The sequence below is a fragment of the Streptomyces sp. A 4/2 genome, assembly GCF_940670765.1.
Lineage (GTDB): Bacteria > Actinomycetota > Actinomycetes > Streptomycetales > Streptomycetaceae > Streptomyces.
In genome coordinates this window covers 1-53,726 of sequence record NZ_CALNVW010000009.1, presented here as the reverse complement: position 1 = coordinate 53,726, position 53,726 = coordinate 1, and the positions used below count along the sequence as shown (strand labels likewise).

The 53,726-nt window shown below is 69.5% G+C and carries 63 protein-coding genes, 1 tRNA gene, 1 pseudogene and 1 riboswitch (1 of these 66 running past the window's edge); of the genes and pseudogenes, 41 read left to right on the top strand and 24 right to left on the bottom strand.

Annotated elements, in window-relative coordinates:
* Positions 1-119, bottom strand: partial view of an Asp23/Gls24 family envelope stress response protein gene (locus NBY69_RS06135; RefSeq protein ID WP_250298722.1) — the beginning only. The gene continues 346 nt to the left of window position 1, outside the view; only the first 119 of its 465 coding nucleotides appear in the window; its start codon is at positions 117-119; its stop codon lies off the left edge, out of view.
* 221 nt (positions 120-340) lie between these two features.
* Between NBY69_RS06135 and NBY69_RS06130 the strand changes: the two genes are divergently transcribed.
* From NBY69_RS06130 to NBY69_RS06095, 8 genes are read left to right on the top strand one after another with little or no spacing between them, the layout of a single operon-like run.
* Complete coding sequence (locus NBY69_RS06130) at positions 341-655, top strand: gas vesicle protein (protein WP_250298721.1); 315 nt, start codon at positions 341-343, stop codon at positions 653-655.
* A complete protein-coding gene (gene gvpJ / locus NBY69_RS06125; protein WP_250298720.1) occupies positions 652-1,149 on the top strand; it encodes a gas vesicle protein GvpJ in 498 nt (165 codons plus the stop codon). The genes NBY69_RS06130 and gvpJ overlap by 4 nt, the downstream gene beginning before the upstream one ends.
* A 3-nt stretch (positions 1,150-1,152) precedes the next feature.
* Positions 1,153-1,893, top strand: a complete 741-nt coding sequence (locus NBY69_RS06120; RefSeq protein WP_250298719.1) for a GvpL/GvpF family gas vesicle protein — start codon at positions 1,153-1,155, stop codon at positions 1,891-1,893.
* 1 nt (position 1,894) lies between these two features.
* Positions 1,895-2,167, top strand: a complete 273-nt coding sequence (locus tag NBY69_RS06115; protein WP_250298718.1) for a gas vesicle protein GvpG — start codon at positions 1,895-1,897, stop codon at positions 2,165-2,167.
* 58 nt (positions 2,168-2,225) lie between these two features.
* Positions 2,226-2,567, top strand: a complete 342-nt coding sequence (locus tag NBY69_RS06110; RefSeq protein ID WP_250298847.1) for a gas vesicle protein — start codon at positions 2,226-2,228, stop codon at positions 2,565-2,567.
* Entirely contained in the window at positions 2,564-3,418 is an 855-nt protein-coding gene (locus tag NBY69_RS06105) for a GvpL/GvpF family gas vesicle protein (RefSeq protein ID WP_250298717.1), read from the top strand. The genes NBY69_RS06110 and NBY69_RS06105 overlap by 4 nt, the downstream gene beginning before the upstream one ends.
* 28 nt (positions 3,419-3,446) lie before the next feature.
* The gene (locus tag NBY69_RS06100) at positions 3,447-3,632 is read left to right on the top strand and encodes a gas vesicle protein (RefSeq protein ID WP_250298845.1); all 186 of its coding nucleotides are present in this window, start codon (positions 3,447-3,449) and stop codon (positions 3,630-3,632) included.
* A complete protein-coding gene (locus tag NBY69_RS06095; RefSeq protein WP_250298716.1) occupies positions 3,629-3,913 on the top strand; it encodes a gas vesicle protein K in 285 nt (94 codons plus the stop codon). Before NBY69_RS06100 ends, NBY69_RS06095 begins: the two co-directional genes overlap by 4 nt.
* 50 nt (positions 3,914-3,963) lie before the next feature.
* Here NBY69_RS06095 and NBY69_RS06090 read toward each other — a convergent pair whose 3' ends face one another.
* Both NBY69_RS06090 and NBY69_RS06085 read right to left on the bottom strand, forming a co-directional pair.
* Complete coding sequence (locus NBY69_RS06090) at positions 3,964-4,131, bottom strand: DUF397 domain-containing protein (protein WP_250298843.1); 168 nt, start codon at positions 4,129-4,131, stop codon at positions 3,964-3,966.
* 61 nt (positions 4,132-4,192) lie between these two features.
* Positions 4,193-4,414 (bottom strand): annotated as a pseudogene (locus tag NBY69_RS06085) (Scr1 family TA system antitoxin-like transcriptional regulator); the annotation flags it as partial.
* Here NBY69_RS06085 and NBY69_RS06080 point away from each other — a divergent pair.
* The 5 genes from NBY69_RS06080 to NBY69_RS06065 all read left to right on the top strand — a co-directional run bounded on the left by NBY69_RS06080 (position 4,332) and on the right by NBY69_RS06065 (position 6,674).
* Positions 4,332-4,523: a hypothetical protein gene (locus NBY69_RS06080; protein ID WP_250298715.1), complete on the top strand. Its 192-nt coding sequence runs from the start codon at positions 4,332-4,334 to the stop codon at positions 4,521-4,523. The pseudogene NBY69_RS06085 and the gene NBY69_RS06080 overlap by 83 nt on opposite strands.
* Positions 4,523-4,849 carry an ATP-binding protein gene (locus tag NBY69_RS06075; RefSeq protein WP_308409472.1) on the top strand — a complete coding sequence of 109 codons (327 nt, stop codon included), beginning with the start codon at positions 4,523-4,525 and terminating at the stop codon, positions 4,847-4,849. The genes NBY69_RS06080 and NBY69_RS06075 overlap by 1 nt, the downstream gene beginning before the upstream one ends.
* Positions 4,846-5,001 carry a hypothetical protein gene (locus NBY69_RS37515; protein WP_308409471.1) on the top strand — a complete coding sequence of 52 codons (156 nt, stop codon included), beginning with the start codon at positions 4,846-4,848 and terminating at the stop codon, positions 4,999-5,001. Before NBY69_RS06075 ends, NBY69_RS37515 begins: the two co-directional genes overlap by 4 nt.
* Positions 4,988-5,188 (top strand): hypothetical protein, encoded by a 201-nt coding sequence (locus NBY69_RS06070; RefSeq protein WP_250298714.1) that lies wholly within the window; start codon positions 4,988-4,990, stop codon positions 5,186-5,188. Before NBY69_RS37515 ends, NBY69_RS06070 begins: the two co-directional genes overlap by 14 nt.
* Before the next feature lie 118 nt (positions 5,189-5,306).
* The gene (locus NBY69_RS06065; RefSeq protein ID WP_250298713.1) at positions 5,307-6,674 is read left to right on the top strand and encodes an FAD-binding oxidoreductase; all 1,368 of its coding nucleotides are present in this window, start codon (positions 5,307-5,309) and stop codon (positions 6,672-6,674) included.
* A 34-nt stretch (positions 6,675-6,708) separates the two neighbouring features.
* On the opposite strand, the gene NBY69_RS06060 is transcribed toward NBY69_RS06065, so the two are convergent.
* Positions 6,709-7,185, bottom strand: coding sequence for an SsgA family sporulation/cell division regulator (locus tag NBY69_RS06060; RefSeq protein ID WP_250298712.1), 477 nt, complete (start codon positions 7,183-7,185; stop codon positions 6,709-6,711).
* Between the two features lie 242 nt (positions 7,186-7,427).
* Here NBY69_RS06060 and NBY69_RS06055 point away from each other — a divergent pair, with 242 nt between their 5' ends.
* Together NBY69_RS06055 and NBY69_RS06050 are read left to right on the top strand one after the other, a co-directional pair.
* Entirely contained in the window at positions 7,428-8,894 is a 1,467-nt protein-coding gene (locus NBY69_RS06055) for an RDD family protein (protein ID WP_250298711.1), read from the top strand.
* Positions 8,895-9,029: 135 nt separating this feature from the next.
* Positions 9,030-9,800 (top strand): RDD family protein, encoded by a 771-nt coding sequence (locus NBY69_RS06050; protein ID WP_250298710.1) that lies wholly within the window; start codon positions 9,030-9,032, stop codon positions 9,798-9,800.
* On the opposite strand, the gene NBY69_RS06045 is transcribed toward NBY69_RS06050, so the two are convergent.
* A complete protein-coding gene (locus NBY69_RS06045) occupies positions 9,786-10,166 on the bottom strand; it encodes a hypothetical protein (RefSeq protein ID WP_250298709.1) in 381 nt (126 codons plus the stop codon). The genes NBY69_RS06050 and NBY69_RS06045 overlap by 15 nt on opposite strands.
* 435 nt (positions 10,167-10,601) lie before the next feature.
* On the opposite strand from NBY69_RS06045, the gene NBY69_RS06040 reads away from it, so the two are divergent.
* A complete protein-coding gene (locus NBY69_RS06040) occupies positions 10,602-12,971 on the top strand; it encodes an immune inhibitor A domain-containing protein (protein WP_374211219.1) in 2,370 nt (789 codons plus the stop codon).
* A gap of 123 nt (positions 12,972-13,094) precedes the next feature.
* Positions 13,095-13,394, top strand: coding sequence for a hypothetical protein (locus tag NBY69_RS06035; protein ID WP_250298707.1), 300 nt, complete (start codon positions 13,095-13,097; stop codon positions 13,392-13,394).
* 97 nt (positions 13,395-13,491) lie between these two features.
* Here NBY69_RS06035 and NBY69_RS06030 read toward each other — a convergent pair whose 3' ends face one another.
* The gene (locus NBY69_RS06030; protein ID WP_250298706.1) at positions 13,492-14,091 is read right to left on the bottom strand and encodes an isochorismatase family protein; all 600 of its coding nucleotides are present in this window, start codon (positions 14,089-14,091) and stop codon (positions 13,492-13,494) included.
* 247 nt (positions 14,092-14,338) lie between these two features.
* On the bottom strand, positions 14,339-15,667 hold the full coding sequence (locus NBY69_RS06025) for a nicotinate phosphoribosyltransferase (RefSeq protein ID WP_250298705.1): 1,329 nt from the start codon (positions 15,665-15,667) through the stop codon (positions 14,339-14,341).
* Between the two features lie 165 nt (positions 15,668-15,832).
* Between NBY69_RS06025 and clpS the strand changes: the two genes are divergently transcribed.
* The 7 genes from clpS to NBY69_RS05995 all read left to right on the top strand — a co-directional run bounded on the left by clpS (position 15,833) and on the right by NBY69_RS05995 (position 20,616).
* Positions 15,833-16,147, top strand: a complete 315-nt coding sequence (gene clpS, locus NBY69_RS06020) for an ATP-dependent Clp protease adapter ClpS (RefSeq protein WP_250298704.1) — start codon at positions 15,833-15,835, stop codon at positions 16,145-16,147.
* Entirely contained in the window at positions 16,147-16,740 is a 594-nt protein-coding gene (locus NBY69_RS06015; protein WP_250298703.1) for a DUF2017 domain-containing protein, read from the top strand. Before clpS ends, NBY69_RS06015 begins: the two co-directional genes overlap by 1 nt.
* A gap of 350 nt (positions 16,741-17,090) precedes the next feature.
* Positions 17,091-18,518, top strand: coding sequence for an amino acid permease (locus NBY69_RS06010; RefSeq protein WP_250298702.1), 1,428 nt, complete (start codon positions 17,091-17,093; stop codon positions 18,516-18,518).
* Positions 18,519-18,652: 134 nt separating this feature from the next.
* The gene (locus NBY69_RS06005; RefSeq protein ID WP_250298701.1) at positions 18,653-19,069 is read left to right on the top strand and encodes a Mov34/MPN/PAD-1 family protein; all 417 of its coding nucleotides are present in this window, start codon (positions 18,653-18,655) and stop codon (positions 19,067-19,069) included.
* 103 nt (positions 19,070-19,172) lie between these two features.
* On the top strand, positions 19,173-19,289 hold the full coding sequence (locus NBY69_RS37595) for a putative leader peptide (protein ID WP_323136632.1): 117 nt from the start codon (positions 19,173-19,175) through the stop codon (positions 19,287-19,289).
* 92 nt (positions 19,290-19,381) lie between these two features.
* Positions 19,382-19,660: a MoaD/ThiS family protein gene (locus NBY69_RS06000; RefSeq protein WP_250298700.1), complete on the top strand. Its 279-nt coding sequence runs from the start codon at positions 19,382-19,384 to the stop codon at positions 19,658-19,660.
* Between the two features lie 5 nt (positions 19,661-19,665).
* A complete protein-coding gene (locus tag NBY69_RS05995) occupies positions 19,666-20,616 on the top strand; it encodes a PLP-dependent cysteine synthase family protein (RefSeq protein ID WP_250298699.1) in 951 nt (316 codons plus the stop codon).
* Between the two features lie 137 nt (positions 20,617-20,753).
* On the opposite strand, the gene NBY69_RS05990 is transcribed toward NBY69_RS05995, so the two are convergent.
* Complete coding sequence (locus NBY69_RS05990; protein ID WP_250298698.1) at positions 20,754-21,254, bottom strand: type II toxin-antitoxin system PemK/MazF family toxin; 501 nt, start codon at positions 21,252-21,254, stop codon at positions 20,754-20,756.
* A gap of 187 nt (positions 21,255-21,441) precedes the next feature.
* Here NBY69_RS05990 and NBY69_RS05985 point away from each other — a divergent pair, with 187 nt between their 5' ends.
* Complete coding sequence (locus NBY69_RS05985; protein ID WP_250298697.1) at positions 21,442-22,194, top strand: MBL fold metallo-hydrolase; 753 nt, start codon at positions 21,442-21,444, stop codon at positions 22,192-22,194.
* Between the two features lie 29 nt (positions 22,195-22,223).
* Here NBY69_RS05985 and NBY69_RS05980 read toward each other — a convergent pair whose 3' ends face one another.
* Positions 22,224-23,486 (bottom strand): PTS transporter subunit EIIC, encoded by a 1,263-nt coding sequence (locus NBY69_RS05980; protein WP_250298696.1) that lies wholly within the window; start codon positions 23,484-23,486, stop codon positions 22,224-22,226.
* A 301-nt stretch (positions 23,487-23,787) separates the two neighbouring features.
* On the opposite strand from NBY69_RS05980, the gene NBY69_RS05975 reads away from it, so the two are divergent.
* The 3 genes from NBY69_RS05975 (at position 23,788) to rdgB (ending at position 25,756) form a co-directional block, all read left to right on the top strand.
* Positions 23,788-24,036, top strand: coding sequence for a PTS glucose/sucrose transporter subunit IIB (locus tag NBY69_RS05975; RefSeq protein WP_266645029.1), 249 nt, complete (start codon positions 23,788-23,790; stop codon positions 24,034-24,036).
* A gap of 162 nt (positions 24,037-24,198) precedes the next feature.
* A complete protein-coding gene (gene rph, locus NBY69_RS05970; protein WP_250298694.1) occupies positions 24,199-24,924 on the top strand; it encodes a ribonuclease PH in 726 nt (241 codons plus the stop codon).
* Between the two features lie 229 nt (positions 24,925-25,153).
* Positions 25,154-25,756 (top strand): RdgB/HAM1 family non-canonical purine NTP pyrophosphatase, encoded by a 603-nt coding sequence (rdgB, locus tag NBY69_RS05965; RefSeq protein ID WP_250298693.1) that lies wholly within the window; start codon positions 25,154-25,156, stop codon positions 25,754-25,756.
* Between the two features lie 66 nt (positions 25,757-25,822).
* Here the strand turns inward: rdgB and NBY69_RS05960 are convergent.
* From NBY69_RS05960 to bcp, 5 genes are all read right to left on the bottom strand, one after another.
* A tRNA-Leu gene (locus NBY69_RS05960) sits at positions 25,823-25,898 on the bottom strand.
* Positions 25,899-25,907: 9 nt separating this feature from the next.
* Positions 25,908-26,774 carry an HNH endonuclease gene (locus NBY69_RS05955; RefSeq protein WP_250298692.1) on the bottom strand — a complete coding sequence of 289 codons (867 nt, stop codon included), beginning with the start codon at positions 26,772-26,774 and terminating at the stop codon, positions 25,908-25,910.
* A complete protein-coding gene (locus NBY69_RS05950) occupies positions 26,771-27,397 on the bottom strand; it encodes an HNH endonuclease (RefSeq protein ID WP_250298691.1) in 627 nt (208 codons plus the stop codon). Before NBY69_RS05950 ends, NBY69_RS05955 begins: the two co-directional genes overlap by 4 nt.
* A gap of 176 nt (positions 27,398-27,573) precedes the next feature.
* On the bottom strand, positions 27,574-29,070 hold the full coding sequence (proP, locus tag NBY69_RS05945; protein WP_250298690.1) for a glycine betaine/L-proline transporter ProP: 1,497 nt from the start codon (positions 29,068-29,070) through the stop codon (positions 27,574-27,576).
* Positions 29,071-29,238: 168 nt separating this feature from the next.
* Complete coding sequence (bcp, locus tag NBY69_RS05940) at positions 29,239-29,706, bottom strand: thioredoxin-dependent thiol peroxidase (RefSeq protein ID WP_250298689.1); 468 nt, start codon at positions 29,704-29,706, stop codon at positions 29,239-29,241.
* 139 nt (positions 29,707-29,845) lie between these two features.
* Here bcp and NBY69_RS05935 point away from each other — a divergent pair, with 139 nt between their 5' ends.
* From NBY69_RS05935 to NBY69_RS05925, 3 genes are all read left to right on the top strand, one after another.
* Positions 29,846-30,172: a DUF3618 domain-containing protein gene (locus NBY69_RS05935; protein WP_250298688.1), complete on the top strand. Its 327-nt coding sequence runs from the start codon at positions 29,846-29,848 to the stop codon at positions 30,170-30,172.
* A 125-nt stretch (positions 30,173-30,297) separates the two neighbouring features.
* Positions 30,298-30,633 carry a co-chaperone GroES gene (locus NBY69_RS05930; protein WP_250298687.1) on the top strand — a complete coding sequence of 112 codons (336 nt, stop codon included), beginning with the start codon at positions 30,298-30,300 and terminating at the stop codon, positions 30,631-30,633.
* 81 nt (positions 30,634-30,714) lie between these two features.
* Positions 30,715-30,777: riboswitch (guanidine-III (ykkC-III) riboswitch) on the top strand.
* Positions 30,778-30,810: 33 nt separating this feature from the next.
* The gene (locus NBY69_RS05925) at positions 30,811-31,131 is read left to right on the top strand and encodes a multidrug efflux SMR transporter (protein WP_250298686.1); all 321 of its coding nucleotides are present in this window, start codon (positions 30,811-30,813) and stop codon (positions 31,129-31,131) included.
* A gap of 32 nt (positions 31,132-31,163) precedes the next feature.
* On the opposite strand, the gene NBY69_RS05920 is transcribed toward NBY69_RS05925, so the two are convergent.
* The 3 genes from NBY69_RS05920 to NBY69_RS05910 all read right to left on the bottom strand — a co-directional run bounded on the left by NBY69_RS05920 (position 31,164) and on the right by NBY69_RS05910 (position 34,960).
* The gene (locus NBY69_RS05920) at positions 31,164-31,517 is read right to left on the bottom strand and encodes a hypothetical protein (protein WP_250298874.1); all 354 of its coding nucleotides are present in this window, start codon (positions 31,515-31,517) and stop codon (positions 31,164-31,166) included.
* A gap of 8 nt (positions 31,518-31,525) precedes the next feature.
* Complete coding sequence (locus NBY69_RS05915; protein WP_250298685.1) at positions 31,526-32,035, bottom strand: SigE family RNA polymerase sigma factor; 510 nt, start codon at positions 32,033-32,035, stop codon at positions 31,526-31,528.
* A 606-nt stretch (positions 32,036-32,641) separates the two neighbouring features.
* The gene (locus tag NBY69_RS05910; RefSeq protein WP_250298684.1) at positions 32,642-34,960 is read right to left on the bottom strand and encodes a transglycosylase domain-containing protein; all 2,319 of its coding nucleotides are present in this window, start codon (positions 34,958-34,960) and stop codon (positions 32,642-32,644) included.
* 207 nt (positions 34,961-35,167) lie between these two features.
* On the opposite strand from NBY69_RS05910, the gene NBY69_RS05905 reads away from it, so the two are divergent.
* Positions 35,168-35,968, top strand: coding sequence for an ABC-2 family transporter protein (locus tag NBY69_RS05905; protein WP_250298682.1), 801 nt, complete (start codon positions 35,168-35,170; stop codon positions 35,966-35,968).
* Complete coding sequence (locus NBY69_RS05900; protein ID WP_250298841.1) at positions 35,937-36,764, top strand: ABC transporter permease; 828 nt, start codon at positions 35,937-35,939, stop codon at positions 36,762-36,764. The genes NBY69_RS05905 and NBY69_RS05900 overlap by 32 nt, the downstream gene beginning before the upstream one ends.
* Before the next feature lie 162 nt (positions 36,765-36,926).
* Here the strand turns inward: NBY69_RS05900 and NBY69_RS05895 are convergent, their stop codons facing one another.
* From NBY69_RS05895 to NBY69_RS05880, 4 genes are all read right to left on the bottom strand, one after another.
* Positions 36,927-37,625 carry a tectonin domain-containing protein gene (locus NBY69_RS05895; RefSeq protein WP_250298681.1) on the bottom strand — a complete coding sequence of 233 codons (699 nt, stop codon included), beginning with the start codon at positions 37,623-37,625 and terminating at the stop codon, positions 36,927-36,929.
* A gap of 231 nt (positions 37,626-37,856) precedes the next feature.
* Positions 37,857-38,360 carry a GNAT family N-acetyltransferase gene (locus NBY69_RS05890; protein ID WP_250298680.1) on the bottom strand — a complete coding sequence of 168 codons (504 nt, stop codon included), beginning with the start codon at positions 38,358-38,360 and terminating at the stop codon, positions 37,857-37,859.
* 132 nt (positions 38,361-38,492) lie between these two features.
* On the bottom strand, positions 38,493-38,687 hold the full coding sequence (locus tag NBY69_RS05885) for a DUF1918 domain-containing protein (protein ID WP_250298679.1): 195 nt from the start codon (positions 38,685-38,687) through the stop codon (positions 38,493-38,495).
* A 173-nt stretch (positions 38,688-38,860) separates the two neighbouring features.
* Positions 38,861-39,196 (bottom strand): hypothetical protein, encoded by a 336-nt coding sequence (locus tag NBY69_RS05880; protein ID WP_250298678.1) that lies wholly within the window; start codon positions 39,194-39,196, stop codon positions 38,861-38,863.
* 113 nt (positions 39,197-39,309) lie between these two features.
* Here NBY69_RS05880 and NBY69_RS05875 point away from each other — a divergent pair, with 113 nt between their 5' ends.
* From NBY69_RS05875 to NBY69_RS05860, 4 genes are all read left to right on the top strand, one after another.
* Positions 39,310-40,107 (top strand): hypothetical protein, encoded by a 798-nt coding sequence (locus NBY69_RS05875; protein ID WP_284347862.1) that lies wholly within the window; start codon positions 39,310-39,312, stop codon positions 40,105-40,107.
* Between the two features lie 64 nt (positions 40,108-40,171).
* Positions 40,172-40,894, top strand: coding sequence for an SUMF1/EgtB/PvdO family nonheme iron enzyme (locus tag NBY69_RS05870; protein WP_250298677.1), 723 nt, complete (start codon positions 40,172-40,174; stop codon positions 40,892-40,894).
* A 64-nt stretch (positions 40,895-40,958) separates the two neighbouring features.
* Entirely contained in the window at positions 40,959-41,960 is a 1,002-nt protein-coding gene (locus NBY69_RS05865; protein WP_250298676.1) for an ATP-binding cassette domain-containing protein, read from the top strand.
* Between the two features lie 23 nt (positions 41,961-41,983).
* On the top strand, positions 41,984-42,643 hold the full coding sequence (locus tag NBY69_RS05860; protein ID WP_250298675.1) for a DUF1707 domain-containing protein: 660 nt from the start codon (positions 41,984-41,986) through the stop codon (positions 42,641-42,643).
* 119 nt (positions 42,644-42,762) lie between these two features.
* Here NBY69_RS05860 and NBY69_RS05855 read toward each other — a convergent pair whose 3' ends face one another.
* Positions 42,763-43,260, bottom strand: coding sequence for a hypothetical protein (locus tag NBY69_RS05855; protein ID WP_250298674.1), 498 nt, complete (start codon positions 43,258-43,260; stop codon positions 42,763-42,765).
* A 196-nt stretch (positions 43,261-43,456) separates the two neighbouring features.
* Between NBY69_RS05855 and NBY69_RS05850 the strand changes: the two genes are divergently transcribed.
* Complete coding sequence (locus tag NBY69_RS05850; RefSeq protein WP_250298673.1) at positions 43,457-45,784, top strand: LPXTG cell wall anchor domain-containing protein; 2,328 nt, start codon at positions 43,457-43,459, stop codon at positions 45,782-45,784.
* Between the two features lie 216 nt (positions 45,785-46,000).
* Here the strand turns inward: NBY69_RS05850 and NBY69_RS05845 are convergent, their stop codons facing one another.
* On the bottom strand, positions 46,001-47,218 hold the full coding sequence (locus NBY69_RS05845) for an SGNH/GDSL hydrolase family protein (RefSeq protein ID WP_250298672.1): 1,218 nt from the start codon (positions 47,216-47,218) through the stop codon (positions 46,001-46,003).
* A gap of 119 nt (positions 47,219-47,337) precedes the next feature.
* Between NBY69_RS05845 and NBY69_RS05840 the strand changes: the two genes are divergently transcribed.
* The gene (locus NBY69_RS05840) at positions 47,338-48,708 is read left to right on the top strand and encodes a DUF445 domain-containing protein (RefSeq protein WP_250298671.1); all 1,371 of its coding nucleotides are present in this window, start codon (positions 47,338-47,340) and stop codon (positions 48,706-48,708) included.
* A gap of 85 nt (positions 48,709-48,793) precedes the next feature.
* On the opposite strand, the gene NBY69_RS05835 is transcribed toward NBY69_RS05840, so the two are convergent.
* Positions 48,794-49,093: a hypothetical protein gene (locus NBY69_RS05835; RefSeq protein ID WP_250298670.1), complete on the bottom strand. Its 300-nt coding sequence runs from the start codon at positions 49,091-49,093 to the stop codon at positions 48,794-48,796.
* A 465-nt stretch (positions 49,094-49,558) separates the two neighbouring features.
* Between NBY69_RS05835 and NBY69_RS05830 the strand changes: the two genes are divergently transcribed.
* Together NBY69_RS05830 and NBY69_RS05825 are read left to right on the top strand one after the other, a co-directional pair.
* A complete protein-coding gene (locus NBY69_RS05830; protein WP_250298669.1) occupies positions 49,559-52,669 on the top strand; it encodes a beta-galactosidase in 3,111 nt (1,036 codons plus the stop codon).
* Between the two features lie 122 nt (positions 52,670-52,791).
* Positions 52,792-53,726 (top strand): family 20 glycosylhydrolase (locus NBY69_RS05825; protein ID WP_250298668.1); only part of this gene is annotated, 935 nt, incomplete at its 3' end.

The following is a 53,726-nucleotide window of genomic DNA, read 5'->3' as shown; positions in this document are numbered from 1 at the left end:
ACCGCGATGCCCGCGATGGTCGCGACGACCGTATCGGCGATGGTGGTCGTGCCTCGTGTCCCGCCACCACCGCTGCTCGTACCGGGACCGGCGCTGTCGGCGTTGTCGTTGCTGGCCATCGGAAGATCCTCCGTCGTGAAGAAGAGCCTGTCGGCGAGTGGCACCGGGATGCTTCGGTGGGCGCTGACCGCATGGCGGTGCGCATCTCTCCTTCCAATGTCCTCCGGCCTTCGGTAAGCCGCCATTCGGGTGGATTCTGCGGACGTGCCGCGGTAGCTGTCACCAGTCGTTCGGTCCACACCGCGTGCGTGGCGGCTGGACGGCCAAGAGAATGACGAACATGTCAGAACAGCGTGCCCGGACCTCCCGTTCCCCCCGCCCCGCTGCGGGAAAACAGCACGTAAAAGGAGCGGAGGAGGCGGCCGAAAGGGCATGTCAGAGCCTGAAGAGGCTGATCACCCACAGGACCGAGGGTGTTTCAGCTGTTTCACGGAACGACGAAGGCTGGCATGTCGACGTGGAAGTGCTGGAACTCCCGCGCATTCCCGACACCACCAGTCTTCTGGCTACGTACGAGGTGGACATCGACGAGGGCGGCTCACTGCTGCAATACCGCAGGGTCCGTCGCTACCGCCGCGGTCAGGCTGACACATGAGCGCCCCTGCATCAGCCCCAATCCGGAGAGACGGTCATCCCGTGAGCACATACAGCGAGGAGGTCGTCCGCGTTCCGCGCGCAGGCAGCCTCTATGACGTCCTGGAACTCATCCTGGACCGAGGCATGGTCATCGACATCTTTGTGCGTGTGTCGCTGGTCGGCATCGAAATTCTGAAGATTGATGCACGGATCGTCGTCGCCAGTGTCGACACCTATCTGCGGTTCGCCGAAGCCTGTAATCGGCTCGATCTGGAAAACGACACGAGCAGCCGGACGGTACCCGAGCTCTTCGGCGGCGGTATGGCCAAGGGCGTGGGTAAAGCCGGGGCGAAGAAGGCTGCGCATTCCGTGGGCGACAAGGTCAAGAAGGCCGTCGGTATGGGCGATGACGACGACGAAACCAAGGAAGAGGAACGGCCGCGCAAAACCAAGTCGTCACGCTCGCGAAGCACCGACAGCGGTCGTGCTCGGCGTCACAAAGAGGAGCACTGACCGATGGCCGAAGCAGGCATCTATGTGTACGGCATCGTGGGCAGCTCTCACGTGCTCCCTCCGACAGCCAGAGGAGTCGGCGAACCGCCGGCCGAGATCCGGCTGCTGCCGGCCGGGGAACTGGCGGTCGTGGTCAGCCAGACCCACCCCGGTCTCCGGGCACGGCGTCGCGACCTCCTGGCGCACCAGGGGCTGCTCCTCGCACTGGCCGAAGCCGGGCCTGTGCTGCCCATGCGCTTCGGAGTGGTCGCACCCGACGAAGCTACGGTGCTGCGCGATGTCGAGGTACGCGAGAACGAGCACTCCGGGGTTCTGGAGCGACTCGACTCCCGCATCGAGATGAACGTGAAGGTCATGCCGGTGCAGGACAACCTGGAGGCACTGGTCCGCGAGGACCCGGTGGTCCGCAGGATCCGCGAGGAAACGCGCCGTCACCCCGGCTACGAAGCCAATGTCCGGCTCGGTGAAGCCGTGGCGTCCGGTCTGCGGCGGCGGGCCGCAGTGGCCGCGGCCCGGCTGCCGGTCGAATTCGCCGAGATCGCCGACGACATGCGACCGGGACCGGAAGTGGAAGGCTGCGTGCTCAATACGTCGTTCCTTGTTCCCCGCCGCCTCGAAGAGCGATTCCGTACCGTCGCCGAGCAATTCGCCGCGGACCACCTTGACCGGCTGGAACTGCGGCTGACTGGGCCGTTGCCCTGTTACAGCTTCGTAGGCTCGGAATCTGCCCCGGCCAGGGTCTGACATGGGGCTGCTTTCCGGTGTGCTGCTCCTGCCGCTGGCTCCGGTGCGCGGTGTGATCTGGGTGTCCGACCGGCTCATCGACGCGGCGGAGGCCGAACTGTACGACCCCGGTGTGATTCGCGCGCGGCTTGCAGCGCTGAACCGTTCACTGGACGAAGGAGAAATCGACCTGCCGCAGTTCGAACGCGAGGAAGAGCGGCTGTTGGACCTTCTCGACAGGAAGCCGCTGAGACCTCTCGGCGACATCCACGGATCCCCGGGAACTCACGTATGAAGTGCACTGGCGTGGCCATGCGGACGAAGCCGATGACTGGAGGCACAGCGTGACGGAGATGCAAACGCGGGGCGCGCCGCCTCCCACGCACGCCTCCACCACCAACCTGGCCGAAATTCTGGAACGCGTACTGGACAAAGGGATCGTGATCGCGGGCGACATCAAGATCGACCTGTTGGACATCGAACTGCTGACGATTCGCCTACGACTCTTCATCTCGTCCGTCGAAACAGCGAAGAAGGCGGGAATCGACTGGTGGGAGACCGATCCAGCTCTTTCGTCGCGTGCCGCTCACAATGCGCTGTCCGACGAGAACAAGCGGCTGCGCGAGCGGATCGAGGCCCTGGAAGGCGATGACACCGCGGAAGCTCACAGCGGAAGGGAACTGCGCCACCGATGAGTGTGACCGCGCACCACCCGCCCGGTACCGCTGCCGATGTCAGCTCCGCCGCCACGTACGTCTTCGCTGTCTGTGGTCCGGCCCGCCCCGCGACACCCACCGCCACCTGCGGACACGTGGGGGGCGGCCCGCTGCGTCTCCTGCCGGTCGGCGAGCTGTGGGCCGTGGTCCAGGACGTACCTGCGGCTGCCTTCTCGGAGACCGCGCTGCGGGAGCGGCTCGCAGACGTTGCCGAACTCGAACGCTGCGCGCGAGCCCACCACGCCGTCGTCACGGCTGCTGCCGCGGTCAGCCCCACGGTGCCGCTCCCGCTGGCCACGCTCTATCTCACCGACGAGCGGGCCGCAGCTGCCCTCGGTGTGAACCACGAACGGTTTCGAGTGGCGCTGGACCGCATCGCCGGAAGGGTCGAATGGGGGGTCAAGGTCTACGTGACGCAGTCCGAGACGACGGCCCGGTCCGCCGCGCCCGTACCACCGGTGACGACCATGCCGGGATCCCCGCGAGGTTCTGGCCGTGACTACCTGAACCGCCTGCGCAGTCGTCAGCAGTCACGCGAGGTGAACCGGGAGAGCGCACTGGCCGCAGCCGAGCAGGTCGACAGCGCAGTACGGGAGTTGGCCGTCGCCTCGGTCCGGCGGCGTCCGCACGGCTCCGAGGCGACCGGCAGAGACCGCACCCAGGTCCTGAACGCTGCCTACCTGCTCGCGGAGGAGCGGGAAGCTGAGTTGGCGACCACGATCGGGCGGCTCCGTAACTCTCCGGGCTTCGACGGCATCGAGATCGAGGTGTCCGGGCCCTGGGCCCCCTACTCGTTCACGGATGGAGAAGATCTTGCAGGGCACCCGTAAGCCCGTCGCCTGGCAGGGCCCGGAGGCCATGGCACCCATTGGCGTCCCGTTGGTCGACCTGCTCGACCGGGTACTCGGTACGGGCGTCGTCATCAGCGGCGACCTGGTGATCGCCATTGCGGAGGTCCCGCTGATCCGCCTCTCCCTGCACGCCCTGCTGGCATCCGTCAGCGAGCGAGTGCCTGCGCCGTGGGCCGACGGAGGGCCCCTGTGAGCGACGCACGGGTGGACATCGACCCGCACAGCGCCGGCCGTGATCTTGCTTCGCTGGTTCTCACCGTCGTGGAACTGCTCCGGCAGCTGATGGAGCGCCAGGCGATCCGCCGGTTCGACAGCGGGGAGCTGACCGAGGACCAGGAAGAGCGCGTGGGCACCACGCTGATGCTCCTCGACGAACGGATGACGGAACTCTGCGAGCAGCACGGACTGCGCCGCGAGGACCTCAACCTGGACCTGGGCCCGCTCGGTACGTTGCTGTCCCACGAGTCGCGCTGACGGAACTCCGTCCCGGGCGTAGGTGTATGGGCGTGCAGCCTCGGTTCGGCCTACTGCGCCCGTTTGGTCACGGCGAGGAAGGCGGCCCAGGTTCCGTCGTCGAAGCGGAGGGCGGGTCCCATGGGGTTCTTGCTGTCGCGGACGGCGGTGCCGGTGGTGAGGGCGGCGACCTCTACACAGTCGCCGCCCTGGCCGCTGTAACTGCTCTTGCGCCATATCGCGGACTCGAAGAGCCGTAGGGGTCTGCAACATCTCCTGGCGCTTCATGCGAGCTATGACCAGCGCGTCAACCGCCTTGCTGTCCAGAGTCGACGGTGGCGCGGAGAGGATGGCCCGCGCGTAGTCGGGGGTCTGAAGAAGGCCCGCGATGAGGTTGTTCTGGAACGACCGCACATAGTCGGCGGTCTTCTCGTAGTCGATGAAGTCCGTGTACGACGGACGCGCCAGGCCTGCCCGCTGTACCCAGCCCGGCTCCCGACTGCGCTGGGCCAGCGACAGCATGTCGACGCTCCTTACACGCCACCGACGGGCCCGCCGCACCGTGCTCTGGCTCGCCGCGCACGGCATCGACGCCGGGCCGCGCATCATCCACGGCGTGGTGGTCCGCTGATGACCGAGGCGACCCGGAAAAGGGAGGAAGTGGTTCTGCGGTGGAGCCGTCACCCGGGACAGGTCGGGAAGGCGCGCGCGGAGCTGCGTACGGCCCTGGCGGGTTGGGAGTTGGCGACGGTGACGGATACCGCCTCGCTCCTGCTCTCCGAGCTGTTGACCAACGCAGGGCAGCACGCCCGTGTATCGCCCGGACGGGAGATCGAGACGCGCTTCGTCCGGCTGCCGCACGGGGTGCGGATCGAGGTGCACGACGCCTCGCCCGTACTGCCGGTCGTGCGGCAGCCCGAGCCCACTGACTCTGCCGGGCGGGGCTGGCCCTCGTGACCGCGCTGGCGGACCGGTGGGGGTACGGGAAACGGAACGGCCCCGGGAAGATCGTCTGGGCGGAGTACGCGACGGAGCGCGCGGCGGACCAGGCACCCGAGGCCACCGACGGGGCCGCCCAGGACGGAGCCGGGCGCCATGACGGCCGATGAGCAGCAGCTCTGTGCCGTACGCGTGCGGGCGCGTGACCTGGTACTCGTACGCGGGCTCTGGTGCGAGGTGACCTCGCTCCGGCTCGACCGCTACCCGACCGGCGGCGCGGCGGTGGTCCTCGCCTTCACCGCCAGGAGCCCGCTGCGCGTGCCCGCCCACCGCCTGGTCAGGGTGGTGCGCCGCTGAACCGTGGGGGAGGTCTACGAAGGGGCGGGGCGTCCGCGCAGTGCGACGCACCGCCCCCGGCGTCCGCGCTCGCGGCGCGCCCCTTCCCACCACCGCGCCCCGGTGTCACGCTGGGATCATGGACGATCTGCTCGAACGGCTGCGCGCCGGACTTCCGCCCGAAGCTCTGATCTCCGACCCCGACATCATGGCCTCGTACGCCAGAGACATGGCCGGATTCTGCGAGGCCGGGGCCCCCGCCGCCGTGGTGCTGCCGCGCACCACCGAGCAGGTCCAGCACATCATGCGGACCGCGACCGCCCTCCGTACGCCCGTCGTCCCGCAGGGCGCGCGTACCGGGCTCTCCGGCGCGGCCAACGCCAGTGACGGCTGCGTCGTGCTGTCCCTCGTGAAGATGGACCGGATCCTGGAGATCAGCCCCGTCGACCGGATCGCGGTCGTCGAACCGGGCGTCGTCAACGCCGTGCTGTCCCGGGCCGTCGCCGAAAAGGGGCTCTACTACCCGCCGGACCCCTCCAGCTGGGAGACCTGCACCATCGGCGGGAACATCGGCACCGCGTCGGGCGGCCTGTGCTGCGTGAAGTACGGAGTGACCGCCGAGTACGTACTCGGCCTGGAGGTCGTGCTCGCCGACGGGCGGCTGCTCAGTACCGGCCGCCGTACCGCCAAGGGCGTCGCGGGGTACGACCTGACCCGGCTCTTCGTCGGCTCCGAGGGCAGCCTCGGCATCGTCGTCAAGGCGGTCCTCGCGCTGAAGCCCACCCCGCCCCAGCAGCTCGCCCTGGCAGCCGAGTTCGCCTCGGCGGCCGAGGCCTGTGACGCGGTCTGCCGGATCATGGAGCTCGGCCACACCCCCTCACTCCTCGAACTCATGGACCGCACCACGATCCAGGCCGTCAACCGGATGTCCCGGATGGGCCTCCCCGAGACCACCGAGGCCCTGCTGCTCGCCGCCTTCGACACCCCGGACCCGGCGGCCGACCTGGCCGCCGTCGGCGCGCTGTGCACGGCGGCCGGTGCCACCGACGTGGTGCCCGCCGGGGACGCCGCCGAGTCCGAACTGCTGCTCCAGGCAAGACGGTTGTCGCTCGTCGCGCTGGAGACCGTCAAGTCCGCCACGATGATCGACGACGTGTGCGTGCCGCGCTCGCAGCTGGGCGCGATGCTCGAAGGCACCGCAGCCATCGCCGCCAAGCACGACCTCACCATCGGCGTCTGCGCGCACGCGGGCGACGGCAACACGCACCCCGTCGTCTGCTTCGACCAGGACGACGCCGAGGAGTCCCGCCGGGCGCGGGAGTCCTTCGACGAGATCATGGCCCTCGGCCTGGAGCTGGGCGGCACGATCACCGGCGAACACGGCGTCGGCGTACTCAAGAAGGAGTGGCTGGCGCGTGAACTGGGCCCGGTGGGACTGGAGATGCAGCGCGGAGTCAAGCAGGCCTTCGACCCGCTGGGCCTGCTCAACCCCGGCAAACTCTTCTGATCCTCCTCACTCCGACCCCGTCGACCGGCCGCTCTCACTGGCCGTCGTCGTCGGACTCGTCCGACGGCCACGGGTCGCGCAGCCACAGATCGTCCGCCGGCAGCGGACTGAGCAGCGCGGCCAGACCGTCGTCGAGGCCGAGATGCGCACTCTCCGAACCGGGCGGCACCGCCCGCAGGGTCCGCTCCAGCCAGGCGGAGACCTGGGCGGTCGGCGCCTCCAGCAGGGCGTTGCCGTCGGGCGAGGTCAGCGCGAGACAGATGACGCTCTTCGTGTCCACCTTGGTCGGCCAGATCCGTACGTCACCGTGACCGCACGGCCTGAACACCCCCTCTACGATCAGCTCGCGGGCGAAGGTCCAGTTGACGGGGGTGTCGGAACAGATGTGGAAGCTGATGTGCACGGCGTAGGGGTCCTGGGTGCGGTAGCTCAGCCGGGCGGGGACGGGGATGCTGCGCTCCGGCGACAGCACCAGCTTGAGCTCCAGTTCACGTTCGACCACGGTATGCATGGCGTGCGTTCCTCTCCTTGTACGTACGCCCGACGGCGGGCCGTACAGGGTGAGAGCGCCCTGCCCGGCTTTCATTACGCGGGTTTCGAGGATGATTTGCCGATGACCGGAAAGTGGTCGAAGCAGCAGGACCGGTCCGACGCCATGCGGCGGTCTGATAGATGTGGAGCCTTTAAACCGACCGCCGTCCGACGGCCGGTCGGGCTCAATTGCGGATCTCAAGGAGATACGGGACCACGGTGATGAGCGCCCCAACCTCGGCAACCGGCGACGGCAGCCCCACGCCCGGCTACTACCCGGACCCATCCATTCCTGGATACGTGCGGTACTGGAACGGCGCTTCCTGGGTGCCCGGCACGAGCCGTCCCGCACCCGAGGACAGCGGCCAGGCCATGCCGGTGCCGCCCGGCGGCACGGCGCCCGCGCCCGTCTCGCCCTCCGCGCCGCTCCCTGCCGTACGCAGGGCCCCCGGCGTACCCGCCGTCCCGCAGGTCGAGGAGACCGGTCCGGTCTTCTTCGACGAGGAGCCCGGGTACGACAGCCGTCAGGAACCCTCGTCCGCCTGGCAGGCCGACGCCTCGCGGCAGGGCGGCTTCGGCGGCGAACGCGACCGCCGGGTCTCCTGGGGCGGCCCGGACCCGCGTACCCCTGCGGAGGCCCCGGCCCCGCCCGGTGTCCAGCAGCCCGGTCCCGCCGAACCGGTGCCGGACCCGCGCCGTGCCGAACTGCCCGCCGGGCAGCAGGCCTCCCGGCCTGCACTTCCCACGGGCCGTCAGGAGCCGCCCGACGGCACGGTCGCGCTCCGGGCGCTGCGCCCCGGTGGCGATGCGGGCCGTACGAGCAGGACCGACGGAACCCTGTCGATCCGGGCCATAAGCCCCAAGCAGCAGCAACCGCAGCAGCATGCTCAACAGCAGGCGCCGCAGCAGCAACTGCCGTCGCAACAGCAGGCGCCGCAGCCTGTTCAGCCGCAGGCCGTTCAGCCGCAGCCTGTCCAGCGGCAGGCTCAGCCCCAACCCGCGTTCCCCGCGCAGCAACAGCAACAGTTCCCCCCGCAGCAGGCTCAGCAGCCTCAGCAGCAGCCTCAGCAGCAGGCACCGCCCCCCTGGCCTCAGCAGGTGCACGAGCTCGCCAGGCCCGCCGCCGAGCCCGAGCAGCAGGGGCTGCCCGCCTGGAAGCCGGTCGTGGAGGACCCCTTCCTCCAGGCCGCCCGCGCCCAGGCCGCCGCCCGACCCGCGGGCCTCGGCAAGCGGTTCGCCGCGCGGCTGATCGACGCCGTGGTGCTGGGCGCGGTCGTCGGCGTGATCGCCGTGCCGTTGCTGACCAAGGCCGCCGACCACATCAACGGCAAGATCGACGAGGCCAAGCTCTCGGGTACGACCGTCACGGTCTGGCTGATCGACGGCACCACGGCCGGCTGCCTCGGTGCCGTCATCGGCGCGTTCCTCGTCCTGGGGCTGCTGTACGAGGCCGTCCCGACGGCCCGCTGGGGCCGGACCCTCGGCAAGAAGCTCTGCGGGGTCCAGGTCCGCGGCATGGAGTCGTACGAGGCGCCGGGCTTCCGCCCCGCGCTGATCCGCTGGCTGCTGTACGGCGTACTCGGTGTGCTGGTGGTCGGCGTCGTCGACGTGCTCTGGTGCCTGTTCGACCGGCCCTGGCGGCAGTGCCTGCACGACAAGGCGGCGGGCACGTTCGTGGCAGCCGACTGAGACCGACCACGGAAGTCCGACGACAGAAGTCCGACCACCGGAGACCGACCACGGAAGTCCGTCCGCCCCGGTGCCCGGTCACTCGTACGGCCTCGACCGGATGCGGTACCGGGCCGGGCGCGGTCGACTCGGGCCATGAGCACCGACCAGCCCTGGCCCGGCCGACGGCCCGAGGACGACCCCTTCGCGGGGAGGCCGTACGACGGTGTCCCGCCGCCGTCGCCGGGGCAGCCGTACAACAGCTCTCCGCCGCCCCCGCCGGGCGGCGGCAATCCGTACGGCCCGGGTGGCGGTGGCGGCAATCCGTACGGTCCCGGTAGCAGCGGCGGTAGCGGCGGCCCGTACGGCCCCCCGCCGGGCGGTGGTGACCCGTACGGCGGGAGTACGCCTCCGCCCTACGACCCGAACGCGTACGGCGGCGGTGGCCCCCACGGCGGCAACGACCCGCTCTCCGGGATGGCGCCGCTCGCGCCGAGCGGCAAGCGGGTGCTGGCCCGCATCATCGACATCGTGCTCATCGCCGTGATCGTCTGGCTGATCTCATTGATCTGGGGCGGGCTGCGGTACAACACGGACCACACGGACTACGGCCGGTCGGTCTGGCAGAGCGTGCTCGCGGCGGTGCTCTTCATCGGCTACGACGTGCTCATGACGGTCAGGTGCAACGGCCGGACCCTGGGCAAGAGCCTGCTGGGCCTGCGCACCGCGAATCTCAACGACGGCACCACGCCCACCACTCAGGCCGCGTTCGTCCGGGCCTGTGTGCTGTGGCTGCCCGCGGTGTTCTGCTGCGCCTGTGTCTGGACCGCGATCTGCGGCGGTTGGAGCTTCTTCGACAAGCCGTACAAGCAGGGGCTGCACGACAAGGCCGCGAAGACCGTGGTGGTGGTCTCACCCCCGCAGTGAGTGCTCCCCGACCCGGCCGGCACCGATCTGCGGCGAGCTCACCCGCAGCGCGGCCGGCGGGGTGGTGCCGCCGGCGGGCGCGGTGGCCCGGCCCGTACCGGATCCGCCGCTCGCGGCACTCTCGGCGTTCGCAGCGTTCTCGGCCTCGGCGCTCTCGGCCCGCGCCAGACGCGCCGCTTTCGGCATGGGCACGGTGACCGCGACGAGCAGACCGAGGATCAGAGCCGCCAGTGCGATGACCGCGACTCCGACGCCCGACGTGGTGCGCGAGAGCAGCAGCATCGCGAAGGAGGAGGAGACGACAGTGGCCGAACCGTACGAGAGCTGTGCGGCGGTCGGAAGCTGTGCGGCAGTCGGACGCGTCATGGCGATATCCGTCCTAGGGACAGCGGTTGAGGTGGTCGGGTCGACAAAGCGTGACATCACGCAGTCGAGTGCGACTCTAATCCGACGGATGCCCGAGCGGAACAGCTGGTAAGCGTGGCCTAACCCACGGTGCCGGTGCATGGGGGGCGCACGGAGTCACGGCCCCATCCAACTGGCGAGACCGACGCGCCTGTTGACGCTCCGTGACGGTGTTGCGGAGCCGCTCCGGAGAGACTTTGGAGGGACTGTGGGGACGCTGTGAGCCGTCCGGATACCGGAAACAGCGCCCTGCATAGTGCAGTTGGTATGCGCAAGTCAAGATCTGTCTTTTCTTTCGCACCTCCGATCGAATGTCGTCACTTGAGACGCGTTCCGGGAGGACAGCACCAGGTGAATATCAAGAGACGGGCGACAACCCGGGTGGCAGCCGTGCTCGTGGCCATCGCCGCGACCACAGCCACCGCTTCGACGTACGCCACCGCCCAGGCCGACACCAAGGCGCCCACGGGCACGGCGACTTCGAAGAAGATCGACCGCCGTGACCCGGCGACCCTGCTGAAGGGCCAGAAGCACAACCTCGACAGCCCGTTCAGCAAGCAGCAGAACAAGGAGCGCCAGGCCGCGCTCCAGCAGGTCATATCAGGCCACAAGAAGACGCAGTCGCACGACGGTTCCAAGGTGGTGCGCCTCGACGACAAGAAGTACGTCGAGCTGGGCCGCGAGAAGACCGACAAGATCTTCACGATCCTGGTGCAGTTCGGCGACACGGTCGACGACACGACCATGTACGACCCGGACGGCCCCGACGGGCCGAAGCCCCCGGTCAAGAAGTACGGCGGCACGCCCGGCCCCGCGCACAACGAGATAGCCCAGCCCGACCGCAAGAAGGACAACAGCACGGCGTGGCAGGCGGACTACAACCGCGACCACTTCCAGAACCTGTACTTCGGCACGGGCAAGGGCCAGGACTCGCTCAAGTCGTACTACGAGAAGACCTCGTCCGGCCGGTACTCCGTCGACGGCGAGGTCGCCGACTGGGTCAGCGTCCCGAACAACGAGGCCCGCTACGGCTCCAACTACTGCGGCTCCAGCATCTGCGCCAACGCCGGTGACCTGGTCCGCGACGGCGTCAACGCCTGGGTGGCCGCGCAGAAGGCCGCGGGCAAGACCGACGCCGAGATCAAGACGACCCTGGCCAGCTACGACCAGTGGGACCGCTACGACTACGACGGCGACGGCAACTTCAACGAGCCCGACGGCTACATCGACCACTTCCAGATCGTGCACGCGGGCGAGGACGAGTCCGCGGGCGGCGGCGCGCAGGGCCCGGACGCCCTCTGGGCACACCGCTCCTACGTGTACGGCACGGACACCGGCAAGACCGGCCCGGCCGACAACAAGTCGGGTGGCACGCCGGTCGGTGACACCGGCATCTGGGTCGGCGACTACACCATGCAGCCCGAGAACGGCGGCCTCGGTGTCTTCGCCCACGAGTACGCCCACGACCTGGGCCTGCCCGACGAGTACGACACCACCAACACCGCCGAGAACGGCGTCGGTTTCTGGTCGCTGATGTCGGCGGGCTCCTGGCTGAGCACCGGCGACAACGCCATCGGCAACAAGCCGGGCGACATGTCCGCCTGGGACAAGCTTCAGCTGGGCTGGCTCGACTACGACACGGCGAAGGCCGCGACGAAGTCGACCCACAAGCTGGGCGTCTCGGAGTACAACACCAAGAACAAGCAGGCGCTCGTCGTCTCGCTGCCGGACAAGGCCGTCACCACCACGGTCGTGAAGCCGGCCGAGGGCACCAAGCAGTGGTGGAGCGGGATGGGCGACGACCTGTCCAACACCCTGACCCGCTCGGTCGACCTGACCGGTAAGTCCGCTGCCTCGCTGGACCTTTCGGGCTGGTGGGACATCGAGAAGGACTACGACTTCCTCTACACCGAGGTGTCGACGGACGGTGGCGCCAACTGGACCGCGATCGACGGCAAGGCCGACGGCGCGCAGATCCCGCGCGACGGTGGCGACAAGCCGGCGCTGACCGGTTCGTCCGCCGCGTACAAGAGCCTGTCGTTCCCGCTGGACGCCTACGCGGGCAAGAAGATCGACCTCCGCTTCCGCTACACGTCCGACGGCGGAGTGTCCGGCAAGGGCTTCACGGCCGACAAGATCTCGGTGAACGCCGACGGCGCCCCGCTCTTCACGGACAACGCCGAGACGGACGACGCGGGTTGGACCTCGAAGGGCTTCTCGCGCATCGGTGAGTCGTTCTCCAAGGACTACCCGCAGTACTACATCGCCGAGAACCGTCAGTACGTTTCGTACGACCAGACGCTGAAGACCGGTCCGTACAACTTCGGCTTCTCGAAGACCCGTCCGGACTGGGTCGAGTACTACCCGTACCAGAAGGGCCTGATGGTCTGGCAGTGGGACACCTCCCAGCCGGACAACAACGTCAGCGCCCACCCGGGCAAGGGCCTGATCCTGCCGGTCGACTCGCACGCCAAGCCGCTGAAGTGGGCGGACGGCACGGTCATCCGGAACAAGATCCAGCCCTTCGACGCACCGTTCAGCTGGTACCCGACCAACGGGTTCACGCTGCACAACGCGGACGTCGCGAAGCGGATCGCCCCGCAGCTGGGCGTACCGGCCTTCGACGACCACACGGGTACGTACTGGTACAAGGAGAATGGGACCGGCAGTGTGCAGGTAACTGACACCAACACCCGGATCTCGATCCTCCAGCAGCCGCTGAGTGGCTCGACGATCACGCTCCAGGTTGGTCCCTCGCACCGCTGATCAACGTTTCCGCAGGTCAAAGCATGATCGGCCGTCGCCCTCTAGCGGGCGGCGGCCGATCGTGTTTAGGTGCGTCTTGCACAGCTCTTATTGACACGACGTCTCACGGGGGAGATGAACGGTATGCCAGGTGGCGGATTCAGCAGACTGCCGAACGGCAGCGTGGTGGTGGCGCTCACGCTGCCCAGCCCGGACAGGCTGACGCAGGTCCGGATACTCGTCCACGCCGGAAACCGGGCGCGGGCGCTGACCCGGCTACGGAATCTGGGGTTGCGCGCGGTGTATCTGCGCGGTAACACACAGCCGCCGACGCCCGACGAGATCACGGCGGTGCTGCACCATCCGGACGGTCTGCTGTGGCGCGCGGTGCCACAGGAGACGGCGGAGCTGTGGCACCCGATCAGGGCGCTGCTGCGGTCGTGACGCGGGGCGTACGGGGCCGTACGCGGTACGCGGGGTCGTCAGCGGGGCGTACGGGACGAGCGAGGCCCGCGGGGTGCGCGGGGCGTACGCGGTGGGCTCACGTGTTGGACGGGCTGGTGACCGGGCTGCCGGTCAGCTCCACCCCCGCGGCCCGCATCTCCTCCAGCGCACGGCCGGTGGTCGCCTCGGCGACCCCGGCCGTGAGGTCGAGCAGGACATGCGTCCCGAACCCCTCCCGCACCGCGTCGAGCGCCGTGGCCCGGACACAGTGGTCCGTCGCGATACCGACCACGTCGACCGCCGTGATCTCGCGGGCCCGTAGCCAGTCGGCCAGCGACACGCCGTTCTCGTCCAGGCCCTCGAAGCCGCTGTACGCCGCCGCGTAGGCGCCCTTGTCGAAGACGGCGTCGATCGCGCCGGACGCCACCGCCGGTGCGAAGTTCGGGTGGAAGCCCACCCCCTCCGTACCGGCCACGCAGTGCGCGGGCCAGGAGTGGACGAAGTCCGGGTTCCGGGAGAAGTGGTTGCCCGGGTTCACGTGGTGGTCGCGGGTGGCCACCACGTGGCGGTAACAGGCGGAGGACTGCCCGATCAGGTCCGTGATCGCGGCAGCGGTGTCCGCACCTCCGGTGACTGCGAGGCTGCCGCCTTCGCAGAAGTCGTTCTGCACGTCGACGACGATCAGGGCGCGGTGCATGGCGGGCTTCCTTCGCAGGTTCGGACGCAGGGGTTCGGGTGAGAGGTGCGGGTGCCGGGCTGCTGGCACGGAGTGCCGTCCGGCCTGGCCTTGCATTCCCGCTCACCAGTCGTTCATGCGTACTCGGCTGGTTCGTGCGTGCCCGGTTGATTCCCGGGCGCTCGGCCGGTTTCACACGTACGCGGTCGGTTCACCTGTGCTCGGTCGGTTCACACGTACGCGCTCGGTTCACACCTGCCGAGTCGGCTCACACGTACTCGGTCGGGATGACCGGCTCGCCGCGGGAGAGCTGGATCGCCGACATCGGCAGCGTGCCCCGGACCGTGAGGTGCCGCTCGCGCACCGTGTCCAGGGGCTCGCGTTCGATGATCTCGCCGTCCTCGACCAGCCGCACCAGGAGCTGCCGGTCCGCCAGTTCCACGGGCACCGGTCCGGTGCCGATCACCTCGGCCTCGGCGACCCCGTCGGCGTCGGTCCGGCGCGCGGCCCACTTGCGCCCGCCCCGCGACGTCTTGGCGCCCATCGACTTCTTCGCCACCGGCTCCAGCGGTGCGGCGGGGTCGGCGGAGGTGGCGCGGGCGACCAGCTTGTAGACCATGGAGCAGGTGGGGTGCCCGCTGCCGGTGACGAGCTGGGTGCCGACCCCGTACGCGTCGACGGGCGCCGCGGCCAGCGAGGCGATGGCGTACTCGTCGAGGTCGGAGGTGACCACGATCTTCGTGTCGGTCGCGCCCAGCGAGTCGAGCTGCTGGCGGACCTTGTGCGCGACGAGCAGCAGGTCCCCGGAGTCGATCCGTACCGCGCCCAGTCCGGGCCCCGCCGCCTCGACCGCCGTACGGACCGCTTCGGTCACGTCGTACGTGTCGACCAGCAGGGTGGTGTCCCGGCCGAGGGCGCCGACCTGGGCGGTGAAGGCCTGCCGCTCGTCGTCGTGGAGCAGGGTGAAGGCGTGCGCGCTGGTGCCGACGGTGGGGATCCCGTAGCGGAAACCGGCCGCCAGGTCGGACGTGGTGGAGAAGCCGCCGATGTACGCCGCGCGGGCCGAGGCGACGGCCGCCAGCTCGTGGGTGCGCCGGGCGCCCATCTCGATCAGCGGGCGCCCGCCGGCCGCCGCGTTCATCCGCGAGGCCGCGGCGGCGATGGCCGAGTCGTGGTTGAGGATCGAGAGGATCACGGTCTCCAGGAGGACGCACTCCGCGAAGGAGCCCTCGACCCGCAGGACCGGGGAGCCGGGGAAGTACACCTCGCCCTCGGGGTAGCCCCAGATGTCGCCGCTGAAGCGGTAGGAGGCGAGCCATTCGGCGGTGGGGGCGTCGACGACTTCCTGCTCGCGCAGGAAGCGCAGCTGGCTCTCGTCGAAGCGGAAGTTCTCGACGGCGTCCAGGACCCGTCCGGTGCCCGCCACGACGCCGTAGCGCCGCCCCTCGGGCAGCCGCCGGGTGAAGACCTCGAAGACCGACCTGCGGTCCGCGCTGCCGGCCTTGAGGGCGGCCTGGAGCATCGTGAGCTCGTACTGGTCCGTGAAGAGCGCTGTCGACGGCACATGCACCGGCAGGCCAAGGTCCGCAACGTTCACAACGGTCAACCTCGCACGTTCGTCCGGACCGGCCGGGCTGGTTCGGCCGGGAATCCGGGGGAGTCTCCCCAGGGGATGGGGCGTGCGAAGGATGCTACCCCCTATTTCGTCAGAGTGACGAGATGTGGCTACCGGTGTGTGCGCCGCCACTCCCGGGGTGGCAGCATGGGGGGCGTGAGTGTTGCTCCCGTAGAGATCGAACGTCCCGAATCGGCCGAGGAGGCCTTCGCCGTTCCCGAACCGGACGTGCCGTGGGTGACTCTCGTCCACAACGATCCGGTCAACCTGATGAGCTATGTCGCCTATGTCTTCCAGGCCTACTTCGGCTACTCGAAGGACAAGGCGCACAAGCTGATGCTCGATGTGCACCAGAAGGGCCGTGCCGTTGTCTCCAGCGGCAGCCGCGAGGAGATGGAACGCGACGTGCAGGCGATGCATGGGTACGGCCTGTGGGCCACTCTCACCCAGGACCGCAACTGATGGCCGGTCCGTTCGAGGCGATCAGCGGTGGCGGGGCGGCCATCGGGCTCGACGAGGTCGAGATGTCCATCCTGCGCTCGCTCGTCGTGCAGCTCCTGGAGCTGGTCGGCCCCGGCCAGGCTCCGGTCGAGGGGGAGGACCCGCTGGCCGAGCTGTTCGCCGAGGGGCCGAGCGAGCCGCCCGCCGACCCGGCGCTGGCCCGCCTCTTCCCGGACGCGTACGGCGAGAAGGAGCCGGACTTCTCCTCGGAGTTCCGCCGCTTCACCGAGAACGACCTGCGCGCGCGCAAGCGCGAGGACGCCCTGGCGGTCGTCCGGGCACTGGACGAGGCCGGCGCCCCGGCGGACGATGCGGCCGTGGGGCGGGGCGGGAGCGTCGTGGTGCTCAAGCTCTCCGCCGAGGACTCGCGCCACTGGCTCGGCGCGCTCAACGACCTGCGGCTGACCATCGGCACCCGTCTCGAAGTCACCGACGAGGACGAGGACGGGCAGTTGTACCGGCTGCCGGACGACGATCCGCGCAAGCCGATGGTGATGGCGTATCTCTGGCTCGGCGCACTCCAGGAATCGCTCGTGGAAACCCTTATGCCGTAATGCCTGCCCGCTTCCTCGGTAACGCCCCCGCTCTTCTCCCCGCTCAGGGGACGCTCAAATCCGGATAACGATGACGTCACCGCGGCGGAATGCTTTGGTCCGCCCGGTGCTCTTCGTCCGGTTCTTCCAGTGGCGTGGGTCACATTTCCGCTGGAAGATCGCTGTTGTCGCCGTGATAAATCTTCACGACCACTCGGGACGCCACCCCATCGTTCCCGAGGGCGTCAGGGCCTGAAAGCCGACCGACCGTCGGCAGCACTCCAGCCGGATTCCCGGGCTCTGCTCTCCAGGATCGTCACAGCCGGTCCGAGCCTCGTACGGCCGGGTCGGCATGGAGAAAGGCGCAACACATGACCTCAGTGCAGGTCGACAAGGAATTCGACGACAGCGAGACCGGGGACGTCACGTCGGGCGAGGGCTACCAGCGGGGTCTGGGGGCGCGCCAGATCCAGATGATCGCGATCGGCGGGGCCATCGGCACCGGCCTCTTCCTCGGTGCGGGCAAGGCGATATCGAAGGCCGGTCCCAGCCTCATCCTCGCCTACGCCATAGCCGGCCTGGTCATCTTCTTCATCATGCGGGCGCTGGGCGAACTGCTCATGTACCGCCCGGTCTCCGGCTCCTTCTCCGAATACGCCCGAGAATTCGTGGGCCCCTTCGCCGGATACGTCACCGGCTGGACCTACTGGCTCTTCTGGGTCGTCACCGGCATTACCGAAGTCACCGCGGCAGCCACCTACATGACCTTCTGGTGGAACATCCCCCAGTGGCTCTCGGCCCTGGTCTTCACACTGATCCTCTACGGCGTGAACCTGATCTCCGTAAAACTCTTCGGAGAGCTCGAATTCTGGTTCTCGATGGTCAAGGTCACCGCGATCATCGGCATGATCCTCATCTGCGCCGGCGTCCTCACCGTCGGTTTCTCCGACGCCGGTGACACCGCGAGCGTCACCCACCTGTGGGACCTCGGCGGCTTCTTCCCCAAGGGCATCACGGGCACCCTGATGACCCTCCAGATCGTGATGTTCGCCTTCCTCGCCGTCGAACTGGTCGGTGTCACCGCGGGGGAGTCCAAGAACCCGAAGACGGTCCTGCCCAAGGCGATCAACACCGTGCCGTGGCGCATCGCCGTCTTCTACATCGGCGCACTCGTCATGATCCTGTCGGTCGTCCCCTGGACCTCGTTCCAGCCCGGCGTCAGCCCCTTCGTCGCGGCCTTCCAGAAGATGGGCCTGAGCCTCGGCGCCGCCATCGTCAACTTCGTCGTCCTGACCGCGGCGCTCTCCTCCTGCAACTCCGGCATGTACTCCACCGGCCGGATGCTGCGCGACCTGGCACTCAACGGCCAGGGCCCGAAGGCCTTCACCACCCTGACGAAGAGCGGCACCCCGCTGGTCGGCACCACGGTCTCCGCCGCGCTGATGCTCGTCGGCGTCTGGATCAACTACCAGTGGCCCGGCGACGCGTTCACCTACGTGGTGTCCTTCGCGACCATCTCCGGCATGTGGGCCTGGATCATGATCCTGGTCTGCCAGATCCGCTACCGCGCGAAGTCGGACCGCGGTGAACTCCCGAAATCCAGCTTCCGGGCCCCCGGCGCCCCCTGGACCAGCTGGTTCTCGCTCGGCTTCATCGGCCTGGTCATCGTGATGATGGGCATCGACAAGGACGCCAGGATCTCGCTGTACTGCGCCCCGCTCTGGGCCGCGATCCTCGGCCTCTCCTACCTGGTGCTGAAGTCCCGCAACCCGGCAGGCGCGGCCTTCAACAAGCGCTGATCACCGACAACTTCTCAGCATGTGGGCTCCGCCGTACCGAACTCCGGTACGCCGGAGCCCACCCGTCGCCCACCGCCACCCTGCCTGACGCGCTCCACGCGGCCCCCTTGGTCCTGCTGCTTATCCTGAACAGCATGCTGACCCTTACCCAGGCCCTGTACGACCAGATCGTGGCGCACGCCCGCGCCGACCACCCCGACGAGGCGTGCGGCATGGTCGCGGGCCCGGCGGGCACCGACCGCCCCGAGCGGTTCATCCCGATGCTGAACGCCGCCCGCTCGCCCACGTTCTACGAGTTCGACTCGGCGGATCTGCTGAAGCTCTACCGCGACCTGGACGACCGCGACGAGGAACCCGTCATCGTCTACCACTCGCACACCGCGACCGAGGCCTACCCGTCGCGCACCGACGTCAGCTACGCGAACGAGCCCGGCGCCCACTACGTCCTGGTCTCCACCGCCGACACCGACGGCTCGGGACCCTTCCAGTTCCGCTCCTACCGGATCCTCGAAGGCGTCATCACCGAGGAAGAAGTGAAGATCGTCCAGTGACCGCCCGACGGCTTCCCGGTGATTGTCCAGTAGGCGGACCGATCGATCCCGCATACCGAGATCACACTCGGGTTCACGGGACGGGAATCGATACGATGAGCCCATGGTTCCCCCTGACGTGAGCGAAAAGACGCCGAGCGCCCTGCTGCTCGTTTCGCGGCTGCACGTCGACCTGTGCCGTCTCGCGAGCGCCATCTGTCCGCGCCGCGCTGCCGTCTGAGCCGCGGCCCCGCGTACGCACGACGCACCATCCTTCGGCACCACACGCGCTCTGCCGCGCCCTCCGCCTCACCACCCGACAGGAGCCCAGCCATGGCCATCGAGGTCCGCATCCCCACCATCCTCCGCACCTACACCGACGGCGCCAAGGCCGTCGAAGGCAGCGGTGACACCCTCGCCGACCTGTTCGCCGACCTCGAATCCCGGCACAACGGCATCCGCGAGCGCATCGTCGACGGCGACCAGCTCCGCCGCTTCGTGAACGTCTACCTCAACGACGAGGACGTCCGCTTCCTCGACGGCATCTCCACCAAGCTGGCCGACGGCGACAGCGTCACGATCCTCCCGGCCGTGGCCGGCGGCATGGTCTGAGCCCGATGCGATACGACTCCCCGCTTGCGGCGGTGGGCAACACCCCGCTCGTACGGCTCCCGCGCCTCTCCCCGTCGGACGACGTCCGGATCTGGGCGAAGCTGGAGGACCGCAACCCGACCGGTTCGATCAAGGACCGCCCCGCGCTCCACATGGTCGAACAGGCCGAGAAGGACGGCCGGTTGACACCCGGCTGCACCATCCTGGAGCCCACCTCGGGCAACACCGGCATCTCGCTCGCGATGGCGGCCAAGCTCAAGGGCTACCGCATCGTCTGCGTCATGCCGGAGAACACCTCGCAGGAACGGCGCGACCTGCTCACCATGTGGGGAGCGGAGATCATCTCCTCACCGGCCGCGGGCGGTTCCAACACCGCCGTGCGCGTCGCCAAGGAAATTGCCGCCGAGCACCCGGACTGGGTGATGCTCTACCAGTACGGAAACCCGGACAACGCGGGCGCGCACTACGCGACCACCGGCCCGGAGATCCTCGCCGACCTGCCCTCCGTCACCCACTTCGTCGCGGGCCTGGGCACCACCGGCACCCTGATGGGCGTCGGCCGCTTCCTGCGCGAACAGGTGCCCGGCATCCGCATCGTCGCCGCCGAACCGCGCTACGACGACCTGGTGTACGGCCTGCGCAACCTCGACGAGGGGTTCGTCCCCGAGCTGTACGACGCCTCGGTGCTCACCACCCGCTTCTCGGTGGGCAGCGCGGACGCGGTGACCCGCACCCGTGAACTCCTCCAGCAGGAAGGCATCTTCGCGGGTGTCTCGACGGGCGCGGCACTGCACGCCGCGATCGGGGTCGGGAAGAAGGCCGTACAGGCGGGGGAGACGGCGGACATCGTCTTCGTCGTGGCCGACGGCGGCTGGAAGTACCTGTCGACCGGGGTCTACACGGCGCCGACGACGGAGGCCGCCATCGAGACCCTCCAGGGCCAGCTCTGGGCGTGAGTCGTTCCCGGCCGCCGGAGGGAGTGGAACCGGACTTCCCCGGCGGCCGAGGAGTGCGACAGCGGAACTCCCTCAGCCGGTTACCGCGCCCAGCCGGTTGCCCCGCCTCTCAGCCGGTTACCGCGCTTCTCAGCCGGTTACCGCGCCAAGTGCCGCACCCGGTCCCACAGCGCCGCGTCCGCGGCCCCCGCCCGCCGCCGGAATTCCGCCACCGGCACATCCCGCAGCTCGTCCGTCTCCAGGAAACTCGCCCGGCCCTGCACGTCCCCCACCGTTCCGGGCGGCAGCGCGATCACCCCGGGCCGCTCCTCGTGGTGCTTGCTGGTGATCTTCGCGACCAGGGCCGCCTTCCCCCGTACCGACAGCACCAGACAGGGCCGGTCCTTGCCGCCCGGCCCGTCCTCGTACGGCACGAACGCCCACCAGATCTCGCCCGCCACCGGCAGCCGCCCCGGCGCACGCCCCCGGTCCGAGGGCCGCTCCGTCCGGCGCCCGGGACCGCGGCCACCTCCCGGCCTGCCGGGAGGCCGCGTCCGGCCGTTCGACCGGCGCCCGCCCCGGGCCCGCCCGTCGACGACCGAGGCGACCAGGGCGATCAGTACGACGACGATCAGGGCGAGCAGCCAGCGCGTATCCATGCACCCGACCGTACCGGCGCGCCCCGCAGCGCCGTGCACGGCCGTGCGGCCCACCCGAACCGGTGACAGCGCGGGTGAGTTCCCCCACAACGGCCCTCCGTGGAGGAGCGACCGCCGCTCCCGCGCCTTAGGCTCGACAAACCGCTCGACCCCCGTCGCCCGGCCCGTCCACGGAGGTTCCGACTCCATGAAGCTCACCGTCGTCGGCTGCTCGGGGTCGTTCCCCTCCGCGGAATCGGCCTGTTCGAGCTACCTAGTAGAGGCCGACGGCTTCCGGCTGCTCCTCGACATGGGCAACGGCGCCCTGGGTGAACTGCAGCACTACTGCGGTCTCTACGACCTCGACGCCGTCTTCCTCAGCCATCTCCACTCGGACCACTGCATCGACATGTGCGCGTATTTCGTCGCGCGCTACTACCGGCACGACGGCGGACGCTGCCCCGCGATCCCGGTGTACGCGCCCGAGGGCGCGGCCGAGCGGCTGACCACGGCGTACGCGGACACGCCGTCGTCCTCCTCGATGGGCGAGGTCTTCGACTTCCACGACCTGAAACCGGCGTCGTTCGACATCGGACCGTTCTCCGTACGCACGGAGGAGGTCTGCCACCCGGTCGAGTCGTACGCCATCCGCATCGAGCACGGCGGCTCCTCGCTCACGTACTCCGGGGACACCGGCGTCTGCGACTCCCTGCACGACCTGGCGACCGGCACGGACCTGTTCCTCTGCGAGGCGTCCTTCACCCACGGCAAGGAGGACGTCGCCGACCTCCACCTCAACGGCCGCGAGGCCGGCGCCCACGCGGCGCGCGCCGGGGTGGGCCGCATGGTGCTCACCCACATCCCGCCGTGGACGGACGGCAAGCGCAACCTGGCGGACGCGCGGGCGGTGTACGACGGGCCGGTGGAACTGGCCCGGCCCGGCGCGGTGTACGAGATCTGAGCCTCCGCCCCCCGTCGGTCCGCCGGGGGCTACGCCTTCGTCACGTCGTCGACGTCGTCGTCCGGTTCGCGCCCCGGCGTCATCACGTTGAACTTGGTGATGACGAAGCGGAAGACCACGTAGTACACGACCGCGAAACACAGCCCGATCGGAATGATCAGCCAGGGTTTCGTGTCGAGGTGCCAGTTGATGACGTAGTCGATGAGCCCGGCGGAGAAGCTGAAACCCGCATGGACCCCGAGGGCCCAGGTGATCCCCATCGAGGCACCGGTCAGCAGCGCGTGCAGGCCGTACAGCAGCGGCGCCGCGAACATGAACGAGAACTCCAGCGGCTCGGTCACCCCGGTGACGAACGACGTCAGGGCCACCGAGATCATCAGGCCCGTCACCTGCTTGCGGCGCTCCGGCCGGGCGCAGTGCGCGATGGCCAGCGCCGCGGCGGGCAGGCCGAACATCATGATCGGGAAGAACCCCGACATGAACTGGCCGGCACTCGGGTCGCCCGCGAAGAAACGGGTCAGGTCACCCTGCACCCCGGTCCCGTCCGGCTTGGTGTAACTGCCTGCCTGGAACCAGAAGAAGGTGTTCAGGAACTGGTGCATACCGATCGGGATGAGCAGCCGGTTGGCGACACCGAAGATCGCCGAGCCCCAGGCGCCCAGGTCGATCAGATGCTTCGCGAACCAGGTCAGCGCGTCACCGACCGGCTGCCACAGCAGCCCGAACGCCACCCCGAGCACGACACAGATGAAGGCCATCAGGATCGGGACGAGCCGCCGGCCGTTGAAGAAGCCGAGCCAGTCGACCAGCCGGGTGCGGTGGAACCGCTGCCAGACGATCGCGGTCAGCAGCCCGATGAGGATGCCGCCGAGCACCCCGGGGTTCTGTGGGGTGCCGTTGGGGAGCGCCTTGGTGACGCTGCCGCCGATCGGGAAGGCGCCCAGGACCCCGTGGTAGACGAGGAAGCCGACGACCGCGGCGAGGGCCGTCGAGCCGTCCGCCTTCTTGGCGAAGCCGATCGCCACGCCGATGCAGAAGAGCAGGGGCAGCCCGAAGGCCCCGTCGAGGATCGCGTTGCCCCCGGCCAGGAAGACCTTGGAGGTCTTGTCCCAGAAGGCGCCGTGCAGGTAGGCGGAGAAGAGGTTGCCGAGACTGACGAGCAGACCTGCGGCGGGCAGTACGGCGACCGGTAGCTGAAGGCTGCGTCCGACCTTCTGGAGCCCCTGGAACAGGCCGTTCCACCACTTCTTCGCCGGCACGTTCTGTGGCACGGCCGCGCTGCTGGTGCTCATTCGGCGTCCTCCTGGCGTCGGCCTGTCGGGCGATCCGCCGCACGGAGGCGGGCCCCCGGCACGGCGTGCGCCGGCGCCGAGCCCCGGGCGCGGCACCCGTGATCGTCAGCTTGCGATCCGGTGCCGTTTCACGCTCGTATAACTGGTCCAAACGTGCGTTACCGTAACCAAACGGACAGAGCGGCGAATCGCCGGATCGCCGGGTTGCCGGTTCACAGGCTCGCCGGATCGCGAAGAGACGTGTCGCGAACGGACACCTCGCGAACGGGCGCCTCGCGAAGAGACATTCACACGAAGAGACATTCAGGAGTCGGACATGGCCACCAAGGCTGAGAAGATCGTCGCCGGGCTCGGCGGACTCGACAACATCGAAGAGATCGAGGGCTGCATCACCCGGCTGCGCACCGAGGTGGCGGACCCCTCCCTGGTCGACGAGGCCGCGCTCAAGGCCGCGGGCGCCCACGGGGTGGTCAAGATGGGGACCTCGGTCCAGGTCGTGGTCGGCACCGACGCCGACCCGATCGCGGCCGACATCGAAGACATGATGTGAGCCGCGTGTGAGCCGCGGAACCACCGGGCCGCCGGGCGACTGACCCGCCCGGCGGATCACCGACACGGGAAGGGCCCGTTCGGGGCACCGAAAGGCGTCCCGGACCGGCCCGTCCGCAGCCGCCCGGCACCCCTCCCCACCGCGGCCGATAGGCTCGGCCCCATGTCTCGTATCGACGGCCGCACCCCCGAAGCGCTCCGCCCGGTCACCATTGAGCGCGCCTGGAGCAAGCACGCAGAGGGCTCTGTCCTCATCTCCTTCGGCGACACCAAAGTCTTCTGCACCGCCTCCTTCACCGAAGGAGTCCCGCGCTGGCGCAAGGGCAGCGGGGAGGGCTGGGTCACCGCCGAGTACTCGATGCTCCCGCGCTCCACCAACACCCGCGGCGACCGTGAGTCCGTACGCGGCAAGATCGGCGGCCGTACGCACGAGATCTCCCGGCTGATCGGCCGTTCGCTGCGCGCGGTCATCGACTACAAGGCGCTCGGCGAGAACACGATCGTGCTGGACTGCGATGTCCTCCAGGCCGACGGCGGCACCCGTACGGCCGCGATCACCGGCGCGTACGTCGCCCTCGCCGACGCGGTCACCTGGGCCCAGTCCAAGAAGCTCATCAAGTCGGGCCGCAAGCCCCTCACCGACACCGTCTCCGCGGTCAGCGTCGGCATCGTCGACGGCGCACCGCTGCTCGACCTCTGCTACGTGGAGGACGTGCGCGCCGAGACCGACATGAACGTCGTCTGCACCGGCGACGGCCGTTTCGTGGAGGTCCAGGGCACCGCCGAGGCCGAGCCCTTCGACCGCAAGGAGCTCAACGCCCTGCTCGACCTGGCCACCGCCGGCTGCGCGGACCTCACGGCGCTCCAGGTCGAAGCGCTCGGCAAGTAGAACCGAGGCCCCGGCGGCCGAACCGGGGCTTCGCGCCGCGGCTCTCGGCAGCCAGGACCGGAACTCCCGGCAGGCGGAGCCGAAGCAACCCACCGCGGCGCCCCGTGCGTCCGTACGGCACGGGCGCACGGGTCGAACCGTGCGCCCGTCCGCATCACACGCAACACCGGCGGGCGCCCGGCGCCTGCCGAGGCACCCGGCTGATCCCGGCGGGCCCGATACTGGACCCATGACCCGTCTGATCCTCGCCACCCGCAACGCCGGGAAAATCACCGAGCTCGAAGCGATCCTCACCGACGCGGGCCTGCCCCACGAACTGGTCGGCACCGATGCGTACCCCGAAGTCCCGGACGTCAAGGAAACGGGGATCACCTTCGCCGAGAACGCCCTGCTGAAGGCCCACGCCATGGCGCGGGCCACCGGCCTCCCGGCGGTCGCCGACGACTCGGGCCTCTGCGTCGACGTACTGAACGGCGCCCCCGGCATCTTCTCGGCCCGCTGGGCCGGCACCCACGGCGACGACGCGGCGAACCTCCGTCTGCTGCTGGCTCAGCTGTCGGACATCGAAGCCCCGAACCGCGGCGCCCACTTCGCGTGCGCGGCGGCGCTGGCCCTCCCGGACGGTACGGAACGGGTGGTCGAGGGCCGCCTGCTGGGCACCCTCCGCCACGTCCCGGCCGGATCGGGCGGCTTCGGCTACGACCCGATCCTCCAGCCGGCGGGCGAGACGCGAACCTGCGCGGAACTGACCGCGGGGGAGAAGAACGCGATCAGCCACCGGGGGGAGGCGTTCCGGGCGTTGGTGCCGGTGGTGCGGGAGCTGTTGGGCTGAGTTCGCACCGTAAGCCTTCAACAGTGAACCCCCTTCGAATCGAAGGGGGTTCACTGGATTCACCCGTAGGCCCGGTGGGATTTGAACCCACGACACACCGGACCTAAACCGGCGCCCTCTGGCCAGACTGGGGTACGGACCCGCGTCAACCTTACTGTGCCCCGTGGCGTAGGTGCCAAGTGGTCGCGTCCCGTGGTCCGCGGCCGGCGAACGTACCCGTTTGACTGTGACATGACGGACACAGGTACCTGAGGTTCTCGCGACGGTCGTCCAGCCGGTCGCCGTTGATGTGGTCGATCTCCAGCACCAGTCGTCTGCCCTGCCAGGTGTCACCGATGCCGCACTCGGCGCAGATGTGCGGGACGTCCAAGTCGTCGAGCGCGCGCCGCAGTTTCACGGTTCTCGTCCGGGGCGAACCAGGGGCTCGTTGCCGCAGGATTTCGTCGGCGGATCCCCGGAGGGGTGAGACTTTGCCACCGGCGTGTCCCTGGCCGGTGAAGTGCTCGGTGGAGATCCCGTGGGCGGCAAGGCTTCTGCTGACACGGGCCCTGGCAGCACCCGAGTTCTCCTGCCCGAGCTCCTTGAGAACGCCGGCCAGGCTGACGGACCGGGCGACCACTGTGGCGAGTGGCTCACGGGGAAGTACGGACGGGCCGTGCTTGCGTCCACTGAGGAAGTGCGATGTGTCGATGCCGAAGCGTTCGAGTTTGGTGCTGATGAGTCCGTACGGGCAGTCGCTCGGCGGATAGCCCAGGTACTCCATCATTTCCCGGATGCTGTACGAGTGGGCGGCCGCGTCTTCGAGCAGTTGCCGCGAGTAGCTGCGTCTTTCGCGTACCGGGAGCGGCTCGTCGGCGAAGTGCGATGTGTCGATGCCGTAGTGCTCCAGTCTGAGGCGCAGATAACGCAAGGTGCGTGCGCCCATGGGGGAGTTCAACCGGCGCATCAGGTCCACGAGGCTCGTGGAGACGGCCGCGGTCCTGGCCAGCAGATCACGGGGATACCTCGCTGTGCTCATGCCGCTGCTCGCCGCCTGCGTCCGCGATAAGTGTCCGTAACCGCATGGCAGTTGGGACACATGAGCCGCAGGTTCTCGGGAGCGTTGTTCCACCATTCGCCGTTGATGTGGTCGACTTCGAGGCGGAGAGGCCGGTTGTTCCATTCCGGGCCGGTCCCGCACGCGGCGCAACGCTCCGTTATCCCCATCCGCAACAACTCGCGGCGCAGGCGTTCACCGGGGACTCTGCCTTCGTCGCGAGACCGGACCGTCAGGATCTGGACCCGCGAGCGCTGAGGACCTCCGCTCCGGCGTTCGGTGAAGTGCGAGATGTCGATTCCGTACGACTTGATGCGACGGCCGATGTGGGTGTGGTTCCCGCCGACCGGGTTGATGCCCAGATGGCAGAGAACTTCCCGGATGCTCTTCGAGGCAGCGACCGCAACGCGGAGCTTCTCCTCGGTGTGTCGCACCCACCGGTCCGGGAAGTGGCATGTGTTCACACCGGCCTCGGTCATTTTTCTCCGCAGATAACGTCGGCTGCCCGGTGTCGCTGTGCCCCCGCACCAGCGCACCGCGTCGTCCCAGTTGCTTGTCTCGCGAGCTGCCTCCTCCAGCAGCTCGCGGGTGTACCTCGTCGGCACGGTTCCACTCCGTCCCGGTCGCGCGTTCGCGACCTCGTACGGAGTAACGATCCGCTGATCGGACCGTCACGTCCGGAAAGCGGAGCGGCCCGTACCGGGTGGCGGCGGCGGTACGGGCCGGTGCGGGAGGGGGCCGTGGGAGGGGGCCGGGAGGGGAGTCGCGGGTGGGGCCGGGTTCAGAAGCGCGGATCCGGTGTCTGGGACTCCACGATCTCCGCCGCCTCCTCCTTCGTCTCCACCGACGGCGGGGAGCCCTCCAGCGGCTGCTGGGCGGTCTCCTTCATGCACAGCACCGCGACCACCCCCACCAGGGCCGCCACCATCGCGTAGTAGGCGGGCACCAGCTTGGATCCGGTCAGGCTGATCAGGGCGGTGATCACCAGGGGGGTCGTACCGCCGAACAGGGACGCCGAGAGGTTGTAGCCGACCGACAGCGAGCCGTACCGCACGTGGGTCGGGAACAGGGCGGGCAGTGCCGCCGACATCGTCCCCAGCAGGCAGACCAGCGAGAGGCCGAGCATCAGCATGCCCGCCACGATCGCCGGGACGGAGCCCTGGCGGATCAGCAGGAATGCCGGGAGCGACAGGAAGAAGAAGCCGAGCATGCCGGTCATGAGCAGGGGCTTCCGGCCGAAGCGGTCACTGAGCTTGCCGACCTGGTTGATGATCAGCATCAGGCAGACCATGACACCCAGCAGGATCAGCAGGCCGTGCGTCTCGCCGTAGTGCAGTTCGTCCGTGAGGTACGTCGGCATGTACGACAGCAGCATGTAGTCCGTGATGTTGTACGCGCCGACCAGCGCGATGCACAGGATCAGCGACGGCCAGTAGTCGCGGAAGATCTTGCGGAGGTCGCCCTTCGCGGAGGTCTCCACCCCGTCGGCCGCCTCGCCCGCGTGGACGCTCTCGCCCTCCAGTCGCTGGAAGGCCGGGGTCTCGTCCAGCCGCAGCCGCAGATAGAGACCGACCAGGCCCAGCGGGCCCGCGACCAGGAACGGGATGCGCCAGCCCCAGCTGTTCATCCCGTCGTGGCCGAGGAGCGCGGTCATCAGCGTGACCAGACCCGCCGCGCCGACGTACCCGGCCAGCGTGCCGAACTCCAGGAAGCTGCCGAAGTAGCCGCGGCGCTTGTCGGGTGCGTACTCCGCGATGAAGGTGGAGGCGCCGCCGTACTCGCCGCCGGTGGAGAACCCCTGCACCAGGCGGAAGAAGATCAGCAGGACCGGGGACCAGAATCCGATCGCCGCGTACGAGGGGAGGATCCCGATCGCGAAGGTGCCGATCGCCATCATGATCATGGTCATGGCGAGGACCTTCTTGCGGCCGATCTTGTCTCCCATCGGCCCGAAGACCATGCCGCCGACCGGGCGGATCAGGAAGGCGACCGCGAAGGTGGCGAACGACGAGAGCAACTGGACCGTGCTGCTTCCCGAAGGGAAGAAGACATGGCCGATGGTGGCCGCCAGATAGCTGTAGATGCCGAAATCGAACCACTCCATGGCATTACCGAGAGAGGCCGCTTTGACCGCGCGCTTGATGGCGGCTTCGTCGGTCACCGTGATATCGGTGCGGCGCAGTCGCGGGTGCTTCCGGCGGTTGATGATGCGGTAGAGGTCGCGATGGCGCTTGACCGCCTCGGGGTCGGCCGCGGTCTCCCTGCCGTGGTCCGCCATGGTTTCCGTCCTCTCTCTGGGCATACAAAAACACGCAAGAGGAACTTCTGCACGGCGATGGTGGCCGCAAACCAAGGTCCCGGGTAATGGGACCTTGGTCACGCATTCTCGGTGGAGCCCGGCAGGACTCGGCGTTACCCGGCGGTACTCAGCGGATGTCGGCCCGGATCAGAGGCCGAGATCCTTGATGATCTTGGCTACGTGGCCGGTGGCCTTGACGTTGTAGAGGGCCCGCTCGACCTTGCCCTCCTCGTCGACGATCACGGTCGACCTGATGACTCCGGTCACCGTTTTGCCGTAGAGCTTCTTTTCCCCGAAAGCGCCGTACGCGGTGAGTGTCTCCTTGGACGGGTCACCGACGAGCGTGACCTTCAGGGACTCCTTCTCGCGGAATTTCGCGAGCTTCTCCGGCTTGTCCGGCGAGACGCCGATGACGTCGTACCCGGCGCCTGCCAGAAATTCGAGATTGTCGGTGAAGTCGCAGGCCTGCTTGGTGCATCCGGGGGTAAGCGCAGCCGGGTAGAAGTACACGATGACTTTGCGGCCCTTGTGGTCGGCGAGGGAAATCTCCTTGCCGTCCGCGTCGGGCAGAGTGAAGGCGGGAGCGGTGTCGCCGGGCTGGAGTCGCTCGCTCATCAAGGTCTCCTCGGGAGGGTGCGTGGGCCGTGAGGTACGGATGGGGCCGAGCGTAATAGGGGTGCCGCGGGGTGCGTTCCCGTTGAAGCTGACAGACTGTCGAGCAACGACTACCGGACACGACCACGGAGGCAGCGCAGTGTCGGATGCCACGGATGCCAGGACCCCGGCGCAGATCCAGGCCGACATCGAGACCCGGCGCGCGGATCTCGCGGACACGCTGGACGAGATCGGTGTGCGGCTGCACCCCAGCACGATCGTGGGGGACGCGAAGGCCAAGGTCGCCTCTGCCGTCGACCAGACCGCGGGGCGGGCCTTCGTCGCGCTGAACAGGGCCGCGAACGGGGTCCGGGCCCAGTTCGTCTCGGACACCGGCGCTCCTCGGCTGGAACGGGTGATTCCGGTGGCGCTGCTCAGCGTGGGTCTGATCGGGCTGTGCGTGTCGTCCAAGCGCTGCAAGAAGTGAGCCCGGAGGCGAGCCGGGACGTGGGGCGGGACGTGGGCCGAGAAGCGGTGCGCGCACTGCATCCGCTCGCACCGGGCTCCACCCTTCGGTGAACGGCAGGCCCGCGGCCAGGTAGGTTCGAGCCCGTGAGCGAGAACACCCACGACGACAAGCTGCCCATCCGGATGCTGCACGACCGCGTGCTGGTCAAGTCCGACAGCCCGGAGGGCGAGCGGCGCTCGGGCGGCGGCATCCTGATTCCGGCGACGGCCGCGGTCGGCAAGCGGCTGGCCTGGGCCGAGGTGGTGGCGGTCGGGCAGAACGTCCGCACGGTGGTCCCCGGCGACCGGGTGCTGTACGACCCGGAGGAACGCGCCGAGGTCGAGGTCCGGGGCGTGGCCTACGTCCTCATGCGGGAGCGCGATCTGCACGCCGTGGCGTCGGAGCGGGTCTCCGACGACTCCACCGGGCTGTATCTGTAGCGGTATCCGCAGCAGTGTCCGTAGCTGGTCAATGGCCCGTGAGTCGGCCCATGGCCTGTGAGCTGGTCAATGGCCCGTGGCGGTTTGCTACGGTGGAACGAACCCGACGAGACGCGCCGTACCGGGCAGCAAAGACGACGCACCCCCTGTTGATCCGTCTCACGGAGGTTCGTCGTCATGGCTTGGGTTCTGCTCATCGTTGCTGGTCTGCTCGAAGTGGCCTGGTCGATCGGGATGAAGTACACCGAAGGTTTTACGAGGCTGTGGCCCAGCCTCTTCACTGGCGCGGGCATCGTCGTGTCCATGCTGCTGCTCTCGCAGGCGGCCAAGACCCTGCCGATCGGTACCGCGTACGGCGTCTGGGTGGGGATCGGCGCGGCCGGTGCGGCGGTGTTCGGCATGGTCCTGCTCGGTGAGCCCGCCACCGCGGCCCGGATCTTCTTCGTCTGCCTGCTGCTGGTCGCCGTCGTCGGCCTGAAGGCGACCAGCGGTCACTGAGATCTTGTCCGTTCCCTCAGCCCGCCGTTCGGCTACCAGGCGGGCGAGGGAACGCCCGCCGGGTTCGCGGGAGCGGTCACGGGTGTCGGCGTGCTCGGCGGGCTGGGGCTCGGCGAGGGGGGCGGCGTGGGTGCGGGGCTGTCCACCGTGCCCAGGGGCGGCGCCGGATGACGGTCGGCGTCCGTGCCGGGCAGATGGACGGCCGCGGTGACCGCCAGTGCCGCCACCACCAGCGCGGTGGCGGCCGAGATCGTCGTACGACGGCGCCGGATCCGGCGCCCGCCCCGGACCACCGCATCGGTGACGTTGGGCAGCTGCGGTTCCGCCGATGCGTCGAGGATCGCCTCGAAGGCGACGCGCATCGCACTGTTCCCCTGCTCGTTCATCCGCTCCTTCACCTCCCGCTCGTTTCGGTGGACAGGTCTTCGACGATCCGGCGCAGTCGGGCGAGCCCTCGGGCGCTCTGGCTCTTGACCGTGCCAGGTGTCACCCGCAGTGCCTCCGCGGTCTGTTCGACGGTCCAGTCCTCCCAGTACCGCAGCACCAGCACCGCCCGGTAGCGGGGCGGGAGTTCCATCAGCGCCGACCGCATCACCAGGCGCATCTCCGGTACGTCCGCCTCGGCGGACGGCAGATCGGGCACGTCCTCCACCGGCTCCTCACGCCAGAGCGCCTTGCGGTACTGGTCGATGAAGGTGCGGGTGAGGATGGTGCGTGCGTACGCCTCCACGTTGCCGTCCCGGCGGACCCGGCCCCAGGCCGCGTAGAGCTTCATCAGCGTGGTCTGGGTCAGGTCCTGCGCCTGGTGCCAGTCTCCGCAGAGCAGGTACGCGCTGCGCCTCAGCGATGCCTGCCGGGCCTCGGCGAACTCCCGGAACTCCCGCTCCCGGACTGCTTCTCTCACCTGCCACCTTCCGCTGGACCCGCCCCCGTCCCTACGTATGTACGTGGAGTTGTCCGGGCAGGTTGCATGCGCGGCGGGAATTGTTTTTCCGGGATTCCGTGCAACCTGTCGGGAGCCCGGTCCCGTACTCCTCTCATGCAAGGGCCTCAGCCCGGTCGAACAGCTGAGGATCCGGTCAACCCCCGTTGAGAGGGAACTGCTTTGACGATTCACAAGAGGACCCGTCCGGCCAGCCGTACCCGCCGTCTGTTCTTCGGCATTGTTGCCGGAGGCGCGGTGGTCATCGCGGGCGGCTCCGCCGCCGTCGCCGCCACGTCTGTCCCTGCCCCGGTGCACGCTCGCCAGCCGGTGCGTACTGCGGCTGCGGCTCCGGCTCCGGCCCATGTCTCGACCCCGGTGCCGCCTCGTGTCCCGAGCGCGGTTCCGGCGCCTGTGCCGCCTCGTGTCCCGAGCGCGGTTCCTGCGCCGGTCCCGCCTCGTGTCCCGAGCGCGGTTCCTGCGCCGGTCCCGCCTCGTGCTCCGAGCGCGGTTCCGGCCCCGGTCCCGCCTCGTGTACCGACCGCGGTTCCGGCCCCGGTCCCCGCACGCTGACCTGATCAGCCGGGATCAGCCGGTGCCGCCCCCGTCGCCGTTCCCCGGGGTGAGGCCTCCGCCGCCGTTGGTGCCGCCGCTCGTTTCGGTGCCGCCGCCGGTGAGTCCGCCGATGACGCCGGTGCTCTCGCTCGGTGTCTCGGACGGTACGGACGGGGGCGGCGACGACGGGTTGCCGGACCCGGTGGGCGACGGTCCCGTCGCGCTGGCGCTCGCCGAGGGCGACGCCGACCCCGACGGGGATGCGGAGGACGACGCCGGGGTCGGCAGCGCGTCCTGGCTCGCACCCGCCTGGAGATCGAGGGTGAAGGGCGTGGCCCGGGTGTTCTTGAGCGCGGCTGCCGTGTACTGGCCCCAGATCTGCGCGGGCGCGCCCCCGCCGTTGACGCGGGGCAGGCCGAGCGCCCCGTACAGCGGCTTCTGTACGCCGGTGTCGGGGTCCTGGCCCATCACCGAGATCACGGTCGACAGGTCGGGCGTGTAGCCCGCGAACCAGGCCGCCTTGTCGTCCTCCGCGGTACCCGTCTTGCCCGCGGCGGGGCGGCCCGCCGATTTGGCCGCGGTGCCCGTGCCGCTCTCGACGACGCTCTTCAGGATCGACGTGGTGGTGTCGGCGGACTGCCGGGTGACGGCCTGCACGGTGCTGTTCGCCGGCAGGGCGACCTTCGCGCCGTTCTTACTGATCGAGTCGACGATGGTGTACATCCCGTGCCTGCCGTGCCCGGCGAGGGTCGCGTACGCCTCGGTCATGTCCAGCACGCTGGCGGTGGACGGGCCGAGCGCGATGGACGGGTAGGGGTTGAGGTCGGGGGTGTTCTTGGGGATGCCGAGGTCGGTCGCGGTCTGTTCCACCTTGGCGGGGCCCACGTCCTCGGCCATCTGTGCGTACACGGCGTTGACGGACTTGTCGGTGGCCGTGCTGACGGTGATGTTGCCGTAGGAACGGCCGTCCTCGTTGCCGGGGGCGTAGCCGGTGGGCCCGTTGGGGCCCTGCACCATGCGGTGGTCGGTGCCGTCGTAGATGGTGTTCGGGGTGATCCGGCGCCCGTCCTGGGTGGTCGACCGGTTCTCGACGGCGGAGGCGAAGACGAACGGCTTGAAGGTCGAGCCGACCTGGTAGTCGCGGCGGGTGGCGTTGTTGACGTACTGCTTGGTGTAGTCGATCCCGCCGTACATCGCGACGACCCGGCCGGAGTCCGGCTCCACCGAGGCGCCGCCCACGCGGACATTGCGGTCGGCGGTGCGGCTCTTGCTGAGTTTGCTGTTCACCTGGTCGTCGACGGCGGTGACCAGTGCGTCCTGTTTCGGTTTCTGGATCGTGGTGGTGATGCGGTAGCCGCCGGTGGCCAGGGTGTCCTCGTCGAGGATCTTGTTGCTGGTGAGGTACTCCTTGACGGCCTGCACGAGATACCCGCGCTGTCCGGAGAGCCCCGACGCGCCCTTGATCTTGCCGGGTACCGGGAACTTCTCGGCGGCGCGGTCGGATTGGCTGAGCCACTTCTTCTTGACCATGCCGTCGAGCACGTAGTTCCAGCGGGCCACCGCCCGGGTCTTGTTCTCCGGGTGCGCCACGACGTCGTACGCGCTGGGGGCGTTGAGCAGCGACGCGAGATAGGCGCCCTGTGCGACGTCGATGTCCTGGATGTTCTTGCCGTAGTACGCCTGGGCCGCGGCCTGGATGCCGTACGCGTTGCGCCCGAAGTAGCTGGTGTTCAGATAGCCCTCGAGGATCTGGTCCTTGGTCTCCTCCCGGTCGAGCTTGATCGCGATGAAGAACTCCTTGGCCTTGCGGCTGAGGGTCTGCTCCTGGCCGAGGTAGTAGTTCTTGACGTACTGCTGCGTGATCGTCGAGCCGCCCTGCGTGCCCTTGCCGGTCAGGGTGTTCCATGCCGCGCGGATCATGGCCTGGGGGTCGACGGCGCTCTCGGAGTAGAAATCACGGTCCTCCGCGGCGAGCGCGGCACGCTGGACGTCGAGGGGGATCTGCGCGAGCGGGACGTTCTCCCGGTTGACCTCGCCGTCGCGGGCCATCTCGGTGCCGTCGGCGTAGAGGTAGACGTTGCTCTGCGCGGTGGCCGCCTTGTTGGCGGGCGGGATGTCGACGAGGTTGTAACCGGCGATGAAGCCGCCGACGAGCAGCAGGACGATCACCACGACGCCGCCGAGGACCATGCGCCAGGTGGGGATCAGGCGGCGCCAGCCGTGCCGCTTGGGACGCTTGCGCTTCTTCCCCTTCTTCCCGGGTGCGGCACTGGTGCCGTCGGGTGGCGGGGCGCCGCCGTCGAGCGGTTCCCGCGGGGTCCAGCCGGGCTGCTGTGGCTGCTCGTCGCTCACTGTTTCTCCAGCGTCCGGCACAAGAGTGTCGTATCGGGGCAATCGTGTGGTACGCCAATAAAACACTGTTGCGGTGCCCGGTTCGAACTGGGTGGTCAATTCGGTCGCGGCGTGCGACCCCCTTGGACTAAGGTCATCCGCTTCGGTGCAGGGCCGTTGAGGGGAAGCGGCCGGGGTGGCGGGCGGGGCACGGGTGGGGGAAGTCACATGCGGGTGTACGCGGTCGTGGCCGCGGGGGGATTCAGACGCTTCGCGACCTACCGGGTGGCGACGGCGGCCGGGGTGTTCACCAACACCGTGTTCGGTTTCATCCTGGCGTACACCTACATCGCGCTCTGGGACGAGCGTCCGCACCTCGGAGGGTACGACCAGGCGCAGGCCCTCACCTACGTATGGCTCGGCCAGGCGCTGATGACGACGATGGCGCTGCTCGGCGGTGGCCTGGAGGACGAACTGGTCGAGCGGATCCGCACCGGTGACATCGCGATCGACCTCTACCGCCCCGTCGACCTGCAACTCTGGTGGCTGGCAGGTGACTTGGGGCGCGCCGCGTTCCAGTTCCTCGGCCGTGGCGTGGCGCCGATGGTGCTGGGGGCGCTCGCCTTCCACCTCGCGCTGCCGACCAACCCTTTCGTGTGGCTCGCGTTGCTGGTCTCACTCCTCTTCGGGGTGATCGTCAGCTTCGCGATCCGCTATCTCGTGGCACTGTCCGCGTTCTGGCTGATGGACGGCGTGGGCGTCGCGCAGATGGCGGGGATCGCCGGAATGTTCTTCTCCGGGATGGTGCTGCCGCTCAACCTCTTCCCCGGTCTCCTGGGCGAGATCGCACGGCTGCTGCCCTGGTCGGTGCTGCTCCAGGTGCCGGCCGACATCGCCCTGGGCAAGCGGACCGGCTGGGGCCTGGTGACGGCGTACGCCTTCCAGCTCGGCTGGGCGGTGGTGCTGCTCGGCGCCGGTCGGCTGCTCCAGTCCGCCGCTGCCAGGAGGGTGGTGGTGCAGGGTGGCTGACGGGCTGCGCGCGTACCGGCTGATCGCCGGGATGTGGATCCGCTCGACGATGACGTACCGGGCGTCGTTCGCGATGACGGCCTTCGGGAACTTCGCCGCGACGGGTCTGGACTTCGTCGCGATCCTGCTGATGTTCTCGCACGTGACGCGGCTCGGCGGCTATTCGCTGGGCGAGATCGCGTTCCTGTACGGCTCCGCCTCCACCGCCTTCGGCCTCTCCGACCTGGTGATGGGCTCGATGGACCGGCTGGGCCGCCGGATCCGCGACGGCACACTGGACACCCTGCTCGTACGCCCGGCCCCGGTGCTCGCCCAGGTCGCCGCGGACCGCTTCGCGCTGCGCCGGCTGGGCCGGATCTCCCAGGGCCTGCTGGTCCTCGGGTATGCGCTGCTGGCCCTCGACATCGACTGGACACCGCTGAAGGTGGCGATGGTGCCGATGATGGTGCTCAGCGGCGGGGCGATCTTCGCGGCGGTGTTCGTGGCGGGCGGGGCGTTCCAGTTCTGGGCGCAGGACGCGTCGGAGGTGCAGAACTCCTTCACGTACGGCGGGGTGACGCTGCTCCAGTACCCGCCGACGGTGTTCGCCAAGGACCTGTTGCGCGGGGTGACGTTCGTGGTCCCGCTGTCCTTCGTCAACTGGCTGCCCGCGCTGTACGTGTTGGGCCGCCCGTATCCCCTGGACGTCCCGCACTGGTGGGCGTTCGCGCCGCCGGTGGTGGCCGCGGTGTGCTGTGCGCTGGCGGGGGTGGCCTGGCGGTACGGGCTGCGGTCGTACCGGAGCACCGGGAGCTGACGGCCGGGCCGCCGGCGGGGCTCCGGGCCGTGTGGGCGCGGACGGATCACGACCCCGGCGCCGTCCCGTGGGGGAGGGCGCCGGGGCCGTTCGCGGACGACCGGGAGGGGAAGGGATCGCGCCCCGAACCGGTTTCGCCGCAGCGGGAGTTGGGGACTCGGATCAGCTTGGCTGGTCCCCGGTGTACCGGTAGATCTCACCGTTCTTGTTGACGTGCCACACGGTGCCGTCGGCACCGGCGCCGATGTCGCTGGCGTTGCCGGGGATCTTGATCCAGGGGTTGGCGTCGTTGTTGGTGTACCGGTAGATGCTGCCGGCGGAGTCGACGCCCCATACGTTGGTCCTGGATCCTGCCGAGATGCGGACCAGGCTGCCGGAGATTCCCACCCAGTTGGTGGTGGACTGGTCTCCGGTGTACCGGTAGATCTGGTCGTTCTTGTTGACGCCCCATACGGTGCCGTCGGCGGCGGCGCCGATGTCGCTGAGGGACCCGGGGATGTTGATCCAGGGGTTGGCGTCGTTGTTCGTGTAGCGGTAGATGCCGCCGCCCGAATTCACCCCCCATACGTTGGTCCTGGATCCTGCCGAGATGCGGACCAGGCTGCCGGGGATGCCCACCCAGTTCGTCGTGGACTGGTCTCCGGTGTACCGGTAGATCTGGTCGTTCCTGTTGACGCCCCATACGGTGCCGTCGGCAGCGGAGCCGATGTCGCTGAGGGACCCGGGGATGTTGATCCAGGGGTTGGCGTCGTTGTTCGTGTAGTGGTAGATGGCGCCGGCGGAGTTCACACCCCATACGGTCGTTCTGGATCCTGCCGAGATGGCAGAGAGACCGCCTGCGACCTTCACCCAGTCAGCCATGTCGAACTCGCCTTCTGTCGGCACCGATGCTTGCGGGGACATCTTTGGCAGTCGGACGAGTACGCCAAACAGGTTGATAAGTGGATCAATTACAAATGCATCTGAAAATAGGCGGTTTGGGGCCGGGCGTCTCAAGAGGCTGAAGGCGGGGAGGGGCCCCGGGCGCGATCCGTTCGGCCGGAAGTCCTGTCCCGCCCACGAGGGATCGACATGAGGCCCCGGCATATGCGGTCACCTGCGGAGGCGGTCCGCGGTGACCCCGTCGCGTACGAAACGGAGCCCCGGCCGGCCGTTCAGCCAGATCCCGCCCGTGGGCAGGAACCCGGTACGGGCCAGCACGGCCCGCGAAGCGGCGTTGCCGAGCGTCGTCCTGGCCCGCAGGGTGGTGACGCCGTACTCGGCGGCAGCCAGGTCACACACCGCGCGCACGGCGGATGTGGCCAGCCCCCGCCCGGCGGCCCGCTCGGCGATCCGGTATCCGAGTTCGGCCGAACCGTCCGCCGCGTCGACCAGGTTGACCCGCCCCAGCACCTCGCCCTCACTGCCCAGCAGTACGTGGAAGAAGCAGGTTCCGGTGGCCTGTTCGGCGAGCAGGGCGCGGTGGCGTGCCTCGAACTGGGCGAAGTACTCGTCGCCGCGGTCGGGGATCGACGCGGCGAAATAGGCCCGGTTTTCCTGCTCGAACTCAAGGAGTGCCGGGGCGTGGTCGAGGTGGAGCAGGTGGAGTCGGGGCATCCCGCAAGGCTAACGAGGCTGTGCGCGAATGAGGAATGGCCGGGGGTGCAGCCCCAGGGCCTGTCCGGCGGATCGGGGTCGGACAGGCCCCGTCGCGACCTCGTCAGCTGCGAAGGCCGCGTGAGGGCCTGCTCAGTCTTCTGACGAGCGGGATTCGATGACGCAGTCGGGTCCCGGATAGACCAGGCCCTCGTGGCCGTCGGAGAAGCGGACCATGTACGGCGGTCCGCCGTCCTCGCCCCGGACCTCGATGATCTCCCCTTGGCGGTCGGTCAGTCCCACGGACCGACTGTGGACGTGGAGTCGATCGCCAACAGTTGCACGCATGGAGGGCCTCCTCGAAGCGGCGACAAGCAGGGCACTTCGCCCCGTGTTCGTCAGGCTACCCAAAGTGACGGAATGCTGTGCTCCGTATCGGCCCGGTCGGTCCTGGCCGAGCCGGGTGGACTCGGACCTGAAGTGCCGGGGGAACGTCCGAGAGGGGCAACTTGCCTTTTTCGTCAGGAGTTTGGCGGCGGCTCCGGCGGCGTACCGGACCCGACGTGCCCGGGGCCGCCGGGACCGGCGGCCGGGGCGTCCTTTCCGGCTGGGTGCACGGTCGGGTGCCGGTGCCGGTGTCGGTGCCCGCGCGCCGCGGCCCACGCGACGGATATCGCCAGGACCACCACGCCCAGCGCTGTCAGTCCGGCCGGCACCTTGTCCAGAGTGCCGTCCGTCAGCTCGGCCCGGCTCAGTCGGCCGTCGTCCAGTACGCCTCTGCCGTCCGGGCCGCGCGGGCTGCCGTGCGAGGGCAGGGGCACGATGCGGCGCACCGAGTACGTCCGCCGACCACGCACGGGCCATGTCCGTTCTGAGGGGCGGACCCTGACAGGTGGTCAGGGGCAGCTCAGGGTGTGGCGAGGGACTTCCCCGTGGCTGCTGGGTGGGGTGCGGCGGCAGGCTGGGGATCATGCAGACCACCACTGAGAAGCGCTCCTCGACCGTCCGACGCGGGGCCGCCGGGCTCGCCTTCGCCGCCGCCGTCGCCGCCCTGGTCGCCGGTGCGGCGAGCGCCCCCGCCGTCGCCGCCGACGCGCCTCCCGCCCCCTCGTACGACTTCAGCGACTGCCCGGACATCCCGGCCGGTGTCGACGCGGCCAGCTGGAAGTGTGAAGTCCTCACCGCCACCGGCCCGTTGACCCTCGGCAGCCGCAGCATTCCCGAACTGGCGCCGATGACCATCACCCACGCCGAGGGCCCGATGCCCGACGGGAGCGCCGGGCAGGTGTGGGGCGCCATGCGCAGCGCCCCGGCCGCCGTCCCCGGTGGGCTCCTCGGCAACACCGCTGACCGGAACGCCACCGACCGCAACGCCGCTGATCACAACCCCCTGTCCGCGCTGTCCCTCCAGCCGGAGTACGGCGGCCGATCCGATTTCTATCCCGCCGGGGACACCATGGGTCTGTTCACCATGCGTTTCCGGGTCGTCAGCCCCTTGCTGCCGCACGGGTGTGTCATCGGCGCCGACAAGCCCGTCGAACTGCACCTGAAGCGGGACGGTGACTCCGAGTGGGTCTCGAAGAACCCGCCGGTCATCAAGTTCGTCGCGTACGACGACGCCTTCACCGCCCCGGCCGCCGAGGGATGCGGCCCGCTGGGCAAGCTGGTCAACGACCGGTTCGGCCTTCCGGCGGCGGCCGGGAACGCGATCACCCTGAACGCGCAGTACACCTTCAAGACGTACGACCAGCTTCCGCCGCGCGCGTGACCCCGCAGGCCGGAACAGAACCCGCTCGTCCCGCGAGGAAGGCCGTTGGTACGCTCGCCGACTCATGGAAGCGAACGCAGCGCACGAGATGATCGCCGTTCCGGCGGGGCGGGTGACGCTGTCGGACCGGCGCACCCAGCGCAGTTGGCCGGTCGAGCTGGCGGCCTACCGGCTCGCTGCCCACCCGGTCACCCAGGCGCGGTACGCGCAGGTCACCGGCGCCCGGCCGAGCACGGCAACGGGCGACCGGCTGCCCGTCGAGGGCGTTTCGTGGGGGGACGCGGTCCGGTACTGCAACGCCCTGTCCCGGCGGGAGGGTCTGACGCCCGCGTACCGCCTCGACGGTGACGGCGGTGACGGCGGCGGTGGCGGCGAAGGCGAGCGGTCTGATGCCGGTGCCGAGGGGGCCGAGTGGGATCCCTCCGCCGACGGGTACCGGCTGCCGACCGAGGCCGAGTGGGAGCACGCCTGCCGGGCCGGTACGGAGGGGCCGCGGTACGGGCCGCTCGACGAGATCGCCTGGCAGCGCGGGAACGCGCAGGACCGGATCCACGAGGTGGGCGGCAAGCGGCCCAACGCGTGGGGCCTGTACGACATGCTGGGCAACGTCTGGGAGTGGTGCTGGGACCTCTACGACCCCGAGGTCTACGGCGCCTACCGGGTGCTCCGCGGCGCCGGGTGGTTCGACGAGGAGTGGAGCTGCCGGGCCTCGGTGCGGCGCCGCAGTCACCCGACGTTCCGGATCGACGACGTGGGGTTTCGTGTGGCGCGCTCCGTCCGGCGCTGACGCGTGCGCTTCGCCGGGACGGTCCGCAGGCAAGAGTCTTACGCATGAGGGGAGTTGACCTGCCGTGAACGATAACTCCAACGATAACTCCAACGATGGCTCCAACGATGACTTCATCGAGCTCGAAGACCTGGAGAAGGTCTTCGACGTACGCCGGAAGTCCGGCCTGCTGCGCCGTGAGAAGCATCAGGTCCGGGCCGTCGACGGCATCAGCTTCCGCGTGGCCCGGGGCGAGATGGTCGGCTACATCGGCCCGAACGGCGCGGGCAAGTCCACCACCATCAAGATGCTCACGGGCATCCTCACCCCCAGCGGCGGCCGGCTGCGCGTCGCGGGGCTCGATCCCTCCCGCGAGCGGACGAAGCTGGCCCAGCGCATCGGTGTGGTCTTCGGGCAGCGCACCACCCTCTGGTGGGATCTGCCGCTGCGCGACTCGTACCGGCTGGCCCACCGCATGTACCGGGTCCCCGACGACCGCTTCCGCGAGAACATGGACCGGTGCATCGAACTGCTCGATCTGGGCGCCCTGTTGGACGTCCCCGTGCGGCAGCTCTCCCTCGGGCAGCGGATGCGCGGCGACATCGCGGCGGCCCTGCTGCACGACCCGGAAGTCCTCTACCTCGACGAACCGACCATCGGCCTCGATGTCATATCCAAGGCCAAGGTCCGTGAGTTCCTGCACGACCTGAACGCCGAGCGCGGTACCACCGTCCTGCTCACCACCCACGACCTGACCGACATCGAACAGCTCTGCAAGCGGGTGATGGTGATCGACCACGGGCGGCTGATGTACGACGGCGCACTGGCCGGGCTGCACGAGGTGGGGGAGAGCGAGCGGCTGCTCGTGGTCGACCTGGAGCGTGAACTTCCGCCGATCAAAACGGAGTTGGCGCGTACGGTGAAGGTGGAAGGGCCCCGGCAGTGGCTGGCCTTCCCCGCTTCCGCGTCGGCGGCGCCGATCGTCGCGGCCGTCGCCGACGCGTACCCGCTCGTCGATCTCTCCGTACGGGAGCCCGACATCGAGGCGGTCATCGCGAAGATGTACGCCGACCGTGGCCTCCAGTAGGCGCCCTTCCATAAGCTGTCGGCATGACAAACGAACTCCCCGAGATGCGTGCCTCCGATGCCGAGCGCGAGCGTGTTGCCGAGACGCTGCGCGAGGCTGTTGCCGAGGGGCGGCTCGACATGGAGGAGTTCGAGCACCGCCTCGACGCCACCTACCAGGCCCGTACGCACGGCGAACTCGAACCGCTCGTACGCGACCTTCCGGCCCCGGGCAGTTTCAAGGCCGGCACCCCGGCGACGTCACTGGGCAAGAGGGACGAGTGGGCGGACCGGATCGGTGGCACCGCGACGTCCAGCAAGGCAGTCGCGGTCTTCGGCGGCTTCCACCGGAAGGGCCGCTGGACCGTCGGCCGGACGGTCACCACGTTCGCGATGTTCGGCGGCGGCGAGCTGGATCTGCGGGAGGCCCGCTTCGAGGCGCGGGACGTGACGATCCGCTGCTTCGCGCTCTTCGGCGGTATCGCCGTGATCGTCCCCCCGGACCTGCACTGCGACGTCAACGGCATTGGCCTCATGGGCGGCTTCGGCGACAGCGGGTCGGGCGAGGGCACGCCGGGCTCGCCCCGGGTGAAGGTCACCGGGTTCGCCATGTTCGGCGGTGTCGGGGTGGAGCGGAAGGTGACCAGGGCCGAGAAGCAGCGGCTGAAGGAAGAGGCGCGGGCCAGGCGCAAGGAGCTGGGCTGAGGCTCCCGGCCCGGTCCGGCGGCCGGGCGGTGTGAGCGGCCGGGCGGCGTGTCCGGGCGGGACGGCGCGCCGAGATGCGTGCCTACCCGGATCCCGTTCGCACCCACCCCGCCGACGGGTCAGGACCCGCCCGCGTACTGATCCAGCACGTCCCGCAGGTGGTTGTCCGGACCCCGGAGGAACAGGGCGAGCAGCTCGTCGAGCGGGTTGCAGAGCGGCCAGTCGGATTCGTACAGCTCCTCCAGCTCCCGCAGCTCGGCCCGCTCGTCCTCGTCCAGCCGCTCCTTGGACAGGGTGACCAGCGGGCGGATCCTGGCGAAGCGGCCGGGGCCGGGTGCAGGGGCGCACCGCCACTCGGCCCCGTGGCCGCGTACCTGCACCTCGCCCAGGTACCAGGCGGCCACCTGTAGCAGTGGCCCGTCGGAGGCCGCGTCCGCCTCCTCGTACGAGGAGAACGCGCCCCGGACCAGCTCCTCCAGCCGGTCGACGGAATCGGGTGTGAAGTCCCAGGAACCCGGGGCCTGTTCGCGCCAGGCCGGGAACGCCGACCGCTGCTCCGCCAGCCAACCGTTCAGGCGCGGGTTGTCGGACCACTCGGGGCTGTCGATCGTGTCCATGCTCCGAGATCCTACGGCCGGGCCCACACGTGTAAGGATCCCGTGGAGAGCCGATGGCGGGACGCGCCACGCCGCAATTGCCTTGCGACACAGGCGAGTTCGGCACCTAGTCTGTGGATTGCTTGTGTGGCGCCGATCAGTGCGGGGGCCCTTGGCGCCACACCGGACCCAACGCCGACTGGGCCCCGGGAGAATGATGATCCACCCGATATCACCCCATCGGCGCTCCCTTGCGGGGAAGCGCCTCGCCGTCGCCCTCGCGTGCGCCGGTGCCCTGACGCTGACCGGACTGCCCGGCCTGCACCTCGCGGAAGCCGCGTCGGTGCCGAAGCCGGGCGTGCCGTGCGAGGAACTCTACGATCTGTCCGGCACCCCGGTGTCCAGCCCTTCCTGGGGGCAGAACGGCAGCCGTCCCAAGAGCGACTGGGACGATTACGACTACACCAACCAGCGCAACGCCATGGACGGTGTCACGCTGCCCGACGACCAGGCCGAGCAGCAGAAGATCCTCCGGGAGGCCGGGACCGACCCCAAGAAGTGGAAGGAAGGCGACCCCCGCAAGGTGTTCGCCTCGTACAGCCGCTACCTCGAAGGCCAGAACGGGGCGAACGAGTACGGCTCGTTCAAGGGCTGGCTCGACGACTCGTACATCGACATGGCCGGCCGCAACCCGCGCGGCAAGGCCTTCGAGCGCAAGGCGGTCAAGGACCTCGGCCTGGTCGGCCCGGACTGGATCTGCCAGGAGCCGGTCGAGTACACCGACGCCAAGACAGGGGAGAAGCGCTACCGGATCTACGACGCGGTCAACCGCAGGACGAAGGAACTCGTCGAGATCAAGTCCGGCCCCAACTACGCCGGCGATCAGGGGCCGAAGGACCGTGCGGTCCTGAGCGACCCCAAGTACAAGGACTACCGGCTGCGCGGTGTCTTCGGCCAGTCGCAGACCGACGAGACGAAGACCTTCTACCGCAATCTCGCCGCCCAGTTCGGCAATGGTCCGGACGGCAAGCCCCGGGTGACGACGTACGAGCACAACTCGACGCCGCGCGCGACGTTCAAGCCGGGTAAGTACTCCGCCAGTTCCCCCTACCTCGCGCCCAAGGGCTCCACGGCACGCGGTGGCGCGACCGACATCGTCAACGGTTCCGCGCCCACCCCAGAAACCATGCGGAAGCAGGTCGAGGCCGTCCGCCGCAACGACCCCAGCGGGATGCGCGTGCGCGGACCCGGTGGGGTGGACTTCTCCACCCTGCAGCTGAGCTACGTCGGCAAGCCCGTCAAGGGCAAGGGCGTCGACTACTCCTTCTCGGCGGACAAGGCACCGAACGAGGACGCGGGGTGGGGCGGCAAGGAGAAGGCCCAGCTCATCTCCGACGCCTACTTCACCTGGCTCGCCCTCACGCCGGACAAGTTCTGGGTCAACCTCAACCCGGATCAGCCCGACAAGATCATGGACAAGACGTTCGGGAAGACCGACGCCGGACGGGTGCTGCTCCAGGCCGACCTGGAGATGAAGCACGACTACGCCAGGGACATGGACCCCCGGAAGGGTCTGGGTAAGCAGTACTGGGACGCCATGAAGGCCGCCGGGCTCTCGTGCGGCACGGTGGTCCGCAACTGGATCGTGCCCGAGCCCGCGAAGGTCCGTGTCCACGACACCGGCATCTACATCCTCGACGCGCCGCTGAAGGTCAACTCCGTGGCCTCCGACGTGAAGACGCCGAGTCCGAACGGCCCGTGCGACCTGACCGCCGCCCAGCGCAAGACCTCCCAGCGGCTGGTCAACCAGATCATCATCCCCGACGTCGAGCACAAGGTGAACACCGCGCCGCAGTACGCGGACCTGCGCCGCGTCTACCGTTCCCGGGTGGCCGCCGAGTACGTGCGCCAGCAGGACGCCAAGGCGCCCAGCGACTACCACGCGATGATCAACAGCAACGATGTGCACCGGTGGCCGGTGCGCGGCAAGAACGCCTCCTGGACGCCCCGGAAGACCTGGGACGAGTACGTGAAGTCGTTCACCAAGGGCGACTACAGCTACCCGTGCGAGATGGCCGGACAGCAGAAGATCTGCGTCATGGGCGGCGTCGACTTCTCCAAGAGCCCGAAGCGCAACATCAGTGACGTGGAGTTCAAGGCCCAGCACCCGCACCTCCAGCGCTCCACGCAGACCTCCGTCCAGGCCATGACCGACGACGCCGACAACGATCACGAGCTGCTCCTCGGCGGCAACACGGACGGCAAGCTCCCGTCCGGCGGCGGTCAGAGCCCGACACCGACCCCCACCCCCACCGGCAAGCCCACCGGACAGCCGTCCGCCCCGGCGAGCCACACCCCGGGGCCGGGACACAGCACACCGCCCGGCGGCCAGGCGCCGTCCACCCCGCCGGGCAAGCAGGACGGCGGTGGCGGGCTGGCCGCCACCGGCACCCAGGTCCTCACCCTCACGGGTATCGCGGCGGCGCTCCTTGCCGCAGGGGCGGCCCTCGTCTGGTGGCGGCGCCGGAGGACCACCGGGAACTGACCCGGCGCCTGCGGCCCGTGGTCCACAGCCCGTGGTCCGTTGCCCGTGGTCCGCAGCCTGTGGTCCGCAGCAACAGCCCGTGGCCCACAGCCCATGGTCCGTTGCCCACGGTCCGTTGCCCGTTGCCCGTTGCCCGTTGAACGGATCGGCCCCGTACCCGCCCACCACGGGCAGGTACGGGGCCGGTCCCGTCCGGACGCGCCGCGCGTCGACCGGTCAGGCGCGCGCCGGGACGGACTCGCTCAGCGCGTCCAGGTCGAGCGTCATCGCCATCTTCCGGTAGCCCGCGTCGTTCGGGTGCAGATGGTCGCCGGAGTCGTACGCGGGCAGCAGCCGGGTCGGCGCGTACGGGTCGCGCAGCGCCCGGTCGAAGTCGACGACCGCGTCGTACACACCGCCCGACCGGATCGTCGCGTTGACCTGCTGGCGTACGGCCTCCAGCTGCGGGCTCGCTCCTCGGTGGCCGGTGAACGGCATCAGCGTCGAGCCGACCACGTGCAGTCCGCGCGCCCGCGCCTCCTGGGCCAGCCTGCGCAGTCCGTCGGTGATCTGCCGGGCGTCGAGCTGGTTCGGCCTGCGCAGGATGTCGTTCACCCCGAGGTCGATGACCACGGTCCGGGCGCCGGAGCGCGCGAGCGCGTCGCGGTCGAAGCGCCGCAGACCGCTCTGCCCCTGGCCGTCCAGCAGGACCCGGTTGCCGCTGATGCCTTCGTTGAGCACGCCGTAGTGGCTGCCCAGCCGTTGGGCGAGTACGTCGGTCCAGCGGTGGTCGGCACCGGTCGTGGACGTGATGCCGTCGGTGATCGAGTCGCCGAAGACGACGACCGAACCGCGCGCCTCGTGGGTGAGGACGTCGACGGCGGTGAGGTAGCGCCAGTAGGGCGTCTCCACGGTGCGCCCGCCTCCGGAGAGGTACGAGATCTGCCGGGCGTGCGGGTGGTAGGTGACCGGGCCGCTCGGCGAGGGCGAGAAGACGGAGACCGTCACGTCGGCGTCGGCCGGGACCCGGATGCGGACCGCGTCGCTGACGATCTGGCCACCGGCCGGGATCGTGACGAACGTATGTCCGTCGAAGGTCACCGCCCGCACGATGTTGTCGGCCGCCACGGTCGACTCGGTGATCTTCAGCGGCCGGGTGCCGAAGAGGTTGGAGAGGGTGATGCGGGCCAGGGAGCCACCGATGCTGGTGTGCACGACGTTACGGACGGTGGTTCCGGGAAGACCGTTCGGCGTACCGGGCTCGGGGCCGACGGGTGACGCCGACCAGGTGCCCGTCCAGGTGCCGGACGCGGGCACCCCGGAGGACACGCGCGAGGGGGTCCCGGACGAGACGGTGGTGGCCGGTGGCCTCACCATGGCGTAGATGCCCACCGAGACGAACGTCACCACGGCCGCGAGTGCGGCAAGCAGGACGTAACCATGGCGCCTGGTCATGAGCGGTCGTTCTCCTCGGGAACTCGACGTGCGTCCCAGGAGTAGCTCAGGCAGGGACAATACGTACGGGGGTGTTGCAGGTGCGTGAACGGGCGGAACGGGCGGAGCAGGCGGAACTGATGGAACGTACCGACAGGAAAGCTGACGGAGAACCCGACAGTAAAGCTGGCAGCGGGGCCGGTGGCGCAGCCGGGGCGGGTGGCGTCCCGGGCACTGCTCCGCTGGGCTCCGTCGCCCCCAGCGCGGCCGACGAGGAGAAGCGCCGTGGTGTCCGCCGGATGAAGGCGACCGCCACCGGACTTCTCCTGCTGGTCGCCCTCATTTTCGTACTCGCCACCTGGGCCGAGCACACCGGGTCGGGGTCCTGGGCGGGCTATGTGGTGGCCGCCGCCGAGGCCGGCATGGTGGGCGCGCTGGCCGACTGGTTCGCCGTGACGGCACTGTTCCGCCGGCCACTTGGCCTCCCCATTCCTCATACCGCGATCATCCCCAACAAGAAAGACCAGTTGGGCGAGTCACTTGGTTCCTTCGTCGGCGAGAATTTTCTGTCGGAGGACGTCGTACGGGCCAGACTGCGCGCCGTGGGCATCGGCGGACGGCTCGGATCCTGGCTCGCGGAGCCCGAACACGCCGACCGGGTGACCGCGGAGCTGTCGACGGCGCTGCGGGGCGCCCTGACCGTGCTGCGTGACTCGGACGTCCAGGCGGTCGTCGGCGAGGCGATCACCCGCCGGGCGAACGCCGTGGAGGTCGCCCCCGGTATCGGCAAGATGCTGGAGCGGGTCGTCGCCGACGGCGGCCACCGGCGCGTGGTCGACCTGGTGTGCGCCCGCGCGCACGACTGGCTCGTCCTCCACTCGGACTCGGTGATGGACGCCGTCCAGGGCGGGGCGCCGGGGTGGACACCGAGGTTCGTCGACAAGCGGATCGGTGACCGCGTCTACAAGGAACTGCTCCGGTTCCTCACCGAGATGCGCGACATGCCCGCCCACCCGGCGCGCGGCGCCCTCGACCGCTTCCTGGCGGACTTCGCGTCCGACCTCCAGTCGGACACCGAGGTCCGGGCGAAGGTGGAACGGCTCAAGTCCGACCTGGTGGGCCGCTCCGAGGTGCAGGACGTGATCGCCTCGGCGTGGGCGTCCGTACGCACCATGATCATCTCCGCGGCGGAGGACGAGCAGAGCGAACTCCGCCTCAGGGCCCGTGCCTCGCTGCTGTCCCTCGGCAATCGGCTGGCCACCGACACCAGGCTCCAGCGGAAGCTGGAGGGGTGGCTGGAGGACGCCGCGGTGTACGTCGTGACGACCTACCGCTCCGAGATCACCTCGCTGATCTCGGACACGGTGGCGGGCTGGGACGGCGAGCAGACCTCCCGCAAGATCGAGGCGCACATCGGCCGTGACCTGCAGTTCATCCGGATCAACGGCACGGTGGTCGGCGCGCTCGCGGGCCTGGTGATCTACTCGGTGTCCCGGGCGCTCGGAGCGTGATCCGGGCGTATCGAGGGGCGTGACCGGTGTCCCGGGGTGGCCCGGGTGCTGGGTGCTGGGGTCCCAACGGTCACCCGGCGGCCGCTCAGGCCCGCCGGGCCACCACGGTGGAGGCGACGGCCACCACTCCGGCGACGGAGAACACGGCGGGCCAGGCGCCGATCTTCTTGGCGAGCGGGTGGGACCCGCCGAACGCGGCGAGATAGACACCGGTCAGCGCGGCGGCCTTGCCGGTACCGGCCTCCTGCTGCCACTGCCGGGCGGCGACCGCCCCGGCTGCGGCGAGCGCGACACCGCCGAGCGGGCGCTTCCTTGTCCACCGGGCGACGGCGAAACCGCCTACGAGACCGGAGGCTGCTACGGCTGCTGCGGGAATCTTTGGCATGCGTACGAGAGTAATCAGCCGGGTTCTCGTGCGCCCCACCCCCCTTCCTTTCGCCTTCTCTTCCGCGTTTCCTTCGTGTTCCGTTCGCGCGTAGAGGAGCGGATCGGCGACAAATCACACCACAATCCAACGAGTTCACCGTGCTCGCCGCACAGAATCCCCCACAACCTCTTGACCCCGGGTAGGTGGCGCGAGATGCTGCCAGGCACGCAATTGGTTTAGACCACTCGTGAGCCACTCAAAACCGCTCGGCCCGCACCCCGGCCGTGAGCGCGCCACGGACAGCGCCCGGCGAACACGAGCGCACCGCACACCTGCACCGCGCAAGCCGCACAGCACAGCACCGCGCACATCTGCACCGCGCAAGCCGCACAGCACAGCACCGCGTACATCTGCACCGCGCAAGCCGCACAGCACAGCACCGCGTACACCTCGCACCTCCCACCGATCAGCTGAAAGGGCGTCATGAGCCATTTCCCAGATGGTCCTGGAAGAAGCCGAACCGGCGGCTCCCCGTCGCGGCGCACGGTCGTCGGCGGCCTGACCGGCCTCGCCGCGGCCCTCGCCACCCCCGTACTCGGCGCCTTGCCCGCCGCCGCAGCACCGTCCGGACACCGGTCCCCGGCCGCGACGGGTGCGACGGGAGCGACGACAGCGACCGCCGCGACGGACGCCGCCCGCCGACGGTTCGCAGGTCGTGACGGCAAGCCCCACGCCGTCACCTGGGACGCCAAGTCGCTGAAGATCGACGGCAGTCGGCTGGCCGTGTGGTCCGGCGAGTTCCACTACTGGCGGCTGCCCAGCCCCGACCAGTGGCGCGACGTGCTGCAGAAGATGCGGGCGTCCGGCTTCAACGCCGTCTCGCTGTACTTCTTCTGGGGCTACCACTCCAGCAAGCCCGGCTCCTACGACTTCCACGGCGTCCGTGATGTCGACCGGCTCCTGACGACAGCCGAGGAGGAGGGGCTGTACGTCATCGCCCGCCCGGGTCCGTACATCAACGCCGAGGTCAGCATGGGCGGCCTGCCCCCGTACATGACGACCTACGCCGGGGAGCAGCGCACCTCCGACCCGCAGAACCTGGCGGCCGACCTGGAGTGGCTGAAGGCCGTCAACCGCATCATCGCCAAGCACCAGATCACCGACGGCGGCGGCAGCGTCCTCGCCTACCAGGTGGAGAACGAGCAGATCGACAACTCGTCCGAGCACACCGACTACATCGAGAAGCTGCAGACGGCGGTGAAGGCCGACGGCATCACGGTGCCGCTGTTCCACAACGACTGGGGCAACGGCCACGGCTGGAACACCCCGGGCAGCAAGGGCGGCTCACAGCTCGACCTCTACGCCTTCGACACCTACCCGCTGGGTTTCGACTGCGCGGGCGGCCGTGGCACCCTGCCGGACTTCGAGTCCCGTGTCCGGGGCTACTCGCCGAAGACCCCGGTGTTCATCGCCGAGGGGCAGGGCGGCGCGTTCACCGCCTGGGGCCGTGACTTCCAGACCCAGGACTGCGGGAATTTCGTGGACCCCGCCTTCACCCGGCAGTTCGCGGTGAACAACCTCACCAACGGCGTCACCATGTTCAATTACTACATGGAGTACGGCGGCACCAACTGGGGCTGGACCGGCGACCCCGGGTCCGGCTTCACCTCCTACGACTACGGTGCGGCGATATCCGAGAACCGGCGGATCACGCCCAAGCTGGCGGTGCAGAAGGAGTTCGGCTACCTGCAGCGCGCCGTGACGCCCATCGCCTCCGCCCAGGCCGTGGCAGCACCCGCCGTCACGGTCACCGGGGGCGGGCCCGTCGAGGCCCGGCAGCGCCTGTCCACCGAGGACGCCGGGACCACCTCCGTCTCGGGCGGCGGCATGCGCCTGATCATGCTGCGCCACCCCGACTCCAACGACACCTCCACCAGCCAGGTGACCTTCGCGCTGGACACGGACCACCCGCGCGTCCCGCAGCAGCAGGACACCACGATCACCATCGCCGGGCGGGACGCCAAGACCCTCGTCGCCGACTACGCCTTCGGCCCGCACCGCCTGGTGTACTCCACCTCGCAGATACTCACCCACCTGTCCGCCGGGGGCGACCTGCTCGTCCTGGACGGGACGAAGGGCGAGGCGGGCGAGACCGTGCTGCGGTACGACACCAGGCCGAAGGTCACGACCCTGGACGGCTCCCCGGTGACCACCACCTGGGACGCGGACCGCAAGGAGCTGCGGCTCAACTACGCGCACTCCGGGACCCGTACGGTCCGGATCACCGGCGGCGGCAGCGGCGATCTCACCCTGCTCATCACCGACCGGGACGGCGTGGCCCGCATCTGGCAGCTCGACGCCGGGCAGAGCGATGTCCTGCTCACCGGCCCGGAACTGGCCCGTACCGCCCGTGTCACCGGAAGCCGGCTGGCGCTGACCGGCGACACCGGTGAATCCGGTCCGCTGCGGGTCTTCGCGCCCACCGGTGTGAAGGTGCTCACCTGGAACAACCGCCCGCTGGCCACGCGCCGCGACGCGGCGGGCGCGCTGGTCGCCACCCTGCCGGGCCCCGGAAAGCCGGTGGCACTCCCGCAGTTGGCCGCGTGGCGGGTCGCCGACTCCGACCCCGAACGCTCCCCGGACCACGACGACTCGGCCTGGACGAAGGCCGACCGGACCACCGCAGCCAACCCCGCGCACGGCCCCGGCGCGGCATCCGGGGTGGTGCTGGACACCGACGAGTACGGCTTCCACGAGGGCGACACCTGGTACCGCGGCCACTACACCCCGACCGCGGCAGGCAGCACCGTGAAGGTCACCGTGAAGACCGGCACCGCCGGGGATGCCCTCACCTGGCTGAACGGCCACTACCTCGGTGCGCAGGGCGACGGCTCGGCCACGTACACGGTCCCGGCGGGCCTGGCCGGGCCGGGCGAACCCGCTGTGCTGGCCGTCCTGGTACGGAACATGGGGCAGTACGAGGACTGGTCGTCCGACGGCAGGTCGAAGACGGGCCGGGGGCTGGCCGATGTCGCCATCGCCGGTTCGGGGAAGGTCGACTGGCGCATCCAGGGCGCGCTCGGCGGGCCGGACCCGGTGGACGTCGTGCGCGGCCTCTACAACAACGGCGGGCTCCACGGGGAGCGCGAGGGCTGGCATCTGCCGGGCGCCCCGGACTCCTCCTGGCCGACCACCCGGTCCCTCAAGAGCGACCGGCCGGGCGTGCGCTGGTACCGCACGGCGGTACGGCTGGACCTGGCCCGTGGCACCGACACGGCGGTGGGTCTGCGGATCAACGACGCGAGCGAGCGGGCGGACAAGTACCGGGTCCAGATCTTCGTCAACGGCTGGAACACCGGGCAGTACGTCAACAACGTCGGCCCGCAGACCGAGTTCGTCATCCCGTCGGGCTTCCTCACCGCGCAGGGCCAGAACACCGTGGCCCTCGCCATAACCGCCGAACAGCCGGGCGTCGGCCCCGACTCGGTGCAGCTCGTGAACCAGGGCACGGTCCTCGGCGGCGTCGACGGCCGCCCGAACGCCTCGCCCGACTACAAGACGGTCTTCGGCACCGCTGCGAAGCGCCGGCACTGACCCCGCCGGGCCCGCCCCCCTCACACCCCGGGGCGGGCCCGGCACCCTGTACCCCTCCGTGGGCACGCGGATGCGTCCTCCTCGCACGCGTGCCCGGCGGTTTCCGAGCGAGGGAGAAGAACATGCTCAGCAGAAGGTCGGCCGTGACGGTCGGCATGTTCGCCGGATCGGCACTGCTCACGGGCGCCACGAACCCGGCGTGGGCCGCCGGCACGGCTGCCCACCGGTCACCCCGGTCGCCCCAGTCACTGCTGTCACCGCTGTCTCCGCAGTCACCACCGACGATCCCGGCCGTACAGCACTTCGCGCCGGGCGGCACGGCCTGGCGCCCGAGCCCCGCCACCCGCCTCGTCCTGTCGCCGGACGACGCGGGGGCCCTGCGGTCCGAGGCCCGGAGCCTCGCCGCGGAGCTGGTCCAGGAAGGCCACGTGAAGCATCCGCCGAGGATCACCGTGTCCTCCAGGCCCGGCCCTCACGACCTCGCGCTCCGGCTCGGCCCGGTGCCCGGCTCCGCCTCCCCCGAGGCGTACCGCATCGACAGCGGACGGGTGTTGGTGATCACCGGCCGCACCGCCGCCGGTGTCTTCCACGGCACCCGCACCCTCCTGCAGGTCCTCCGGCAGCGCCACGAGACGACCGGAAGCATCACCGACTGGCCGGAGTACGCCCAGCGCGGCCTCATGGTCGACGTCGCCCGCAAACACTTCACCCCCGAGTGGCTCGAAGCGAAGATCCGCGAACTCGCCTGGCTCAAGCTCAACACGCTGCACCTCCACCTGAGCGACAGCCTCGGCCTGCGGATCGAGAGCGAGACCCACCCCGAGGTGGTGACGAGTCCCGCGCTGAGCAAGGACCAGGTGCGGCACCTGATCGCCGTGGCCGAACGCCACCACGTCACGATCGTCCCCGAGATCGACTCCCCGGGGCATCTGGCGGTGCTTCTCCAGGCGCACCCCGAGCTCCAGCTCGTACGCAAGGACGGCACCCGCGACGCCAGCAACCTCGACTACAGCAAGCCCGTGGCCCGCGAACTGGTGGCGGACCTGATCGGGGAGTA

Excerpts from the sequence above, each read along its gene's own strand:
- NBY69_RS05890 (WP_250298680.1), bottom strand. The coding sequence starts at position 38,360 with ATGCCCCGACTCCACCTGCTCCACCTCGACCACGCCCCGGCACTCCTT.
- NBY69_RS06105 (WP_250298717.1), top strand. The coding sequence starts at position 2,564 with ATGAGTGTGACCGCGCACCACCCGCCCGGTACCGCTGCCGATGTCAGC.
- NBY69_RS06070 (WP_250298714.1), top strand. The coding sequence starts at position 4,988 with ATGACGGCCGATGAGCAGCAGCTCTGTGCCGTACGCGTGCGGGCGCGT.
- NBY69_RS05905 (WP_250298682.1), top strand. The coding sequence starts at position 35,168 with ATGCGGGTGTACGCGGTCGTGGCCGCGGGGGGATTCAGACGCTTCGCG.
- NBY69_RS06110 (WP_250298847.1), top strand. The coding sequence starts at position 2,226 with ATGCAAACGCGGGGCGCGCCGCCTCCCACGCACGCCTCCACCACCAAC.
- NBY69_RS06045 (WP_250298709.1), bottom strand. The coding sequence starts at position 10,166 with ATGACGCGTCCGACTGCCGCACAGCTTCCGACCGCCGCACAGCTCTCG.
- NBY69_RS37595 (WP_323136632.1), top strand. The coding sequence starts at position 19,173 with ATGGTTCCCCCTGACGTGAGCGAAAAGACGCCGAGCGCCCTGCTGCTC.
- NBY69_RS06055 (WP_250298711.1), top strand. The coding sequence starts at position 7,428 with ATGAGCGCCCCAACCTCGGCAACCGGCGACGGCAGCCCCACGCCCGGC.
- NBY69_RS06065 (WP_250298713.1), top strand. The coding sequence starts at position 5,307 with ATGGACGATCTGCTCGAACGGCTGCGCGCCGGACTTCCGCCCGAAGCT.
- NBY69_RS05860 (WP_250298675.1), top strand. The coding sequence starts at position 41,984 with ATGACAAACGAACTCCCCGAGATGCGTGCCTCCGATGCCGAGCGCGAG.
- NBY69_RS05995 (WP_250298699.1), top strand. The coding sequence starts at position 19,666 with ATGCGATACGACTCCCCGCTTGCGGCGGTGGGCAACACCCCGCTCGTA.
- NBY69_RS06030 (WP_250298706.1), bottom strand. The coding sequence starts at position 14,091 with ATGCACCGCGCCCTGATCGTCGTCGACGTGCAGAACGACTTCTGCGAA.
- NBY69_RS05870 (WP_250298677.1), top strand. The coding sequence starts at position 40,172 with ATGGAAGCGAACGCAGCGCACGAGATGATCGCCGTTCCGGCGGGGCGG.
- NBY69_RS05920 (WP_250298874.1), bottom strand. The coding sequence starts at position 31,517 with ATGAACGAGCAGGGGAACAGTGCGATGCGCGTCGCCTTCGAGGCGATC.
- bcp (WP_250298689.1), bottom strand. The coding sequence starts at position 29,706 with ATGAGCGAGCGACTCCAGCCCGGCGACACCGCTCCCGCCTTCACTCTG.
- NBY69_RS05895 (WP_250298681.1), bottom strand. The coding sequence starts at position 37,625 with ATGGCTGACTGGGTGAAGGTCGCAGGCGGTCTCTCTGCCATCTCGGCA.
- NBY69_RS06035 (WP_250298707.1), top strand. The coding sequence starts at position 13,095 with ATGCCAGGTGGCGGATTCAGCAGACTGCCGAACGGCAGCGTGGTGGTG.
- NBY69_RS06005 (WP_250298701.1), top strand. The coding sequence starts at position 18,653 with ATGCTGACCCTTACCCAGGCCCTGTACGACCAGATCGTGGCGCACGCC.
- rph (WP_250298694.1), top strand. The coding sequence starts at position 24,199 with ATGTCTCGTATCGACGGCCGCACCCCCGAAGCGCTCCGCCCGGTCACC.
- NBY69_RS05845 (WP_250298672.1), bottom strand. The coding sequence starts at position 47,218 with ATGACCAGGCGCCATGGTTACGTCCTGCTTGCCGCACTCGCGGCCGTG.
- NBY69_RS06075 (WP_308409472.1), top strand. The coding sequence starts at position 4,523 with ATGACCGAGGCGACCCGGAAAAGGGAGGAAGTGGTTCTGCGGTGGAGC.
- NBY69_RS05840 (WP_250298671.1), top strand. The coding sequence starts at position 47,338 with ATGGAACGTACCGACAGGAAAGCTGACGGAGAACCCGACAGTAAAGCT.
- NBY69_RS06080 (WP_250298715.1), top strand. The coding sequence starts at position 4,332 with ATGAAGTCCGTGTACGACGGACGCGCCAGGCCTGCCCGCTGTACCCAG.
- NBY69_RS05875 (WP_284347862.1), top strand. The coding sequence starts at position 39,310 with ATGCAGACCACCACTGAGAAGCGCTCCTCGACCGTCCGACGCGGGGCC.
- gvpJ (WP_250298720.1), top strand. The coding sequence starts at position 652 with ATGAGCGCCCCTGCATCAGCCCCAATCCGGAGAGACGGTCATCCCGTG.
- NBY69_RS06100 (WP_250298845.1), top strand. The coding sequence starts at position 3,447 with ATGGCACCCATTGGCGTCCCGTTGGTCGACCTGCTCGACCGGGTACTC.
- NBY69_RS06060 (WP_250298712.1), bottom strand. The coding sequence starts at position 7,185 with ATGCATACCGTGGTCGAACGTGAACTGGAGCTCAAGCTGGTGCTGTCG.
- NBY69_RS05830 (WP_250298669.1), top strand. The coding sequence starts at position 49,559 with ATGAGCCATTTCCCAGATGGTCCTGGAAGAAGCCGAACCGGCGGCTCC.
- NBY69_RS05855 (WP_250298674.1), bottom strand. The coding sequence starts at position 43,260 with ATGGACACGATCGACAGCCCCGAGTGGTCCGACAACCCGCGCCTGAAC.
- NBY69_RS05925 (WP_250298686.1), top strand. The coding sequence starts at position 30,811 with ATGGCTTGGGTTCTGCTCATCGTTGCTGGTCTGCTCGAAGTGGCCTGG.
- NBY69_RS05990 (WP_250298698.1), bottom strand. The coding sequence starts at position 21,254 with ATGGATACGCGCTGGCTGCTCGCCCTGATCGTCGTCGTACTGATCGCC.
- NBY69_RS06015 (WP_250298703.1), top strand. The coding sequence starts at position 16,147 with ATGGCCGGTCCGTTCGAGGCGATCAGCGGTGGCGGGGCGGCCATCGGG.
- NBY69_RS06130 (WP_250298721.1), top strand. The coding sequence starts at position 341 with ATGTCAGAACAGCGTGCCCGGACCTCCCGTTCCCCCCGCCCCGCTGCG.
- NBY69_RS06120 (WP_250298719.1), top strand. The coding sequence starts at position 1,153 with ATGGCCGAAGCAGGCATCTATGTGTACGGCATCGTGGGCAGCTCTCAC.
- rdgB (WP_250298693.1), top strand. The coding sequence starts at position 25,154 with ATGACCCGTCTGATCCTCGCCACCCGCAACGCCGGGAAAATCACCGAG.
- NBY69_RS06000 (WP_250298700.1), top strand. The coding sequence starts at position 19,382 with ATGGCCATCGAGGTCCGCATCCCCACCATCCTCCGCACCTACACCGAC.
- NBY69_RS06050 (WP_250298710.1), top strand. The coding sequence starts at position 9,030 with ATGAGCACCGACCAGCCCTGGCCCGGCCGACGGCCCGAGGACGACCCC.
- NBY69_RS05835 (WP_250298670.1), bottom strand. The coding sequence starts at position 49,093 with ATGCCAAAGATTCCCGCAGCAGCCGTAGCAGCCTCCGGTCTCGTAGGC.
- clpS (WP_250298704.1), top strand. The coding sequence starts at position 15,833 with ATGGGGGGCGTGAGTGTTGCTCCCGTAGAGATCGAACGTCCCGAATCG.
- NBY69_RS06010 (WP_250298702.1), top strand. The coding sequence starts at position 17,091 with ATGACCTCAGTGCAGGTCGACAAGGAATTCGACGACAGCGAGACCGGG.
- NBY69_RS05980 (WP_250298696.1), bottom strand. The coding sequence starts at position 23,486 with ATGAGCACCAGCAGCGCGGCCGTGCCACAGAACGTGCCGGCGAAGAAG.
- NBY69_RS05850 (WP_250298673.1), top strand. The coding sequence starts at position 43,457 with ATGATCCACCCGATATCACCCCATCGGCGCTCCCTTGCGGGGAAGCGC.
- proP (WP_250298690.1), bottom strand. The coding sequence starts at position 29,070 with ATGGCGGACCACGGCAGGGAGACCGCGGCCGACCCCGAGGCGGTCAAG.
- NBY69_RS05985 (WP_250298697.1), top strand. The coding sequence starts at position 21,442 with ATGAAGCTCACCGTCGTCGGCTGCTCGGGGTCGTTCCCCTCCGCGGAA.
- NBY69_RS05955 (WP_250298692.1), bottom strand. The coding sequence starts at position 26,774 with ATGAGCACAGCGAGGTATCCCCGTGATCTGCTGGCCAGGACCGCGGCC.
- NBY69_RS05885 (WP_250298679.1), bottom strand. The coding sequence starts at position 38,687 with ATGCGTGCAACTGTTGGCGATCGACTCCACGTCCACAGTCGGTCCGTG.
- NBY69_RS06115 (WP_250298718.1), top strand. The coding sequence starts at position 1,895 with ATGGGGCTGCTTTCCGGTGTGCTGCTCCTGCCGCTGGCTCCGGTGCGC.